This window comes from Halalkalibacter flavus, assembly GCF_036663575.1.
GTDB lineage: Bacteria > Bacillota > Bacilli > Bacillales > Bacillaceae_D > Halalkalibacter > Halalkalibacter flavus.
This window is the reverse complement of record NZ_JAWRVK010000034.1, coordinates 1-48,568: the sequence shown is the minus strand read 5'-3', so window position 1 is coordinate 48,568 and position 48,568 is coordinate 1. Positions and strand designations below refer to the sequence as shown.

Annotated in this window: 53 protein-coding genes, 1 pseudogene and 1 riboswitch; of the genes and pseudogenes, 18 read left to right on the top strand and 36 right to left on the bottom strand. The window is 39.1% G+C overall.

All coding sequences use genetic code 11. From position 1 onward, the window contains the following. Positions 1–247: 247 nt before the first annotated feature. The 8 genes from SAY88_RS18650 to SAY88_RS18615 all read right to left on the bottom strand — a co-directional run bounded on the left by SAY88_RS18650 (position 248) and on the right by SAY88_RS18615 (position 8,814). On the bottom strand, positions 248–1,567 hold the full coding sequence (locus tag SAY88_RS18650; RefSeq protein WP_332633659.1) for a Na+/H+ antiporter family protein: 1,320 nt from the start codon (positions 1,565–1,567) through the stop codon (positions 248–250). 200 nt (positions 1,568–1,767) lie between these two features. Continuing rightward, positions 1,768–2,454 (bottom strand): ABC transporter ATP-binding protein, encoded by a 687-nt coding sequence (locus tag SAY88_RS18645; protein WP_332633658.1) that lies wholly within the window; start codon positions 2,452–2,454, stop codon positions 1,768–1,770. Then, on the bottom strand, positions 2,447–2,833 hold the full coding sequence (locus SAY88_RS18640; protein ID WP_250097788.1) for a GntR family transcriptional regulator: 387 nt from the start codon (positions 2,831–2,833) through the stop codon (positions 2,447–2,449). The genes SAY88_RS18645 and SAY88_RS18640 overlap by 8 nt, the downstream gene beginning before the upstream one ends. Before the next feature lie 3 nt (positions 2,834–2,836). Then, positions 2,837–3,634: a hypothetical protein gene (locus SAY88_RS18635; protein ID WP_332633657.1), complete on the bottom strand. Its 798-nt coding sequence runs from the start codon at positions 3,632–3,634 to the stop codon at positions 2,837–2,839. Between the two features lie 172 nt (positions 3,635–3,806). After that, positions 3,807–4,901 carry a TRAP transporter substrate-binding protein gene (locus tag SAY88_RS18630; RefSeq protein ID WP_332633656.1) on the bottom strand — a complete coding sequence of 365 codons (1,095 nt, stop codon included), beginning with the start codon at positions 4,899–4,901 and terminating at the stop codon, positions 3,807–3,809. 46 nt (positions 4,902–4,947) lie between these two features. Next, positions 4,948–6,216: a TRAP transporter large permease gene (locus tag SAY88_RS18625; RefSeq protein WP_332633655.1), complete on the bottom strand. Its 1,269-nt coding sequence runs from the start codon at positions 6,214–6,216 to the stop codon at positions 4,948–4,950. A gap of 61 nt (positions 6,217–6,277) precedes the next feature. Further along, complete coding sequence (locus tag SAY88_RS18620) at positions 6,278–6,793, bottom strand: TRAP transporter small permease (protein ID WP_250097792.1); 516 nt, start codon at positions 6,791–6,793, stop codon at positions 6,278–6,280. Positions 6,794–7,332: 539 nt separating this feature from the next. Continuing rightward, entirely contained in the window at positions 7,333–8,814 is a 1,482-nt protein-coding gene (locus tag SAY88_RS18615) for a leucyl aminopeptidase (protein ID WP_332633654.1), read from the bottom strand. A 312-nt stretch (positions 8,815–9,126) separates the two neighbouring features. On the opposite strand from SAY88_RS18615, the gene SAY88_RS18610 reads away from it, so the two are divergent. Both SAY88_RS18610 and SAY88_RS18605 read left to right on the top strand, forming a co-directional pair. Further along, positions 9,127–9,603 (top strand): divergent PAP2 family protein, encoded by a 477-nt coding sequence (locus tag SAY88_RS18610; protein ID WP_332633653.1) that lies wholly within the window; start codon positions 9,127–9,129, stop codon positions 9,601–9,603. A gap of 36 nt (positions 9,604–9,639) precedes the next feature. Beyond that, positions 9,640–10,464, top strand: coding sequence for a cobalamin-binding protein (locus SAY88_RS18605; protein ID WP_332633652.1), 825 nt, complete (start codon positions 9,640–9,642; stop codon positions 10,462–10,464). Positions 10,465–10,527: 63 nt separating this feature from the next. On the opposite strand, the gene SAY88_RS18600 is transcribed toward SAY88_RS18605, so the two are convergent. The 6 genes from SAY88_RS18600 to SAY88_RS18575 form a co-directional block, all read right to left on the bottom strand. After that, positions 10,528–11,220 (bottom strand): 3D domain-containing protein, encoded by a 693-nt coding sequence (locus SAY88_RS18600; protein ID WP_332633664.1) that lies wholly within the window; start codon positions 11,218–11,220, stop codon positions 10,528–10,530. Positions 11,221–11,423: 203 nt separating this feature from the next. Beyond that, a complete protein-coding gene (locus SAY88_RS18595; RefSeq protein WP_332633651.1) occupies positions 11,424–11,741 on the bottom strand; it encodes a YuiB family protein in 318 nt (105 codons plus the stop codon). Positions 11,742–11,934: 193 nt separating this feature from the next. Beyond that, positions 11,935–12,069: a YuiA family protein gene (locus tag SAY88_RS18590; RefSeq protein WP_250097797.1), complete on the bottom strand. Its 135-nt coding sequence runs from the start codon at positions 12,067–12,069 to the stop codon at positions 11,935–11,937. Between the two features lie 201 nt (positions 12,070–12,270). Further along, a complete protein-coding gene (locus SAY88_RS18585) occupies positions 12,271–13,485 on the bottom strand; it encodes an NAD(P)/FAD-dependent oxidoreductase (RefSeq protein ID WP_332633649.1) in 1,215 nt (404 codons plus the stop codon). Between the two features lie 320 nt (positions 13,486–13,805). After that, the gene (locus tag SAY88_RS18580; protein ID WP_332633648.1) at positions 13,806–14,159 is read right to left on the bottom strand and encodes a HesB/IscA family protein; all 354 of its coding nucleotides are present in this window, start codon (positions 14,157–14,159) and stop codon (positions 13,806–13,808) included. Positions 14,160–14,237: 78 nt separating this feature from the next. Then, complete coding sequence (locus tag SAY88_RS18575) at positions 14,238–14,435, bottom strand: aspartyl-phosphate phosphatase Spo0E family protein (protein ID WP_332633647.1); 198 nt, start codon at positions 14,433–14,435, stop codon at positions 14,238–14,240. A 322-nt stretch (positions 14,436–14,757) separates the two neighbouring features. Between SAY88_RS18575 and mqnE the strand changes: the two genes are divergently transcribed. Continuing rightward, positions 14,758–15,852, top strand: coding sequence for an aminofutalosine synthase MqnE (gene mqnE / locus SAY88_RS18570; RefSeq protein WP_250097801.1), 1,095 nt, complete (start codon positions 14,758–14,760; stop codon positions 15,850–15,852). Positions 15,853–16,350: 498 nt separating this feature from the next. Here mqnE and dapF read toward each other — a convergent pair whose 3' ends face one another. Genes dapF through SAY88_RS18555 form a run of 3 tightly spaced genes read right to left on the bottom strand, consistent with a single transcriptional unit; the run spans position 16,351 to position 17,705 of the window. Continuing rightward, positions 16,351–17,208, bottom strand: coding sequence for a diaminopimelate epimerase (gene dapF, locus SAY88_RS18565; RefSeq protein WP_332633646.1), 858 nt, complete (start codon positions 17,206–17,208; stop codon positions 16,351–16,353). Then, entirely contained in the window at positions 17,205–17,447 is a 243-nt protein-coding gene (locus tag SAY88_RS18560; protein ID WP_332633645.1) for a hypothetical protein, read from the bottom strand. The genes dapF and SAY88_RS18560 overlap by 4 nt, the downstream gene beginning before the upstream one ends. Positions 17,448–17,468: 21 nt before the next feature. Continuing rightward, positions 17,469–17,705 carry a YuzB family protein gene (locus SAY88_RS18555; RefSeq protein ID WP_250097804.1) on the bottom strand — a complete coding sequence of 79 codons (237 nt, stop codon included), beginning with the start codon at positions 17,703–17,705 and terminating at the stop codon, positions 17,469–17,471. Positions 17,706–17,934: 229 nt separating this feature from the next. Here SAY88_RS18555 and SAY88_RS18550 point away from each other — a divergent pair. Both SAY88_RS18550 and SAY88_RS18545 read left to right on the top strand, forming a co-directional pair. Then, positions 17,935–18,048 (top strand): annotated as a pseudogene (locus SAY88_RS18550) (TetR/AcrR family transcriptional regulator); the annotation flags it as partial. Positions 18,049–18,507: 459 nt separating this feature from the next. Further along, entirely contained in the window at positions 18,508–19,578 is a 1,071-nt protein-coding gene (locus tag SAY88_RS18545) for an NAD(P)/FAD-dependent oxidoreductase (RefSeq protein WP_332633662.1), read from the top strand. 58 nt (positions 19,579–19,636) lie between these two features. On the opposite strand, the gene SAY88_RS18540 is transcribed toward SAY88_RS18545, so the two are convergent. Beyond that, complete coding sequence (locus tag SAY88_RS18540; protein ID WP_332633644.1) at positions 19,637–19,954, bottom strand: YuzD family protein; 318 nt, start codon at positions 19,952–19,954, stop codon at positions 19,637–19,639. Between the two features lie 175 nt (positions 19,955–20,129). On the opposite strand from SAY88_RS18540, the gene SAY88_RS18535 reads away from it, so the two are divergent. Further along, positions 20,130–20,369: a NifU family protein gene (locus SAY88_RS18535; RefSeq protein WP_034626592.1), complete on the top strand. Its 240-nt coding sequence runs from the start codon at positions 20,130–20,132 to the stop codon at positions 20,367–20,369. Between the two features lie 535 nt (positions 20,370–20,904). Here SAY88_RS18535 and SAY88_RS18530 read toward each other — a convergent pair. The 5 genes from SAY88_RS18530 to yutH form a co-directional block, all read right to left on the bottom strand. Beyond that, entirely contained in the window at positions 20,905–21,135 is a 231-nt protein-coding gene (locus tag SAY88_RS18530; RefSeq protein WP_332633643.1) for a transcriptional regulator SplA domain-containing protein, read from the bottom strand. 57 nt (positions 21,136–21,192) lie between these two features. Continuing rightward, complete coding sequence (thrB, locus tag SAY88_RS18525) at positions 21,193–22,116, bottom strand: homoserine kinase (protein ID WP_332633642.1); 924 nt, start codon at positions 22,114–22,116, stop codon at positions 21,193–21,195. Further along, the gene (thrC, locus tag SAY88_RS18520; protein WP_034626598.1) at positions 22,113–23,177 is read right to left on the bottom strand and encodes a threonine synthase; all 1,065 of its coding nucleotides are present in this window, start codon (positions 23,175–23,177) and stop codon (positions 22,113–22,115) included. Before thrC ends, thrB begins: the two co-directional genes overlap by 4 nt. A gap of 1 nt (position 23,178) precedes the next feature. Continuing rightward, positions 23,179–24,477, bottom strand: coding sequence for a homoserine dehydrogenase (locus tag SAY88_RS18515; RefSeq protein ID WP_332633641.1), 1,299 nt, complete (start codon positions 24,475–24,477; stop codon positions 23,179–23,181). Between the two features lie 392 nt (positions 24,478–24,869). Next, positions 24,870–25,910 carry a spore coat putative kinase YutH gene (gene yutH, locus SAY88_RS18510; RefSeq protein WP_332633640.1) on the bottom strand — a complete coding sequence of 347 codons (1,041 nt, stop codon included), beginning with the start codon at positions 25,908–25,910 and terminating at the stop codon, positions 24,870–24,872. Positions 25,911–26,037: 127 nt separating this feature from the next. Here yutH and SAY88_RS18505 point away from each other — a divergent pair, with 127 nt between their 5' ends. The 3 genes from SAY88_RS18505 (at position 26,038) to desA (ending at position 29,478) form a co-directional block, all read left to right on the top strand. Further along, positions 26,038–26,535 carry a phosphatidylglycerophosphatase A family protein gene (locus SAY88_RS18505; protein WP_250097812.1) on the top strand — a complete coding sequence of 166 codons (498 nt, stop codon included), beginning with the start codon at positions 26,038–26,040 and terminating at the stop codon, positions 26,533–26,535. A gap of 137 nt (positions 26,536–26,672) precedes the next feature. After that, positions 26,673–28,301 (top strand): PAS domain S-box protein, encoded by a 1,629-nt coding sequence (locus SAY88_RS18500; RefSeq protein ID WP_332633639.1) that lies wholly within the window; start codon positions 26,673–26,675, stop codon positions 28,299–28,301. Between the two features lie 148 nt (positions 28,302–28,449). Next, positions 28,450–29,478, top strand: coding sequence for a Delta(5) desaturase DesA (gene desA / locus SAY88_RS18495; protein WP_332633638.1), 1,029 nt, complete (start codon positions 28,450–28,452; stop codon positions 29,476–29,478). A 164-nt stretch (positions 29,479–29,642) separates the two neighbouring features. Here the strand turns inward: desA and SAY88_RS18490 are convergent, their stop codons facing one another. The 3 genes from SAY88_RS18490 to SAY88_RS18480 all read right to left on the bottom strand — a co-directional run bounded on the left by SAY88_RS18490 (position 29,643) and on the right by SAY88_RS18480 (position 31,658). Continuing rightward, complete coding sequence (locus SAY88_RS18490; RefSeq protein WP_332633637.1) at positions 29,643–30,410, bottom strand: TIGR01457 family HAD-type hydrolase; 768 nt, start codon at positions 30,408–30,410, stop codon at positions 29,643–29,645. 32 nt (positions 30,411–30,442) lie between these two features. Further along, the gene (locus tag SAY88_RS18485; protein ID WP_332633636.1) at positions 30,443–31,093 is read right to left on the bottom strand and encodes a helix-turn-helix transcriptional regulator; all 651 of its coding nucleotides are present in this window, start codon (positions 31,091–31,093) and stop codon (positions 30,443–30,445) included. Between the two features lie 115 nt (positions 31,094–31,208). Next, complete coding sequence (locus SAY88_RS18480; protein WP_332633635.1) at positions 31,209–31,658, bottom strand: DUF86 domain-containing protein; 450 nt, start codon at positions 31,656–31,658, stop codon at positions 31,209–31,211. 179 nt (positions 31,659–31,837) lie between these two features. On the opposite strand from SAY88_RS18480, the gene SAY88_RS18475 reads away from it, so the two are divergent. Together SAY88_RS18475 and SAY88_RS18470 are read left to right on the top strand one after the other, a co-directional pair. Continuing rightward, entirely contained in the window at positions 31,838–32,104 is a 267-nt protein-coding gene (locus tag SAY88_RS18475) for a DUF3055 domain-containing protein (RefSeq protein ID WP_332633634.1), read from the top strand. Between the two features lie 62 nt (positions 32,105–32,166). Continuing rightward, positions 32,167–32,457, top strand: coding sequence for a cytosolic protein (locus tag SAY88_RS18470; RefSeq protein ID WP_332633633.1), 291 nt, complete (start codon positions 32,167–32,169; stop codon positions 32,455–32,457). A gap of 48 nt (positions 32,458–32,505) precedes the next feature. Here the strand turns inward: SAY88_RS18470 and SAY88_RS18465 are convergent, their stop codons facing one another. Next, entirely contained in the window at positions 32,506–32,805 is a 300-nt protein-coding gene (locus tag SAY88_RS18465; RefSeq protein ID WP_332633632.1) for a YutD family protein, read from the bottom strand. A 152-nt stretch (positions 32,806–32,957) separates the two neighbouring features. Between SAY88_RS18465 and SAY88_RS18460 the strand changes: the two genes are divergently transcribed. Next, the gene (locus SAY88_RS18460) at positions 32,958–33,590 is read left to right on the top strand and encodes a YhcN/YlaJ family sporulation lipoprotein (RefSeq protein WP_332633631.1); all 633 of its coding nucleotides are present in this window, start codon (positions 32,958–32,960) and stop codon (positions 33,588–33,590) included. A gap of 508 nt (positions 33,591–34,098) precedes the next feature. Here SAY88_RS18460 and lipA read toward each other — a convergent pair. Further along, the gene (gene lipA / locus SAY88_RS18455) at positions 34,099–35,007 is read right to left on the bottom strand and encodes a lipoyl synthase (protein ID WP_332633630.1); all 909 of its coding nucleotides are present in this window, start codon (positions 35,005–35,007) and stop codon (positions 34,099–34,101) included. 210 nt (positions 35,008–35,217) lie between these two features. Here lipA and SAY88_RS18450 point away from each other — a divergent pair, with 210 nt between their 5' ends. Then, positions 35,218–36,225 carry a M23 family metallopeptidase gene (locus SAY88_RS18450; RefSeq protein WP_332633629.1) on the top strand — a complete coding sequence of 336 codons (1,008 nt, stop codon included), beginning with the start codon at positions 35,218–35,220 and terminating at the stop codon, positions 36,223–36,225. A gap of 171 nt (positions 36,226–36,396) precedes the next feature. On the opposite strand, the gene SAY88_RS18445 is transcribed toward SAY88_RS18450, so the two are convergent. Both SAY88_RS18445 and SAY88_RS18440 read right to left on the bottom strand, forming a co-directional pair. Continuing rightward, the gene (locus SAY88_RS18445; protein ID WP_250097825.1) at positions 36,397–36,504 is read right to left on the bottom strand and encodes a MetS family NSS transporter small subunit; all 108 of its coding nucleotides are present in this window, start codon (positions 36,502–36,504) and stop codon (positions 36,397–36,399) included. 20 nt (positions 36,505–36,524) lie between these two features. After that, entirely contained in the window at positions 36,525–38,036 is a 1,512-nt protein-coding gene (locus tag SAY88_RS18440; RefSeq protein ID WP_332633628.1) for a sodium-dependent transporter, read from the bottom strand. Between the two features lie 305 nt (positions 38,037–38,341). Here SAY88_RS18440 and SAY88_RS18435 point away from each other — a divergent pair, with 305 nt between their 5' ends. Continuing rightward, on the top strand, positions 38,342–38,614 hold the full coding sequence (locus SAY88_RS18435) for a hypothetical protein (RefSeq protein ID WP_332633627.1): 273 nt from the start codon (positions 38,342–38,344) through the stop codon (positions 38,612–38,614). 163 nt (positions 38,615–38,777) lie between these two features. Here SAY88_RS18435 and SAY88_RS18430 read toward each other — a convergent pair whose 3' ends face one another. The 3 genes from SAY88_RS18430 to SAY88_RS18420 form a co-directional block, all read right to left on the bottom strand. Further along, positions 38,778–39,947 carry a PstS family phosphate ABC transporter substrate-binding protein gene (locus SAY88_RS18430; RefSeq protein ID WP_332633626.1) on the bottom strand — a complete coding sequence of 390 codons (1,170 nt, stop codon included), beginning with the start codon at positions 39,945–39,947 and terminating at the stop codon, positions 38,778–38,780. A 126-nt stretch (positions 39,948–40,073) separates the two neighbouring features. Beyond that, positions 40,074–41,672, bottom strand: a complete 1,599-nt coding sequence (locus SAY88_RS18425; RefSeq protein ID WP_332633625.1) for a Na+/H+ antiporter NhaC family protein — start codon at positions 41,670–41,672, stop codon at positions 40,074–40,076. A 218-nt stretch (positions 41,673–41,890) separates the two neighbouring features. Then, positions 41,891–42,072: riboswitch (Lysine riboswitch) on the bottom strand. A 199-nt stretch (positions 42,073–42,271) separates the two neighbouring features. Next, positions 42,272–42,757 carry a dihydrofolate reductase gene (locus SAY88_RS18420; protein ID WP_332633624.1) on the bottom strand — a complete coding sequence of 162 codons (486 nt, stop codon included), beginning with the start codon at positions 42,755–42,757 and terminating at the stop codon, positions 42,272–42,274. A 293-nt stretch (positions 42,758–43,050) separates the two neighbouring features. Between SAY88_RS18420 and fbpA the strand changes: the two genes are divergently transcribed. Beyond that, on the top strand, positions 43,051–43,224 hold the full coding sequence (gene fbpA / locus SAY88_RS18415) for a Fur-regulated basic protein FbpA (protein WP_250097837.1): 174 nt from the start codon (positions 43,051–43,053) through the stop codon (positions 43,222–43,224). Positions 43,225–43,292: 68 nt separating this feature from the next. Here fbpA and galE read toward each other — a convergent pair whose 3' ends face one another. Next, positions 43,293–44,318, bottom strand: coding sequence for a UDP-glucose 4-epimerase GalE (galE, locus tag SAY88_RS18410; protein ID WP_332633660.1), 1,026 nt, complete (start codon positions 44,316–44,318; stop codon positions 43,293–43,295). Positions 44,319–45,118: 800 nt separating this feature from the next. Between galE and SAY88_RS18405 the strand changes: the two genes are divergently transcribed. Both SAY88_RS18405 and SAY88_RS18400 read left to right on the top strand, forming a co-directional pair. Beyond that, positions 45,119–45,550 carry a VanZ family protein gene (locus SAY88_RS18405; protein WP_332633623.1) on the top strand — a complete coding sequence of 144 codons (432 nt, stop codon included), beginning with the start codon at positions 45,119–45,121 and terminating at the stop codon, positions 45,548–45,550. 9 nt (positions 45,551–45,559) lie between these two features. Next, complete coding sequence (locus SAY88_RS18400) at positions 45,560–46,009, top strand: hypothetical protein (protein WP_332633622.1); 450 nt, start codon at positions 45,560–45,562, stop codon at positions 46,007–46,009. Between the two features lie 72 nt (positions 46,010–46,081). On the opposite strand, the gene SAY88_RS18395 is transcribed toward SAY88_RS18400, so the two are convergent. Continuing rightward, positions 46,082–47,068 (bottom strand): DMT family transporter, encoded by a 987-nt coding sequence (locus SAY88_RS18395; protein ID WP_332633621.1) that lies wholly within the window; start codon positions 47,066–47,068, stop codon positions 46,082–46,084. Positions 47,069–47,196: 128 nt separating this feature from the next. On the opposite strand from SAY88_RS18395, the gene SAY88_RS18390 reads away from it, so the two are divergent. Beyond that, positions 47,197–47,775 (top strand): helix-turn-helix domain-containing protein, encoded by a 579-nt coding sequence (locus SAY88_RS18390; protein ID WP_332633620.1) that lies wholly within the window; start codon positions 47,197–47,199, stop codon positions 47,773–47,775. Between the two features lie 226 nt (positions 47,776–48,001). Here the strand turns inward: SAY88_RS18390 and SAY88_RS18385 are convergent, their stop codons facing one another. Continuing rightward, positions 48,002–48,256, bottom strand: a complete 255-nt coding sequence (locus SAY88_RS18385; protein WP_332633619.1) for a hypothetical protein — start codon at positions 48,254–48,256, stop codon at positions 48,002–48,004. Positions 48,257–48,568: the final 312 nt, after the last annotated feature.

The following is a 48,568-nucleotide window of genomic DNA, read 5'->3' as shown; positions in this document are numbered from 1 at the left end:
TGCGCCTAAAGGAGAAGAGCGTTCCTTTAGGCTTAAAACCTTTACGACGGCTCCGCTCAATGCTTCGAGTTAATAGAAAAAGGGAAAACCGCCCTTCCTTAAATAGAGCGGTCCTCGTGTGCATTGGCTTCACTCGTCGTGCGCCTAAAGGAGAAGAGCGTTCCTTTAGGCTTAAAACCTTTACGACGGCTCCGCTCAATGCTTCGAGTTAATAGAAAAAGGGAAAACCGCCCTTTTTCTATTAACTCTATAGCACCATTGCGGCGATCCAGCCGAAGATGAATAGTGGTATGTTGAAGTGTAAAAATGTTGGTACGCATGTATCCCATATATGATTGTGCTGGCCATCGGCGTTTAATCCGGCTGATGGTCCTAGTGTACTATCTGATGCTGGAGCTCCAGCATCTCCTAACGCCCCTGCTGTACCGATTAGAGCAATGATGGCTAATGGTGAAAATCCAGCAGCTAGACCAAGCGGGACAAACAATGTAGCAATAATTGGAATCGTTGCAAAAGAGGACCCTATCCCCATTGTTATAAACAAACCTATGACAAGCATTAATAATGCCGCAGCGGCTTGACTTTCTCCGACGATATTCGCTGCTTGTGTGACGAGTAACTCTACATGCCCCGTTTCACGGATGACAGCTGCAAACCCTGAAGCAGCAAGCATAACAAAAGAGATAAATGCCATCATCTTCATTCCTTCTGTAACGACACTATCTGCTTCCTTCCACTTTAATGACCCACTTAAAAGAAGCACAACAAGCCCCGCAAGAGCTGCGATAATCATAGAATCGGAAAGCTGCTGTACAATTAGAGTGGCAACAATCGCAATAAGGGCAGCAATGACAGACCACTTTGTAAATACTTGTTGATTTACAGGCGCTCCTACAATAGGACGGTCCTCATACTGTCTGCTTTTTCGATATGTTATAAAAATGGCAATGAGTAGCCCTAGAACAAGCCCTAGTGTAGGTAACGCCATCGCTTTAGGTATATCAGAAAGAGCAATCACTAAGCCATTTTCCTTCATGTTATCTGCAACGATCCCATGGAAAATCAAACCGAATCCATACGGTAAGAAGATATATGGGGCTGTTAATCCGAACGTTAAGATTGTTGCAATTGCACGTCGGTCCACTCCTAATTCATTTAAGATTTTTAGGATTGGTGGAATTAAAATAGGAATGAAGGCGATGTGAATTGGTACGACGTTTTGAGAGAAACAAGAAACGACCGCTAATAAAAAGAAAATAAGTGCTTTTGAAAGAGCTTTTTTTCTTGAATCTTCATTTCGTCCAACTAGCTTTATCACCCATGCAACCATGACATCCGGCAAACCGGTACGGGCAATCGCAACAGCAAACGCCCCTAGGAGTGCATAACTGAGAGCTACCGTCGCACTTCCACCTAAGCCATCAGTAAACACATCAATCGTCTGTGAAAAACCTAAGCCTCCAAGTAGTCCCCCGGTTAGCGCTCCAAGTGCAAGTGCAATGACCACATGGACACGAACTAGACTAAGTATTAACATAACAAGAACCGCTATTAGAACTGCATTCATTTTCTCAAATCCTTTACTTTGCTAAATCACTAATATATTAAAGTACTCAACTAAACTATCACTATATTGCTATATTGTCAATGGGAGTTCTTTTGTTTAGAAAGAGGTAAAGTACCTATTAATAACAAACAAGCCCACTAATATAGTGAGCTTAAAAGCAAACGAGGGTTGAAAAATATTTACCATTTTAAGTTGCTAAACTATCCAGAAATCTTTTTCATCCAATCGACAATTCCCATATTCTCTTCTATACGAAGTTGTTCAACGTTCTTATGACCAAGGATCTTCCCATTTTTAATCAAAACAACTTCATCAAGGATCGCTTCAATCTCTCTTATTTCATGTGTCGTAATTAACACGACTTGACGTTCTAAATCAATAAAGGAAATCAAACCTTTTACAATAGAATCTCGTACCATTGGATCGAGACCAGAAAGTGGTTCATCCATTAAAATAACGGGCACATCTCTTGAAAGGGTTAATACGATTTTTAGTCGTCCTCGATTCCCCTTGGAAAGATGCTTAAGCTTTGCTCCACGGTCCAAATTCATGAATGTACGAATTTCCTCCGCCTTTTCTAAATTGAAATCGGAAAACTGCGACGCGTAGAAATCAATAGTTTGGCCTACATTATAAAAATTATAATATTCATCTAACTCTGAGAGATACGACACTTGATTTGCAATCCGACTAATCTTTTTCCCATTAACAGTTACGTAACCTTTTGTTGGATGAGAAAGACCTGCAATTAATTTTAAAGTTGTTGATTTCCCACTACCGTTTTCTCCAACAAGACCTATGATTTTCCCTTTTGATAATTCAAGATCGACATCCACAAGTGCAACTTTATTAATAAACCTCTTCGTCACTTCGTGCAGTTTAATCATCGAATTCCACCACCTTGCCGTTTTTCAAAAAAGCTTTAAGACCAGCTTCGATTTCATCATCAACATATCCCATTTCATGCATGCCTTTTACAAACGCTGAAATCTCAACTTCCTTAAGCTGCTCTCTCATTTCATGTAATGTTTGCTCATTCTCAGTAACAAACGTTCCTTGACCTCGCTTTGTTTCCACAATCTTCATCCCCTCTAACTCTCGGTATGTCCGCTGTACCGTATTAGGATTTACGCTTGCTTGAATCCCCATTTCTCGAACTGATGGAAGCTTGTCACCGGGTTTTAACTCACCACGCAAAATTTGTTTTTTTATTCTTTCAGCAAGTTGACTGTATATCGGTTGTGATGATTGGAACATATCTGTCATATCTTACACCTCTACTTTTCGATCTAGCATCCAACAGGCGACTGCGAATAGGACGACTACGATAACCGTCTCAAAGAGGTAAGCACCTAAGTACAGACTTATATTCCCTACCTCCGTTGTCACTTCTGTTCCATTTTCCATATTTGTTGTAATGTTTATGCTTTCTGTAATGCCTGTAAGGTGCACCTCTCCCCAATTTGTTAATACCTCATATAGCGCAGTCATTTTAAACCAGCTATATACAAATGAGGTTCCTATGAAAATGCCAAGAGTCGCTAAAAAACTTAAGAATGAACCTAAATATCGAGTAAATAATAAGTAAATCATCCTATAAAATATAGTAAATATCCCAAAACTCACTGCTAGTAGAATGAGATGAATCCCACCTAGTACTCCAGCACTTGTTACATTAATCATTTTCAATTGCTCAGAAATAGTTACGGAATTATTCATTGCTATTAACAGCGTTGTTCCAGTAATAACTAGCGTGATTAGCATTGATAGCAAGCCAGCTGATAACTTGGCTAGAAGAAGTCCGTAACCAGGCATTGTACTGTGAAGCCATAGATGTAACTTTTTCCTTTCCACATGCAAACTATTTAACATGTAATAAATTAAATAAAATACTTGAATCCCTGTTGCGAATAAACCTACTGCCACAACAGCTTCCCACGCAACGTCATAACGCGAACCTAGATATGCTGCAATAATGACCGAAATCAAAAATGCAATAATAGGCCCTAATAAAGCTGACAACCCTAATCTCATTTCTTTTTTAAATAAACTTACCCATGCAGTCATACTATGACCTCCTTTTTTTTAAAACCGTATTAGTGTATTAATTAAATAGTACACTAATACAGATGTATAGTCAATGGAACATAAGCCTATTTTTTAACTATTTTGCAAGTAAACAAATAGAAACGCAAAAAGACTGTTGAGTTCACTACTCAACAGTCTTTTCGTTTACTTATTATTGATGTGCTGCAATTTCTTCTTCTAGTAATTCTAGCATTTTACGGCCTTCGTCACCGACAACTTCATCGCGGAAAAAGTCACGAACTGGTAACGCTAGCTCACGGAAAGCTTCACGCTCTCCTTCTGTTAACTCGTAAACTTCGGTCGGATTAGCTGTATCATTTTCAATGGACTCTAATAATGCATCGTTCATTTCAGCTTGCATTTCAAACACTCTAGGCTGCATTTCTTCAACGGTTTCATCAATCAATGCACGAATATCCTCTGGTAAACCGTTATAGAAATCAGGGTTTACTGTTGTCATCGCTACATAGTTGTTGTGGTTTGAAATCGTCATATGATCTTGTACTTCATGGAAAGATGCATCTTCGATAAAGAAGATTGGGTTTTCTTGTCCGTCTACTACTCCACGATCAAGTGATGTATACAATTCAGACCAGCTAAGTGGAGATGGATCTGCACCATAAGCACGATAAGATTCCATAATTAATGGTGACTCTTGTGTACGCATTTTAAAGTTTTCAAAATCAGCTGGTGTACGTAGTTGGCTGCTTCCAGTCCATTGCATTGCACCTTCTGTGAAGAATGCTAACGGCTTAATGTTATGTGCCTCGTACATCCCAGCTAAATGAGTATTTAATGCTTCACTTGTGTTTAAAATTTCTTGTGTTACTTCTTGATCATCTGGGAACAAGAATTGAAGAGCGAATACTTGACCTTCTGCTACCATACCACCTGTAAATCCAGGAGATACAATTGCGAATTCTACGATTCCATTTTGAAGTTGCTCAACCTGATCCACCTCACTACCAAGTTGACCAAACTCAAATACGTCAATGTTGATTTGCCCATCAGATTTTTCATTAATCAATTCAGCAAATTCTGCTGCATACTCATATTGAACTTGACCTTGTACTTCTTCCGTTACAAACTGCCAGTTATAAGTTTCAGCAGCAGCTCCATCATCTCCTGCACCTTCGTCAACTGTGCTTCCGTCTGTTCCTGCATCTTCACTACCACATGCAGCTAGAGCCAATGTTAAAGCTCCTGCTACAGCAAATGATTTCCAACCTCTTTTTTTAAAAAACATCAAATACCCCCTGTTTTTTTTTAGTACTCTATTTTTTAGGAACTCTCTACAACAAGAAAAGTGAGATTTCCTCAAATAGTATAATAAGCACCGACGCGATGAGTAGCATCACGATATACGGTGGTGTTCCTTTTATGACATCTAAATACGACTTGTTAAATACCGCACTGGCGGTAAATATATCGACCCCAAATGGCGGCGTGGCTGATCCTAAAGCCGCTTGGAATACAATGACAATCCCTAAGTGAATAGGATCTACACCTGCTGACATTGCAGCCGGATAAAAAATGGGTGTTAAAATTAAAATGACGACAATTGGATCGACAAACATACAGCCGATGAAAAAAAAGATGGCAACGATCAACAATACTTGTAAAGCTGTTGGATCAGATCCTAAAACAGTCTCTGTCAGCATTTGCGGGATTCTTGCATAAGAAATAAGCCATGAAAAAGCTTGCCCTGCTGCCACCAAAATGAAGACAGCTGACGTAACAAGTCCCGTCGATAAAGCAATTCGCGGAACATCCGGAATTTTTATCGTTCTAAAAATGAGGAGCTCTAAAATCAATGCATATAACACAGAAATCCCAGCCGCTTCAGTTGGACTAAAGATCCCAAAATAAATCCCACCGACGATAATAGCAGGAAACCCTAAAGGAAAAAGAGCCTTAACTGTTACGTTCCAACGTTCTTTCCAAGAATATTTTTTAGCCCTTGGTATGTTATATATTTTTGCATGAATATAGCTGTAGATGGCAAACATCCCAAAGATTAAAAGTCCAGGTCCGATCCCCGCAATAAATAGGTCACCAACAGACACGCGTGGTGCTGCTAGTGCATAAATGATCATCCCAATACTTGGAGGGATTAGTAACGCAATATCACTCGCATTAATAATTAAGGCAATAGCACTCGAATCTTTATATCCAACTGATAAGAGCCGTTTCCGCATTGGTGTACCAATCGCGACAACGGTTGCTTGTGTAGAGCCAGAGATTGAACCAAACAACGTACACGCCGCAGCTGTAGTGATCGCATATCCCCCGCGCAAATGCCCTACAAACGCTCCAACAAAGTCTAATAGCCGTTTCGATGTTTTTCCCGTAGACATAATATCAGCTGCAAAGATAAACAGCGGAACCGCTAGTAGAACGTAAGATGATATCCCTTCCATCATCTGTTGTACAAGAAACATTGGATCGACGTTTGGCATAAAGAAAAGTACTACGACGATTGATGCTGCAATCATTGGAATCATCATCGGGAACCCTAATATAAGCAAAACGATCATAATCGTTAACATAGTTGCTATCATTCTCAGTTTCCTCGCAGTCTTTATTTAGTTTCATTGATTCATACTTTGTAAGCTAATTCTTCTATGAATAATCCTTTTTTTCTTGAGCCAAGTATACTTCTTTCTCTTTAATATTCACCCACATATTGCGCAAAAATTGTATACCTCCAAGTACAAGCCCGACTGGTATAAACATGGCAAATAAATAGACAGGTACTTGCATAGCTGTGGTAACCCGCCCTGACTCAACAAGGGACATGAAATACCCATATGCAAACACAGACAACGTAAAGAGAACAACTGCTGTTAAAGCCGGTATAAAGATTGCAAGTGCTTTTCGAATGGGATACGGTGCTAAATCATAAAACGCAGACATGCTAATATGTCTACCTTTCCTAGCGGCATAGCTAATCCCCATAAAGGTAGCAACCGTGACAGCAAACCTACTTACTTCCTGGTGAAAGGCCCAACTTGAACCTACGACTGCCCGACTTATCACATTGCCCACAACCATAATCGCTATTAAAATAATCGAATAGCTTAAAATATGTTCTTCTAATTTGACGATCCATCGGTCTAGCGTTCGCAATGCCTTCAATGAGTGGTCTCCCCCCCTCTTTTTACAGAATTATCAAATTACATAAAATAGTGCAAAAACACCAAGTACCATAATCATACTGGAAGAAAGTTCCCATCTCAAACGTGATATGTAGGCTTGTTCTTTCCTAAATTTGCATATTTGCCCATCTACCTAGCTAACAACACTCATATAGCCTAATCCTCTAAACAACGCTTGTATATTCTGAAATGCTCGACACTCATAGGAAGAAAGGCTTAATCACAAGGCTAAATGCACGTCTGATGTACCTCAAAAAAAGAGGGGGCACTGAAAAAGGTACAATCCAACCTTTTTCAGTGCCCTCGATTAAGTAGCAATGGCTCCGCATGCTGTGCGCCTGCTATGAGAAACCCGCTCATAGCACAGGCTTTTCAAAAAAGGGCAACAGCTCCTCACATTGCTTGGAGGGCGAATTCACTTTTTAGCTATAAAAAAAGGTTGGCTCCTATTTTTTTATTACCCCTTCTTTCATCCTAATTCTATAGTTGTGTGCATAATTCCATATGACGTTCTTTTTGTTAGCCTTCTTTGTTTATGACAACTTGCGCAAGCGTTCTTGCCATTGCTCCTGTGCCACCTAAAGGTCCAAGGTTAGAAGTTTTTGATTGCCACGCCGTTCCTGCAATGTCAAGATGTACCCATGGCGTTTCTTCAGCAAATTCACCGATAAACAAACCAGCCGTAATACTTCCTGCTTGGCGTCCTGGTGCATTATTTAAATCAGCAACGTCGCTTGTTTTGAGCATTTTTTTGTATGGAGCGTAGTTCGGCAGACGCCAGATCCATTCGCCTGTTTCAACTGATGCTTCTAATACTTCCTCCAATAACTCTTCATTATTCGTCACAGCTCCTGTTGTACAATCACCAAGAGCAATAATAACCGCTCCAGTAAGTGTCGCTACATCAATGATTGATGTTGCACCTAGCTGTTTGGCATATGTAATTCCATCAGCTAAAATTAAACGTCCTTCAGCATCGGTATTACGAACTTCAATCGTCTTGCCGCTTAACGAAGTTATAACATCACCTGGTTTTAGTGCTGAACCATTTAATAGGTTTTCTGAAGATGGGATAACAGCTAAAACGTTGACATTTGGTTTCACCGTACCGATAATGTCCATCGCACCAAGAACAGCCGCGGCTCCCCCCATATCCATTTTCATTTGATGCATATTTTCACGTGGCTTGATTGAGATACCACCTGAATCAAATGTTAAGCCTTTTCCAACTAAACCGATGATTTCATCTGAACTAGAATTGCCGCTAAATTTTAGGACAATCATTTTAGGAGGCTGGTCACTTCCCGCTGCTACCGCAAGTAACGCTCCCATTCCTAGTTTCTCCATTTCTTCACGTTCAAGAATTTCATACTCAAATCCATGTTTTTCTGCTAATGCAACTGCTTCTTCCGCCAAATCTGTCGGTGTCATCAAGTTTCCTGGTGTATTTACAAGCTTACGAGCCCGATTAGCGCCTTGTCCATATGTAAAACCAACTTGCGCAGCTTCTTTTAGGCCCGCCTCTTCTCCATACAAAACGACTTCTTCTATGTTCACATCGACCTCATTTGTTTTTTCCTTATAATCTAATACGGTATACGTACCAAGGGCAAGAGCCTCGCCGATTAAGACAGCTGCATCATTTTTATCGACTGATTCACTTACAAAACTCTCAACTAAGAAAGCGACCTTTTTAATCTTGTCCCTTTTTAACTGCTGACTAGCACTAGCTATTGCTTCACGAATTGTTTCAGTCGTTGAATCTTCTTTTTTCCCAAGCCCTACTACATAAACAGTTTCAGAGTTCATGTTATCCATAGTATAAAGAATGGTTCTTTCACCAAGTTTTGCTTTCTTCATTTTTTTAAGCTTCGAAATTTGCTTATGAAGTTCGTTATTGACCTTTTCAACTTCAGGATGAAGGGGTGCTTCCTCAAAAATGCCTATTATAAGTACATTATGCTTATTTTCACTTTGAAACACCGGTAAAGTTTTAAACATCTATATCACTCCTTATTTAGTATCCCGTCATTTATTATACATGTCTTTCTCATTTATTTCGATAAGCGAAATGATAACATATCAATAAAATGTGGTCTATTAACGAACACTAACCTAACTAAATCTCTTTTTATGATATAATGAGAAACGCAATCCCCTCTAAGATTAGCCTCATATCTATGATTACTTTCATAATATTTTTGGCTTTTCATATTCATTTTATTTTTAACGAAAACTAAAAAATTTTAATAATGAACACTGCAAGGAATAAAAACTAAGTATCTCAATTGCTTTACAGGAAAGGACGTAATCATGGAAATTTTTCACAACTTCCCTTTATGGGCAGCATTGTTTGCCATTGGATTTGCTCAATTCGTAAAAGTTCCCCTTGCTTTTATAGCAACGAGGAAATGGGAATGGTCCCTATTAACAAGTACTGGTGGAATGCCAAGTTCACACTCAGCTGCTGTTACCGCTTTGTCCACAGCTATTGCTCTTGAATTTGGTTTAGATTCTTCCGTCTTTGCAATTGCCGCTGTTTTTGGCATCATTGTCATGTTTGATGCAACTGGTGTAAGGCGTCATGCTGGTTACCACGCAACTGTCATTAATCAACTTGTTACCGATTTTAATAAGCTTGTTGCTGAAGTGAAATCGTGGCCTCAAAAAGAAGAAACGGAAAAAAGAAAAGAATTAAAAGAGCTACTCGGTCATCAACCAATCGAAGTTTTTTTCGGTGCACTACTTGGCATTTTCCTAACATTAACGTTGCATGTAATCATTCACTAATACTTTTTTTAATCATTACGAGAAGGGAGTTAATAAATGAGACTTATTTCAATATGTCCAAGCAATACAGAGCTCGTTGCTTACTTAGGCCTAACACCAAATTTAGTTGGTGTTGATGATTACTCAGATTGGCCAAAAGCAATCAATACCTTACCAAGATTAGGACCTGACCTCTCCATTCGAATCGATGAAGTTGAAGCACTAAAGCCTGACCTTGTACTTGCTTCACTTAGTGTACCTGGAATGGAACGGAATGTTGAACAATTACAAGAAAGAGGCATTCCCCATGTTGTGTATAACCCGAACTCACTAGAGGACATTAAAAATAATCTTCTTGATTTGGGTAAACGAACGAACAAAGAAGAAAAAGCACAAAAAGTTGTTCACAAGTACGAAAGCTTTATACATACATATCAAGAAAGGGCAAAACTAGTCGAGCGTTGTAGCCTGTATTGGGAATGGTGGCCTAAACCTGTGTTCACTCCAGGAGGGAAAAATTGGTTAACTGAAATTAGTATGTTAGCTGGAGGAAAAAATATTTATCACAATGTAGACAAGGCTAGTATACAAACTGACTGGTCTGATGTGGCCCATCACAAACCTGACCATATTTGTTTAGCCTGGGTCGGTGTTCAGACAGATAAAGTAAAGCCAGAGCTACTTTGGAAACGACCCGATTGGCCAAACTTGAATGCCCTCCAAACAAATAAAGTTCATATTTTAGAAGAACCACTCTACTGCCGTCCTTCTCCTCGTCTATTGTTAGGCCTAAAAAAACTAGCAGCCATTTTGCATCCTACTGTGATGCCATTGGATGACGAACTTGATCCCTTGCTCGAGGTTGACCTCGAGGTTGACTAAGTACGAATGAAAAAAATGACGTGTTGAACTTCAATCAGTTAACACGTCATTTTACAAAATTGTTTAATCAAACATTTGATTACGAAACACTTGGACAGCTTCATCATCATTCAATTTTTTAAACTCTTCTTCAGACAGACTACCATCACCTGTTTTCACGACAAACACTTCAACTTCTTGCTTGCCCCATTGATTGAAAACATCATTTACCGTTTCATAATATAAGTCAATTCGATTTCCTTTTATCGCAGATCCGGTATCAGCAACTACCCCATAACCATATCCTGGGATGAACAAAACTGTACCAATCGGATACACATTTGGGTCTGCTGCAATAGTGGAGTAAACGTCGCGCTTCACTTGTATCCCAGAAAACGTAATGCCGTAACTTGGATCTCCAGGGTTTTTGCCTGTCGACTCATAGCCTGCCGTATAACCTGTTGCCACAACTGTATGTGAAGGATATTGAGACCAATCAATGGCTTCCTCCAAAGAAACAGACTTTGACTCAACGACGTCTTGTGACATCAATTGTTCTTCTGTTTTTACAGCTGGCATTGACCTTGCTTTAAGCGCAGTCCCTTTGAACCCATTGTTCCTAGCTGTATGTAGTAGCTCTTCACGTTCATTTTCCAAGTTATTCATCATCCAATGTTGTAGTTCAGTAGCACTCACACCAGAAAAAGTTTGAAATGTTGTAAACAACGCTGCTACAAATAGGCCGCTCATTAACACTCTGCGACCAACTGCTATCATGCTTACCACAAAATTTCACTCCTCTCTTGAATTCAGCATCCCCAGAGAAGTTGAAACTTATACAAATAAGTTGGATGAACATTTCAGAAAACGAAACACTTTATCGGAATAAAGCACTAAAGAGGGGTCTGACCCCCGGAAATAATTCGGAAATAAAAAGAGGATATCTCAAAGGTCCGTTCTTTGACCTTTGAGATATCCTTTTAAAACATTTGATATCCTCTTACGCGTAGCATCTTTATGACTATTCCTGCAATGATTGCACCGATAAATCCACTTGTTAAGACTAAAATATCAACAAAATGCAGCGCAAGTAAATCAGACCCTAACTTCGACAATGATGTAAGCGGTGCAGTAAAATATTCGAAGAAACTAACGTTGTCAACAATTAAAATTACAATAATTGGATATATAAAAGCCATTACCCATGTAGAACGTAAAACCATATTTAACAGAAATCCTATTCCAAAAAATAAAATAAGAAATAGAACCATAGATATTAATAATTGCGGCAAATTCACAGCTTGCACCCCCATGTCCTTTTTAAGTTTACTGAACACTGGGGTTTGAAGTCAACTCAATGTATTGACATCTTTGTGGCAAAAACAAAAATTATGTCTTTGCCACAATAAGCAATTATTGCCGACCTATAAATAAAGAATAACTTAATGACTTTGATATTTTTAAAACAATCAAAAAAACAAACCTTCACTCCTACGCTTGTTGCTCTTGCCCTTCTCCATTGCACTTATTGCATGTTTCACTCCCACCAAGGAGAAGTTGAAAATACCCTGTTCCTTCACAATAAGGACATTGTTCTGTAGCTGTTTGTGTAGACGAATGTTTCATCACTTTCCCCCCTGTTGACAGTTTAGCCTATTAAAGAAATATTATCAGAATTTTTACAATATTAAAACCTTGTCATATCATCTCACGAACTGATGTAAGCGCAAACAAGTTACCTTTTCTGTATATTTTGCAATTATTCTTACTTTTTCATACACAAAAAGCGAATGCAATTTCTGCATTCGCCAATTGTTTTTGCCTATACTACATTGGGTTCTTTCCGCGTTTTAACACAAGGGCAGGTCCACCTAAAAGGAATAGATAACGGTTATCGATCATCTTCTTCATAAAGTTAGCAGATGTACCGAATAACTTTCTAGTCCCAACTACACCGATAGCTTCTTTCCCACCAAGAGAGGCAACAGTCCCTTTGATATCAGGCTTAAATTGTTTCAGTGAGTCGCCTTTCATAAGCGCCTTGATGTTGCTCGCACAAACTTCAGCCATTTGCATAGCAATTTGAGCTGTAGGCGGGTATGGACGATTGATTTCTTCATTAATCATTAGAGCACAGTCACCAATAACAAAAATGTTTTCGTGTCCTGGAGCACGTAAGTCTAAGTCTACTTTAATACGTCCGCGCATATTTTCAAAACCTGATTTCTCAATAACAGAGCTTCCACGAACACCTGTAGCCCAGACAACTGTTCCTGCTTTAATCTCATCGCCACTAGCAAGTGTTACGCCTGATTCAGTTACTTCTTTAATCGGGCAGTTAATTTTAAATTCAACGCCACGGCTCTCAAGTAAGTTCATCGCATATTCCACTAATTCAGGATCGAATCCTGGTAGGGCAGAAGGAGCAGCTTCAATTACGTACATTTTCACTTTATCCTTAGGAACATCATAATGTGCACATAATTCAGGTAAGCGCTCTGATAATTCACCAATGAATTCAATACCTGTAAAACCAGCACCAGCTACGATAAATGTCAATAGCTCGTCCTTCGGCTCAGGAGTATTGTTATACTTTGCAAACATGTACTCAATATGTTCTTTAACTTCACGAGCACCGTTTACTGTCCACTTACTGAATGCGTGTTCATGAACACCTGGAACACCAAATGTTTCTGCTTCAGCACCTAGTCCAACTACGAGGTAATCGAAGTCAAGTTCGCCATTTTCTAGTACAACTCTCTTTTCTTCACGCTTAATTTCCACAACGCTGTCTTTAACAAATTTAATTTTGTTAAGATCAAGTACGCTGTTGATAGGCATACGTGTACGTTCTGGAGAAAGCGTACCAGCAGCTGGTTCATGTAACCAAGTTGTTTGATAGTGATAATCATGCTTGTTAACTAAAGTAATGTTTGCTTCATTATGGCCTAGTTGCTTTGTAAGACGTGATGCTGTGATCATTCCAGCATAACCAGCGCCAAGAATAACGATATTTGGCTTTTTCAATTTCATCACTTCCATCTTCTAAATAATTTTTCTTACTATATTTTCCCCCGAAAAACAACATTGTGATTCTTTTCACGAATAAGTATAGAATAATAGGTAAATATTAATAATAAATTTCGTAAAAAAGTCACAAAACCCATCTTTAATAATATGGTTTTTCGACGTATTTTTCAACTACTTTTAAAAATAATTATTCATTTTCTTGACCTCTTACTATCTTTTCTTTTACTCGATATTAATGTAAGCGAAAGCGAAAAAACTTATGCATTGAGCTTCTCGTTTTTTTATCAAACAAAAAAAGACCTCCTTACAAAAAGTAAGAAGATCTATATTCATTAGCAATCTTCAGGTGTCCCTGCATTCGTTGCCGTTCGAAATGATGAACCACATCCACACGAAGCAATGGCATTGGGATTATCAATTGTGAACCCGCCGCCCATCATGTTTTGCTTGTAATCAACAACAAGTCCTTTAATGATTGGTTCACTTTCCTTATCAACTAAAACAGAGAGCCCATTTATATTAAGCAATGTATCCTCTTCATGCTTTTCTGTATCAAAACCCATTCCATAAGAAAGACCACTACAGCCGCCACCTTTTACACCGATACGAAGCATTAAGCTTTGATCACCTTCAGCTTCCATCATGTCTTTAATTTGGCTTACTGCTGCATCTGTTAATGTAATCATGATACCCCTCCTAATCGCTGTTACGATTAGTATAACCGTTAATACTTATTAGCTCAAGGTACGTGCTCACCCAATTTTTTAGAAGGATAGGGAACGTTCCCATTCTTTTGTTCCTGTCTCTAATAAAATCACTTTGTTATGTGCACGATCTAACTCCTGACTATAATGCAGAACGATAGGATGACTCAATCCGTATTGTCCTGCTGCAGCAACCATCTTGTTACGGAGTTCTTCGATTTTTTCCATACAGGCGTCTTGTTTCAATACTTTGTTCATCTCCACCATCCCCTCCATTTACAGCTTCTATTTATCTGCACACTTCATAAATTAATTTTACCAACTAAGTGAAAATATGTGCAAGATCAAATAGTAAAAAAGTATGTATTCACATTTTTTCCAAATATAGAAATACCCTAGCTATACCAAAACGTCTCTATTTCTTTCATTAAACCTATTCTGATAGTATAATAGTAGGCAAACACGAAAGATCTTAATCGTTTACTAATATATTCTATAAAAACAAACATATTCCTTCAAAAAAATGAATGATTGTAGGAATATTGTTACGGTTTAATGAAGAAATGGAGGACAAGAACGGATGGGAACAATATTAACCGATACAAAGTTACAATCGATTGCCGAAAAGGTGAACCACGGCGAACGTCTGACAATTCAAGATGGCCTTTATTTATTTGAAAGTCCTGATTTATTAGGGATTGCTCAATTAGCTAATCAAGTAAATCAGAAAAAAAATGGGGATCATGTTTATTTTATTGAAAATATGTACATTAATCCTACAAATGTTTGTGAAGCTAGCTGCGGCTTCTGTGGATTCAAACGTAAGCCGGGGGATGAGGGCGCTTATACGATGGACAGTGACGCATTGTTAGAATATGTGGAAAAAAGATGGAATGATAACATTCGTGAGTTCCATATTGTTGGCGGACACAATCACGAAGTTCCTTTTGACTACTACTTAAATACTATTCGGACATTAAAAAAGCACTATCCACAAGTTACAGTTAAAGCATACACAGGTGCCGAAATTGAGTTTTTCTCGCGCATTTCTGGTTTATCTATGAAAGAAGTATTAGAAGAGCTAATTAAAGCAGGTCTTGATACACTACCAGGAGGTGGGGCTGAAATCTTAACTGAGCGCTACCGTTTAAAAATGAGTCCAGATAAAGCATCGACAGATCAGTGGTTAGAAGCACACGAAATTGCTCACAACCTTGGATTAAAAACACATGCAACTATGCTTTATGGTTCCATCGAAACGAAAGAAGAACGGCTGATCCATATGGACCGTTTGCGCCAGCTTCAAGACCGCACAAATGGTTATATGGTATTCATCCCTCTTGCGATGCAGCCTCGTAGCATTAACGCTGGAATTAAGCGTCGTACAACAGCTTATGATGACATGCGTACACTTGCAATCAGTCGTTTAATGCTCGATAACTTCGACCACATTAAAGCATATTGGATCAACATCGGAGTTCAATTAACACAAATGGCGCTTACGTTCGGTTCGAGTGACATTCACGGAACGTTAATTGAAGAGCGAATTTCCCACGCAGTTGGCGCATTAACATCCCAAGGCATTACGCGTGAAGAGCTTGTTTACCTTATTAAGAGCGCTGGCAAGACTCCAGTTGAACGAGATACATTTTATAATGTGGTAAAGACTTACTAAATGTTTTTAACTGGAGAGAGTTCCTACGGAGTCAATGTAAATTACAGATCTGTAGTTTCTCCATCCACTGGTGATTCCCATAAAATTCAAGGAAACAGTCTTTCATTGTAGATGAAAGACTGTTTCCTTTATTTAACCTTAATTTTGGTCTTTCATAACTTCGATGAATACCTTTTCTCTTGGATTTCAAACACCTTTTGGTCTTCACACCATTGATGAGTACCTTTTCTCTTGAGTTCAAACTGCGTTCCGCTCTTCATACAATTGATGAGAACCTTTCCTCTTGTCACTCAACCTCGTTCCGCTTCTCATACCTTCAATGACGTCCTTTTCTCTACAATTTTAACCATTAGGACCTTCATCACGTTTATGACGACTCCACCTTAGATTTTTGCCAGCTCTCTTCCCATTTAAAGAGTCTCCTTTCTGTAATAAAATACAAAACAAGCTAGGCAGTGTATCCTAGCTTGTTTCCTCTTAAACAAACATTAGATTAAGTTATTTACGTTCAAAAACACCTTCACAAATCACTTCAGCTGCGCCGGTCATTAAAACATGACCATTCTCAAGCCATGTAATTCCTAAGTCTCCACCAAGAAGGTGAACCGTCACTTCTTTCCCTTTTTCAGCATGTCCATTTAAGATCGCAGCGACAACAGCTGCACAAGCCCCTGTTCCACAAGCCTGTGTAATTCCTGAACCTCTTTCCCACACTCGAAAATGAAGTTCTTTTTCAGATACTACTTCAACAAACTCAACATTCACCCATTCCGGAAAGCGTTCATCCTTTTCCATTTTCGGGCCAATTGTTTCAACTTGTGCGTGATTAATATCCTCGACAAACATGACAGCATGTGGATTCCCCATCGAAACTGCCGTTACTTGAAACGTTTCATCCTCTATTGGAAAAGCTTCTGCTACCACTTCATCTTGGTCTTCTCCTAACATCGGAATCAACTGTCTTGAAAGAATAGGTTTTCCCATATCTACCGTAACTGTCTTGACTTTTCCTTCCGTTACATGAACAGTCGCTTCTACAAGCCCACCTAATGTTTCAATTTGAAAAGTCTCTTCTTTCACATAGCCATGTTCATAAGCAAATTTTGCAACACAACGTAAACCGTTTCCGCAATTCTTTGCTTCCGAACCATCATTGTTAAATACACGCATCTTCACAGGAGCAACATTAGAAGGACAAACAAGGATCATTCCATCCGAACCAATCCCTTTATTTTTATCAGCTACTTCAACAGCAAGCGGCGCTAGCTTGTCTTCATCAAGCGTTTGTTTAAACATATCTACATAAATATAACTATTTCCTAACCCGTGCATCTTCGTAAAATGCATGTTCGTCAATCCCTTCTTAACTGCTTATCCGTCCAAAAATAATCTTGATCAGCTTCTAAAATAGTTAGCTTCCCATTACAGCATGGTAAGATCAAGATTGTTTTAATTCCTTGTTCCGCCCTTTTAAAATCGGATTTTTTCATATTTGTTAACACGTTCTCCGTGTGACAAAAGGGACAGGATTGCAAATATATATCATCATAAAGGCGTTCATATGGCCACGTATTTACAAAAGGAATGACATCCACCTGTCACACATCCTTTCTATATTAAAACATAGGGTTTTCTTCTAGATGCGTATATATATTTTCAACTAATTCTTCTGTCGACTCTCCAGAAACATATTCACCATTTACTAAAGCAAATAGCTCTCTTGCACAATTTCCACAACTACTAAGACAACCATACTCAATAATATCTAAATTAGGATCTTTTTCTAATTCTTCCATTGCTTTTTGAGATCCACTAGCTAAATTACTAAGACAAAACTCGATAATTGGACGCATTTGCTCTCACCTCTTCAATCTACCTCTTTATGCTACTCTCGCAATAGAGAGAAGTCAATTGCCAGCCAGTTATTTTCTAAGGAATTATTGCGTTTATCATATTAAAAAAAGAGTAATATAAAGACAAGCATGAAAGCGCTTTTGAAAAAGTCACAAATTTGTTGTTTTTTTATTTATTTATCGTTATAATCAAAACTGACCAAGGTCACTTTTGGTGAGGAGAAGAAAAATGAACGAACGAGCGAAAAAAGAACAGACTAAAGCGCGGATAGAAGAAGCGGCGTTAACTTTGTTTCGTGAAAAAGGATATTCGCGAACAACTGTACAAGAAATTACAAAAGCAGCAAAAGTAGCAAAGGGAACTTTCTTTAATTACTTTCCAACAAAAGACTCTATTATGCAGTCACTTGCCAACGATTTGCTATTAGCAGTTATGCCACATATTAAACAAACGCATTTAAGAAATCGACCACTATCGATTCGATTACGTTCGTATTTACAATTTATATTAACTGACTATGACCGATATCCTGCACTAACTATTGAGATGTGGAATCACGTTCTTAAGGAACAAACGCTTCTTTTTACGCACTGGAATGAACTTTTACAAGATGCAAAATCACGAGGAGACATTCATTTAAATGCTTCTATTGAAACATGGTCTCATATCATTCACAGTTTAATTTCGCATGGAATTCAAAATTTTGCATCAGAACCAACTAAAACCCGTTTGCTTGAAAACGTAATGACTTTGGTCGAAACCAGTCTTGAAGCAATTATTGAAAAAAGGGGACATTCGTTTATGAAAAAACTCGTAATCTTAGGTGCCGGTTATGGCGGTATGCGCATTCTTCAACGCCTTTTACCTGAGGGACTTCCTGAGGATGTTGAAATTACTTTAATTGACCGCTTGCCTTATCACTGTCTAAAAACAGAGTATTACGCGTTAGCAGCAGGAACAGCAGCAGATCATCACCTCCGTGTTAGCTTTCCTGAAGATGCAAGGCTCCAAGTCAAATACGGAACGATAACAAATGTGAACTTAGATGAAAAAATGGTTGAGCTTGATAATGGTGATTTGGTTCCTTACGATAAATTAATTATTGGTTTAGGCTGTGAAGATAAGTATCATAACGTTCCAGGTGCAGCAGAGTACACTCATAGCATTCAAACAATGGATAAAACACGCAGAACGTATGAAACATTAAATAACGTCCGTCCTAATGGCGTTGTATCAATTGTCGGTGCAGGGTTAAGCGGGGTTGAACTTGCTAGTGAATTAAGAGAAAGTCGTCCTGATTTAACGATTAAATTGTTTGACCGTGGAGAAATCATCTTATCTATGTTCCCACGAAAACTAAGTACGTATGTTCAAAACTGGTTTATCGATCACGGCGTTGATGTGATTAATAAATCAAATATTACAAAAGTCGAAGAAGGCATTCTTTATAATCATGACGAACCTATCGAATGTGATGCTATCATTTGGACTGCAGGAGTACAGCCGGTTGAAGTTGTTCGTAATTTAGATGTTGAAAAAGATAAACAAGGTAGAGTAATTTTAACACCACAACACTTCTTACCAACAGATGAAGATGTATTTGTTGTAGGCGACTGCGCTAGTCTCCCTCATGCACCGAGCGCTCAGCTTGCTGAGGGGCAGGCAGAACAAATTGTTACAATTTTGAAAAAGCAATGGGACGGAGAACCACTTCCTGAAGAACTACCTCAAATTAAATTAAAAGGCGTGTTAGGCTCACTTGGAAAAAAACATGGGTTTGGTTTAATGGGCGAACGCACATTGCTCGGTCGAGTACCACGTGTTTTAAAGAGCGGTGTTCTTTGGATGTATAAATATCATTCAGGATCCTAATTTTCCTAAAAAAAGAAAAAACGAGCAACAACACCAACATGTAGTTGCTCGTTTTTTACTATTTTTCAGAATTGCTGCTACTTATTTCATCAATTTTCTTATAAATTTCTTTCAGCTTTGGGTTTCCTTCCGCTACAACCACTCCCTCAAGTACAACTAAAGGGTAGAAAAATTCATCCCCTTTGATAGCTTCCGCATAATATTTATGACTCTCATCATTTGTAGGCTCTTCAATGTCAACATATTCAAAATCAATAGCTATTTGAGGGTACTTTCTTGTGATAGCTGCTTCCAACCACTCCATCGTTTCTTTGGCAGTAGGAAGATGAATACAACTCGCACACTTTTCCTCAGCTCCATAAACCGTCATTTTCATATTGCACCCCACCTTTTCTACGTTCATGTTATGTATGGCATCATTATACGACAGTTTCTCATTTTTTTCTTCCACTTCCAATATTCAACCTGTTCATATGCGTAAATTCAAGCAGAATCATGGATTTTTTTTATAAACCCCATTATAATAGGTAGTAGAAAGGAGTTGTTTTGATATGTCAACAAGTACTGAAATGGTAGAACAAGTTAGTGAAGTATTAGATAAGCTCCGTCCTTTCTTGCTACGTGATGGTGGAGACGTTGAGCTCGTAGATGTAGAAGATGGAATTGTAAAGGTTCGTCTTCTTGGCGCTTGTGGCTCATGCCCAAGTTCAACGATTACACTTAAAGCAGGTATCGAGCGTGCTCTTCTTGAAGAAGTGCCTGGAGTAAAGGAAATCGAGCAAGTCTTTTAATAGTTACCGCCCGGCTAATGTCGGGCGGTTCTTCTTTTAAAAAGGCTGTTTTCGCATATTTTGTTGTTTTTATGGGGTACGCGTCTCCACATGTTCGTTCCATAGCACTCTAGCCACTGGCACCCGCAAGGAGGTGTCGAGCCTCCTCGGCTGCGCCTGTGAGGTCTCGACCCTACCTCTTCATAAGGCCACTGAAAAAGGTTAATGTTCTTCTCCTTTTTCAGTGGCCTTTAAGCAAATGAGCGGAACCGTTGCATTTTCTTAAGACTGCTATGAGTGGGTTTCTCGTAGCTGGCGCACAACGTGTGAAGCCATTGCTGCTTCCTCGAATTTGCTAAAAGAGACTATTTCAGTTCCCGCAGGAGTCGAGTGACTTCCGCTCCATTTCACTACGAGAAAACACTTTTCTTCACAGCAACAATCTTACGAAAACAGCCTATAAAAAAGCTAAGACTTCTGGCAGAACTCTTAGCTTTTTTACCTTTAAACTCTTCATGAGTTCTGACAAAGGATTGAAACTCTACATTAAAACCATTCACATATAAAAATCCTCAAATAACGATTCTGCCTCCTCATATGAAGCGAAAATAGCATCATCTTCCTCTATAGGATGGTAAAAGTCAAATAGTAACAATGATAATCTGCTTGGGTCCATTGGATCCCTTGCAATTGTAGCTTCCTTAACATTGGATACCGTTTGAGTGTGTGGATTTCGATAAATAATGTAAACTTGTTGTCCCTCTTCAAGTTGCTGAATATCTAGCATGGCGGACCTCCTTTTTGTTGGTTTGCCCGCCATACTTATTACCTATTCAACTATTTTTTACGCCGATGTTTCCTGTTTTGATTCTTTTTTTACTTGAATTCCTTCTTTTGCTGGTCTTAATACAGCTACCTCAAAATCAGGGAAATGACGCTGTAATTTATTTTGAATTTCTTCACCATGGTGAAGCGGTGCTAAACAAAGCATCGTTGGTCCAGCTCCACTTAGAGCAGCTCCGAAAGCAGCTGTTTCTTCACGAACTACCTTAATTACTTCTTGAAGATGAGGCACTAATTCACCACGATAAGGATGGTGAAATAAATCTTCACTCATCATCTTTCCAGCTGATTCCCAGTCTCCTTGAAGGATTGCTGCTACAAGAACATTGGCAACACTGCTTGCTCGAACCGCTTGTTTATAAGAAAGCTCAGCTGGCAAGACTCCACGCGCTTTTTTTGTCTTTAATTCCTCTGAAGGAACGAGTAAAACGAGATCAACTTCGGGGACGCCACCGTATAACACATGTGTGCTTTCTTCTGTATGGGTCCCAATTACAAGACCACCATAAACCGAAGCAGCTACGTTATCTGGATGTCCTTCCCAAAGACTAGCAAAACGAACTTTTTCACTTACGGAAAGTGTTTCACCTGTTAATTGATTTGCTAGCTCAATTCCAGCAACGATAGCCGCTGCACTACTTCCAAGACCACGTGCTAACGGAATATCACTCGTCATTTCCACATGACAAGGAAGAAGTTCTTTCCCAATCTCTTTTGCAACATGCGCAGCAACTTTATAAATGAGATTGTCTTCTCCCTCTTCAATTCCTTGTAATTCAACAGATGTTGATTCAAAAAACCATTTATCTGACGGGCGGACTTCAAGTGTCAAATAACGGTTTACTGCGAGCCCCACTGAGTCAAAGCCGGGTCCTAAGTTTGCTGAGCTACCAGGAACCGTTATGACAAATGGTTGTTGGCTCATGACATCACACCACCTTTTAGGTGAGCAAGAAACGCTTCTTTATCATTCGGCAAAACAGTTGGTTTCACTGTAACTGTATCAATTGCCGTGTTTGGATCTTTTAAGCCATTTCCAGTTAATACACATACAACAGTTGAACCTTTTTTGATTTCTCCTGAATCAAGTTGCTTTTTCAATCCTGCAATGGACGCACAAGAAGCTGGTTCAGCAAAAACCCCTTCTGTTTTAGCTAGTAGTTGGTATGCTTCTAAAATTTCCTCATCTGTGACAAAGTCAATTGCTCCATTAGATTCTTCTTTTGCTGCGACAGCTTTATCCCAGCTTGCCGGGTTTCCAATACGAATTGCCGTTGCAATTGTTTCTGGCTCTTCAATTACTTTATTTTGAACGATCGCTGCTGCACCTTCTGCTTCAAACCCACGCATCTCAGGTAGACCCGTTCCTTTTTTCTCATGATACTCTTTAAACCCTTTCCAGTAAGCTGTGATGTTACCAGCATTTCCTACTGGGATCGCTAACACATCTGGCGCTTTGCCAAGTGCATCTACAATTTCAAAAGCAGCTGTTTTTTGCCCTTCAATTCGGTACGGGTTTACTGAATTTACAAGTGTAATTGGCTCTTGCTTACTAATTTCACGGACAATATCAAGGGCATTATCAAAGTTTCCTTTGATTTCTAATACTTCGGCACCGTACATAACCGCCTGAGCAAGCTTCCCTAGCGCAATTTTGCCTTCTGGGATAACAACGATACATCTAAGTCCTGCTCTTGCTCCATACGCTGCAGCAGCCGCTGACGTATTTCCAGTCGAGGCACAAATGATCGCTTTGCTCCCCTCTTCTTTCGCCTTTGCAACCGCCATGACCATTCCACGATCTTTGAATGAACCAGTCGGATTTAACCCCTCATATTTAACATAAACATTTACACCCCACTCTTTTGATAGCTGTTCTAACTCAATAAGTGGCGTATTTCCTTCATGTAATGTGAGAAGAGGTGTCTCCTCTGTAACAGGCAAGTATTCCTTATATTCTTGAATTAACCCTTTCCAACGACTCATTTTAACGTCCTCCTTCGACACGGTAGCTGCTTTCAATCGATTCAATGACTTCAAGCTCAGATAATTTTTTATATAATTGTTCATAATTTTCTTTAGTTGTATGATGTGTAATTACAATAACTTCAGCCACTTCTTCACCTGCAATTGGAAGCTGCAAAAGCTTCTCAAAGCTTACATCATGGCTAGCAAATAAACTTGTAACAGCCTGGAACGTACCAGCTTTATCAAGTACACGTAATCGCATGAAATATTTCGAGTCGATTTCATTTGCTTTTTTGAGCACTCGAGCATGTAATGGCTCTTGTACCTGTCTGCCACACACTCCTAAACGCATGTTTTTCATGACAGACACTAAATCAGAAACGACAGCAGTGGCCGTTGGCAACGAACCTGCCCCTGGTCCATAGAACATCGTCTCTCCTACTGCTTCACCGTATACGTACACCGCATTATATTCATTATGAACCGATGCTAGCGGATGCTCTTTCGGTAGCAAAGTAGGTTCCACACTCACTTCCACACGCCCCTCATCACGCTTAGCTAGCCCAATTAACTTCATAGTATACCCAAGTTGATCACAGTAATCTAGATCTGTTTTGGTGACAGATGAAATTCCTTTAACAGAAACATCGTCTAAGCTCACATCCATAGAAAAACCAAGTGTCGCTAAAATAGCCATTTTTCTTGCTGCATCTAGCCCTTCAACATCAGCTGTTGGATCACTTTCTGCAAATCCAAGCTCTTGAGCAACCTTTAATACTTCTTCATATGAGCTGCCGTTTTGCGTCATTTTCGTTAAAATGTAATTCGTCGTACCATTTACGATCCCCATCATTTTCGTAATGCGATCTGCAGACAGTCCATCACTTAAGCTACGTAAAATTGGAATCCCACCAGCTACACTTGCTTCATAATACAAATCGCAGCCATTTTCAGAAGCTACTTGTAATAACTCTGCACCGTACAAAGCCATTAAATCCTTATTAGCTGTAACTACGTGCTTTCCATTGCGAAGAGCCGTAAGCAAGTGCTCGCGCGTTGTCTCTACTCCTCCCATTACTTCAATTACAACATCAATGTTTTTATCGAAAAGAACATCTTCTATTTGGTCCGTTACAAGTGATTCATCGAGATCCACCGGACGTTGTTTTTCTTTATCACGAACTAGTACTTTTTTAACCGTTACTGGGCAGCCTACTTGATGACGCAATTCTTCTTGGTGACGGCTAATAATTGAAACAACCCCTGTTCCAACTGTCCCTAAACCCAGTAATCCGACGCGAACTTCCGCTGCTGACATACTCTCTCCACTCCTTCTCCATTACTCTATTCATGTATACTCAAAAAGTACATTTGTTTATCTATAATGGACATTATAGACCTCTTTCCATCTAAGTACAATAGGTAATTTAATAAAATTCAGAAAAGTATAAGATATCATAAAAAAAGCAGCGTATGCGGACCTTTTTTATGATATCTATGCAATGTGCGGAGCCGTCGCTTCCTTTAAACCTTTACTGAGTGACCTTTTCAGCAAAGGCGCGCGACGTGCATAGCCATTGCGCTTCTACGATACTACTATCTCCTCCCTCGCTCGATATACGCTGATTTCCTTTACTATTTCCCAAAAAAAGACTAGTTAAAAAGGAATCCGTCCTTTTTAACTAGCCTAAAATTATGAATAAACCACGACTACAACCAATCAAGCGGTGGTACTACAGTTGTACCAACTCCTTTTGTCATAAGTACCGTTTCAGCAAATTCTTTTAGAAAGCGTTCATTCTTATATTCATTTTCAAGCATCCGAAAAAAAGATTGCCCGAGTTGAATTTTTTCTTCTTGTAATTGACTTCTATAATAGCCCTCTATCGCTTCAAAATAGTGAAGTGGAAATAACAATCTTGCATATAATAGCTTCCATGAATAGCTCGACAATGGTTCGTACTGCTCATACCCTTTTAAAAATTCATTTAATTTTCCCCATGGAAAATTCTTTTCTGTTAAATGTTGATCTCGTGTCCATTCAGCTAAATCTCTACAAGCATGATCGTAAACAAATTCCGTTGGCCGTTTTATGATATCTCCTTCTTCCGATAGGACAATCCACGTTCGATCCGTAAATCGTCTATGACATATAGTGGGCTTTTCCTGATTACGGGTTGGATCATCCAAAGTTGCATCGACAACATATTGTATTGCATTTTCCGTCAGTCCCATAAAATACGGATAAGAAAACAAAAAAGCCTCATCTACATAAGATTGCGGTCTCTCGTACAATATTTGCTGATACCATCCTTCTAACTGCTCCAACCTTGTTTCCCACAATTTCGGCCATTGACCGAAGAAATCATATCCTCGCTTCGGGTACGAAAACTGCTTTCCAAAATGGTGAATAGCTGCTAAATGTCCACCCTTCTCTTCTAGCGTTTGAAACCTAAAATGCCCTTCGTTTCTTTCCGAATTCATTGGCAAAGCACAAACATAAACTTCTTGCCCATCAATTAAGCCAGTTCTTCTCCTTTGTAAAGTATACAGAGGCTCAAGTACAGATGTATCGCCAATTGATCGCATGAATTCAGCAAAGGCCGTCATTTCATCTTCTTGTGACATACACTCTTCTTTCGGCAACAAAATGTACGACTTACCGTCGGCTTCAAAGCCTTCATATGCCCCAATGGAAAAGCGCTTTTCACAATAAATCCCATACACATCATAAAGGTTCCTCTCAAACATTTACTTCCCTCCCTAACCTTACTCCTTTACCTAGTCTATGACCCAAATGAATAAAATGTGTATGTGGACAGTAGACTAGTATTAGCCTATAGTCATATTCAGGCAGAATGCCTATGGAGGTGTTTCGATGACAAAGAGGATTATGGACGAAGTTGAAACAAAAGCGAGAGAATGGTTAGTCGAACGAGGGGTAACTTTAGAGGATATTGCCGAGCTCGTCTACTTTTTACAAGTAAAGTATCACCCGGATCTCCAACTAGATGTTTGTTTAGATAACGTCGATAAAGTCCTTCGCAAGCGAGAAGTACAAAATGCAATCATTACTGGGATTCAGCTAGATATCCTTGCTGAAAAGAATTTACTTGATGAACCTTTGCAAGGCATCATCGATCGAGATGAGGGGTTATACGGCGTTGATGAGATTATTGCTCTATCCATTGTGAATGTGTATGGCTCTATTGGGTTCACAAACTACGGGTACATTGATAAACAAAAGCCCGGTATTCTAGAGAAATTGAACGACAAAGAATCAGGAAGCTGCCATACGTTTTTAGATGATATTGTCGGAGCAATTGCAGCGGCAGCCTCAAGTCGTCTTGCTCACAGTGCAGCAAACACGGAGTAATGTTAGAAAGAAGGTCACATGAGTGGCTTTCTTTTTTTTGGAAAACTCTTATCCAACTGGAAGAAAATTGTTAACCCACAACCTGCCTCCTGATGGTAAAATGAATTATCAGGGACAGACTATACGGGGGAATAGCAATGCATAAAAAAAGAAAAGTTTTACTTTACATCACCCTTGGGATAATTTGGATACTGGTAACCGATTATATCGTTGCGCAATTGAATTCAGATTTACAACTGTATATATTAATACAGCAAATAAAAGGGTTTATTTTCGTCATTTTATCGGGTTGCTTTATTTACTATGCCTTCGTCAAAAAAGAAGAAACTCAAGCCGTTAAAGCTGAAAAGGAAAAACTAGAGATATTAATTAATTCAATGGTTGATTTCGTTAACTTTAAAGATGGACAAGGCAGATGGACTCAAGCTAACGATTTTGCATTAAAACTCTTTCAAATTGAGCATGTTGATTATGTCGGTAAAAAAGATAGTGAGCTTGCTGAATATAGCGAATTTTACCGAGAGGCGTTCTATTACTGCGAGGCTTCCGATGAAGATGCTTGGAAAATGGGGAAAGTATCACGGTGTATTGAACAAATCCCCTCGCCAGATGGGACTACAAAAACATTCGATACGATTAAAGTGCCCATCTTTAATAAAGATGGCTCCCGAAAAGAATTAGTCGTAATGGGGCGGAACATTACGGATCAAGTTAAAGTTGAGAAGAAGTTAGAAAAAAGCCGACAAAATTATAAGTCTCTAGTTGAGTTTAACCCCGGATTAGTATTTATTTTAAACCGCCAAGGGAATGTTTTAGAATTGAACCCACAATTTAATGCTATGACAGGATATGACTCGAAGGATTTTCTAGGGAAATCGATCATGCCTCTAATTGAGAAAAAGAGCAAAAGAGAAGTTATCCGAGCCTTTAACCAGATTCTAAAAGAACAAACAAGTTGGGTGAATCAGGAAATTACTGTATCTCATAAAGATGGCAGTCAGCGTATCTTTCGATGTACAGCTGTTCCAACAATGTATAATGACGAGGTATTTGGCGCAATTGGCTACGCAATCGACGTGACAAAAGAAAAAGAAACAGAAGAACGGTTACGTAAGACAGAAAAACTTTCAGTTGTCGGCGAGCTTGCCGCAAGCGTCGCTCATGAAATTCGCAACCCTTTAACATCGATAAAAGGCTTTATTCAATTTATGAAATCAAACGATAACAATAACCAATCTTACTATTCGATTATCCTCGATGAATTAGAAAGAATTAATCAAATTTCTAGTGAACTATTAGCATTAGGAAAACCTCGTGAAGTTCAGTTTGACAAGTGTGATATTAATCAAATTTTTACTAGTGTTATGTGGTTACTAGAATCACAAGCCAATTTATATAACGTCAAAATCGAATATCATCGAGATAACACATTAGATCGTATTGAATGTGAGCCGAACCAATTAAAGCAATTATTTATCAATATCATTAAAAATTCAATAGAAGCCGATTCTAAGAATGTTAATATTCACGTAGGTGATGTCATGAACAAGCTTCAAATTATTATTCATGATGATGGGAACGGCATTGATGAAGATCGAATGGAACGTTTAGGAGAACCTTTTTATTCATCGAAGGAGAAAGGAACTGGTTTAGGATTAGCCGTGAGCTATCGAATTATCCAAGCACATCGCGGGAGTATTCATTTTGATAGTAAGCTAAATAAAGGAACTACCGTTACAATTTCTTTGCCGACAACGCATCAGTAAATGAGGGGGTGTCCCAAAGGTCAAAATCGCACCTTTTGGGATAGCCCCTTTTTCCTACTAAGTAAACGTGTCTATTTTAAGACTTCCAATAAATAAGCATAGTTTTTTTCCCTTCATCTGATAGAATTAGCATGAGGTGATACATTAAATGAGTGAATACGGTAAAAATGATATTCGTGAATGGAAGAAAAAACTAGCCCCATTTGAACAGTCACGAGTATCTATAAGTGTGCGTCAATTAATTAATTCAGTTGGACCTTTTTTAGGATTATGGATTTTAGCGTATGTAAGTTTAGACATTTCTTATTGGTTGACCTTGTTACTTGCCATCCCTGCAGCAGGTTTTTTGGTCCGAACGTTTATCATCTTTCATGATTGCACACATTACTCTTTTTTCAAGAGTCGCAGGGCAAATGAAATCGTCGGTATTATTACTGGACTATTTACATTTTGTTCTTTTGAACAGTGGAAACGTAGTCACACAACTCACCATGCGTCAAATGGAAACTTGGAGAAGCGCGGAGTTGGCGATGTTTGGACGATGACATTGCAGGAATATGTGAACGCATCTTCGTTTAAACGCTTTGCTTATCGAACGTACCGGAACCCTATCGTCATGTTTTTAATTGGGCCTTTATATATCTTTTTAATTGATTATCGTTTTAATACGAAAGGGGCTTCCCAAAAAGAGCGGAGACATGTTTGGGTGACGAATATTGTGTTAGCATCTATTGTTTTCGTGTTAGGATCTACACTTGGATGGACAAACTACCTTCTCGTGCAGCTACCGATCTTTTATATCGCAACTTTTGCAGGCGTATGGCTGTTTTACGTACAGCATCAATTTGAAGATGGATATTTCGAACTCAATGAGAATTGGAATTTTGTTGAGGCTGCTTTAAAAGGTAGCTCGTATTATAAGCTACCAAAAGTATTACAGTGGTTTTCTGGGAATATTGGTTATCATCATGTTCACCATTTGAATTCTCGTGTACCAAATTACCACCTCGAAGCAGCTCATTTAAGTGATCCAAAACTGCAGGATGTTCCAACATTAACACTAATAACCAGCTTAAAATCTCTTAGCTTCAAACTTTGGGATGATCAAGAAAATAGATTTATTGGCAATCGTGATATTAGAGCGTTCTTGCAGAATAAGAAAGCAAAGGCCGCGTAATAAAGTAAAGTAATGGAAACCACTTAGTGAAATTCTAAGTGGTTTTTTTGTTCCTTTAAATTAAATTATTAATCGAGGAACTGCACCTTTATTTACATCAAAATCGACCTCAAACATCTAACCGCAAAAGAGGCACACCTAGTTCTATAGGTGCGCCTCTCCTTTTAATCAAACGTCCATTCTGCCAATGTATCAATAGCATGCGTCGGTTTATCCTCTAACGCCTCTACTTGCTCTTTCGTTGATACCCCTGTATACACCATCAACGTATCCATCCCCGCTCGTATCCCAGCAAGAATATCGGTATGATAGTTATCACCGATCATGATGGTTTCGTCTTTTGTTAAGCCGATTACATCCAATGCTTGTTCAACAATGATTGATTCTGGTTTCCCTATAAACTTAGGCGTAACCCCTGTCGTTACGGATAAAACAGAAATTAATGAACCTGCACCCGGCATTAAACCACGTTCCGTTGGCAATGCGACATCGCCATTTGTAGCGATAAACGTTGCTCCCGCTCTTATATTCAAAGCTGCAACAGCTAGCTTTTCATACGTAATCCCGCGGTCTAACCCCATCACGACGAAATCGGCATTCTCTTCCACGATTTCATGTCCTTCTTCTTCTAGAGCATATTTCAACCCTTCTTCACCGATCATGCACACACGCGCTTGCTTCTTTTGCTCAGAAATATATGTAGCTGTTGCCATACTCGTCGTAAATACATGCTCAGCCGTTGCAGGAACATCCATTTCACGTAAGTGTTCGGCTACCTGCTCCGGTCTCTTAGTTGAATTATTTGTAACAAATAAATAAGGAAGCCCTTTCTTCTCCAGTTCCTTCACAAAGGAAACAGCTTCATCAATTTTTTCACTTCCACGGTACACCGTTCCATCCAAATCGATTAAAAAACCTTTATAGCCTTTCATACATCCCTCTTCCTATAGAGAAAATTCATCCTCTATGACTCTTTGTTCTCTTTAACTTTATATATACAACATGACGTATTTTCCTTTGCAATACATGACTTCCGTTCAACATGATCGGTTTTTAGTAATCGCTTAAACAATTGCTGTTCACAAGTACAAGCAATTGGATATTCCTTTGCCACTTGTGCAATTGGGCAGTTGTACTCTATAAACTCATACTCCCCGTCATTCAACTCTTTGTATTCGACCATATAGCCACCTTCGCTTTGAACGCGGGCGAGTGCTGCAATCCGTTCAGCAAAAGATCCTTTAATTTCTGCTTCATACTTCTCATAAAGACGTTCTCTGCGCTGTTCAAATAATTGATCAACCATTTGACTTCCGCTTAATTGTTCAACATCTTGAAGAATGCCTAATGATAAATCGCTGTAATTCCGCGGAAACGTTTCGCTTCCTTTTTCTGTTAAGTAATATTTATGAATTGGTCGTCCCATCGCTTGTTTTTCCAACCGAGAGTCAATTAGCTTCTCCTTCTCAAGTTCCCGTAAATGCCTTCGAACAGCCATCTCCGTTACCTCTAATTCGATAGCCAAAGTTGAAACTGTTAGCTCTTGATTGCGTTTTAACAACGTTAAGATGACTTGACGTGTAGAGTTCGCCTCATTCCTCACAACGATCACCATCCTTATCACCCATTGTATGCGATGAGCGATAAAAACTCAAAAAGACCGTCTCCTAAAAACTTAATTTCAGGAAAATCCTTAAGGTGAAAGGCTGCAAAACCTTGTCCATGTCTAATCAGTCTCTTTCATTTGGCAAAAACGCACTGACAGGACCTAGCTCCTCTGTTAAATACCTTCTCACATCTAAAGGAAACTGCTTTAATGAAGTTTCATGGTTCATTAATATTTCCACAACCTGTTGATGATTCACCTCTGAATAATCGGCGATTAGTTGTTTTCGCAGGCCAATGATTGTTTTTAAGGCAACCGCATCGTCAGTCTTCACAACTTTTTCATCCTCTAATATGTCAATAATATCTTCATACCCACCTGGATCTCGCATAATGAATCCATCAATCATACTATTTCCAACATCAATAATGGATTCAATAACGACATAAGCAAGACGCTCTAACGCCAGCTTTTCTGTTAAATTAGTACAAGCTGTAAGTTGTTCCACCTGAGCCTGTAGCGATTCCATATAATGGAGTGTTTGTTCAATTTTATCGCGATCTACAAAATACATGATGATACCTCCACACATTATTCTCTTCTTCGCGTTCTTCACAACATGTTCTGTTCTCTCTTAGTATACAACATCCATGTCATCCTGAGGATAAAGAATCACATACAAGCATCGATTCATTTCTTCCAATCCTCTCCCGTGGTATGATACTAAATATACACGGTGAAAGGAGCAATAATATGTCTGAGCGCTTTTTTTTATACGACGATATAGAAGAAACACGAACTCGTTTTGTAAGCTTTATGGGGGAAAATCAACGTTTTGATCTTGCCATTATTAATTCATCAAGATATTACGGAAAACAACTTGTTCTTGATGTCCAATCAAACCGGTTTGCGATCATTGGGTCAGACGACCTTGATGAACCAGGATACATAGAACACGCTTTTAACTTAGCTACTGAAGAAGCAGGAGAATTACGCTCATTTTTGTACGAAATTGTTTAGCCGCACCCCAAAATAAAAAACACCTCATTCGGGTAAATTACCATTTAGGAGGTGTCTTTTTTATGACTGATAAAGAGGAACAACAGTATTTCGACTTTTCAAATGTTGAAACACAGCGAAATTTCCTTGCTGCAGAAGACTTTCCTGAGGGGCCATATGGCTCACCAATTAATAAAGATAAGCCTGTTTCAAATAAGAGTACACCATGGGAGCCAGGGCAGCGCTACTATAGCGCCTTTAATTATGAATTTAAGTCTCTACACCAAAACTTACCTAGGCAGTTTCCAGAGGCTCACCCCACTCATGATGATCCAAACAAAAATGAGGAGCCTCCTTACACTACGAACGATTAGTTAGATAAGAAAAAAGCAGTCTCTGCAGACTGCTTTTTTCCCCAGTTCTTATTCTTTCCCTTTTTGAGCTGCTGGTACTTTCACTTTCTTAATGACAAAATATGCACAGCCAAAATTACAGTACTCATACAAATAGTCTGGCAAGGTACTTATTTTTGTATCATGTGTTGACTTTTTATGCTTGTCTTCAAAAAAGCCTCTCAACCTTAATTGGTTATAACCCCAATCACCTACTATGTAATCGTACTTATTTAGGACGTCGGCATAGCGATCTTTAAATGCTTCTTCGTTCCATCCATTTTTTACATCTTCAACAATTTCAAATTGCATCCCTTGTATGCGAACCATGTGGCTCACCTCTTTAACTTTGCTTTCTTAAATTATAACACAAGAAGACGACACACTTGCAACAGGTTCCCCAAAAACTGTAACATCACCATCATTTACTAGCAGTAAAAGAGACGTATTTGGGTCAATCTGAAAAGAGAGGGGGTTTGATCATGATAAAAAAAACATTATTAGTTGGCGGTCTTGCAACAATGATGCTTGTTACTGGATGTCAAATGCCTGAACAAGGACAAACACTGCAACGCACAGCTAATTACGACAGTCATCAGCCAAATGGTGGACACTATCCAATTAATCAACTGAACGAAACAAACGATTATAATCACTTCGGCTATACACGATACGAAAGAGACCTAGTCATGGGTAACGGCCGACAACCTGTCATTCCTGTTATTGATCGCGGACGTTTGTCAGATGCCGTAACAAGAATGGTCTTAACGAATGATGTCGTAAGTGAAGCTGGGGCTCTTGTAACAGACAAGTACGTTCTTGTAGCATATGATTCTCAAGCAGATAACCGTGAATATGTTGCTGACCAAGTAAAGCGCAGCGCATTGTCTATTGTACCTAGATATTATGAAGTTTATATTTCAGATAACCACGATCATTTTGATGAAATCGAACGGTTCCAACATTTAACTTCAGCTACTTCCGATATCGAACGTACATTAGAACAGACAATTGAGGAAATGAAGCTAGAATCGCCACAAGGAGAGTATAACGAAAACACCGACGATGATATGAACATCATGCAATCGAAACAGAGAAGACTTATGGATCGATAATAACATGGCAAATGATACTGAAATGTAAAGCCGACCCTTTAGAGAGAGGGTGGGTTGAGTAGGACACCCGAAACATATGAATATCACTTTAATATGAAAACGCAATGGAGTATTTAAGCCATTGCGTTTTATAACGTTTAAACTGATTAAAGCTGCGGCTTTCATTTTTTTGATTTAATTGGAGTAGTTGGGGGCATTCATTAGCTTGATGATGTACCTTTTTAGGTGTAACTAGGCTCGTTTGGGTTGTCATAATCCTGATGACGAACCTTTTCTGGTTTGAATGGACTCGTTTGGGCTTTCATCATCCTTGATGATGTACCTTTTCTCGTTTAACCGGATTCGGTTGGGTTTTCATTAGCTTGATAATCCCCTCATAATATTGCAAAAAAGCCCTTAACACGAGGCAATAACGAAAGAGACGAAAACCAAATCGATTTTCGTCTCTAATTGCACTAAAATTACAGGTTCCACTTCTTTGTACGAACCTACCCTTTTTAGTGCTTTTTTATTGATTTGTAACTTTTTTCGCTTCTGCTCGAACTTGCGCTTCATTTACTTGCTCATCAGCGTGATAAGAAGAACGAACTAATGGACCAGCTTCACAGTGGCTGAATCCTTTGCTTAATGCAATTTCCTTTAACTCGGCAAATTCGTCAGGGTGATAATATTTTTGGACTTTTAGATGTTTCTTCGTCGGTTGTAAGTACTGACCAATTGTCATAATATCGACATCAGCTGCCCGTAAGTCATCCATTGTTTCAATGATTTCTTCTTTTGTTTCACCAAGTCCAATCATCAAACTTGATTTCGTCGGAATGTCAGCATGCATTTCTTTTGCACGACGTAAGAACTCTAATGTCCGATCATATGTAGCACGCGCACGAACCCGCGGCGTCAAACGACGAACCGTTTCAATGTTGTGATTCATAATATTTGGACGGGCATCCATTAACGTCTTCAAGTTATCAAAGCTTCCTAACATGTCCGATGGTAGTACTTCAATCGTACAGAAAGGGCTGCGTCTTCTAACGGCACGTACAGTCTCTGCGAATACAGCAGATCCACCATCTTTCAAATCATCACGGGCAACAGCAGTAATAACAACGTGCTTGAGACCCATTGTTTCAACTGACTCTGCGACACGCTCTGGCTCTTGTAAGTCAAGCTCATTTGGCAATCCTGTCTTCACGGCACAAAACCTACATGCTCTCGTACAAACATCCCCAAGAATCATAAAGGTCGCTGTTTTACGAACAGCCCAGCACTCGTGAATATTGGGGCAACGAGCTTCTTCACAAACAGTATTTAGCTTGTTTTCTCGCATCATTTTTTTTAAGCCCGTATAGGACTCATTCGTATTTAATTTTATTTTCAACCAATCCGGTTTACGTAAATGCTCTTCTTTCTTTGCCATTTATTTCACTCCATCCAAAATACCTTTTTAAAACTCGTGAACACTTTTTCTCTATACTACTTTATCATGATTTTCGAAAAATAACCAAACGCTCGCTCAAAATTTCCAATCATTCTCTCCAATTTTTTGAGCTTTTTTTCCCACACTATATAAAGAGAAAAACACGGTCGAGTTACCAGCAGTTTTTGCAAAGGTAGAAAGGAGCCTGACATGAGATTTCAGAAAATCATCGTATTAGCACTTATTGCAGTGTTTATTTCTCTTCCGTGTGTAACTGCGGCTGAGAAAGACGAATTAACAAGTGAACAAATTTACGAGAGACGGATGGATCTATATAAAAAGGTTGAAACGTTAACAAACGTACCATGGCAATATTTAGCTGCTGTTGATACGTATGAGCGTGGATTACGACGTGCACGTAAGGATCGTCCAAAAGAAGATGGGCTCATTTCCATTTATTACTCTGAAGAAGATTGGGCGGGGGAATTAAATCCTAACAAAGAAGATACACATCCTCTATCTCTTCAAATGTTTGGCGGAGTAGGGTTAGATGGCAATGGTGATGGTCTAGCTGAGCGTACAAATGATGAAGATGTTCTTTTTACGATGGCACATTTCATTGAAGGTTATGGCTTTGATGAAGAAGACTTTCGAATTGCGCTTTGGGAAAAGTACAAGCGTGATCAATCTGTTCGAATTGTTCACGGTCATGCTCTTGTATATGAAAAGTTTGATACGTTAGATCTCGGTGATCATGCGTTTCCAATGCCTTTAAACTATAACTACAGCTACAAAAACACATGGGGTGACCGACGTGGCTGGGGTGGAAGACGGATTCATGAAGGAACCGATATTTTCGCTGGGTATAATGTTCCCATTCGCGCAACAGCATATGGACGAGTCGAAATTAAAGGCTGGAATAAATACGGGGGCTGGCGTATCGGTATTCGTGATCTAGATAATATTTACCACTATTACGCTCATTTAAGCGGTTTTGAAAAAGGAATTGAAGAAGGCTCCATTGTAGCCCCAGGCGACGTCATCGGTTATTGTGGAAGCTCTGGTTACGGAAAGCCTGGTACACAAGGGAAATTCCCTCCACATCTTCACTATGGAATGTACCGAGATAATGGGATTACGGAATGGTCTTTTGACCCATATCCATCTTTAAAGCAGTGGGAGCGAAAGGCTTATCAGGATCGAAAGAAAAAAAAATAAACGTTTGATTAAACAAGGGGGTGTCATAATGGGCCGTTTTTGACCATTTTGACACCCCCTAAGCAATGTGTGGAGTCGCTACAAAAAGCCTTGAGAGGAGTAGGTTTCTTCTCTCAAGGCTCGTAGCGAACGAAGCCAATACTATCTCTGACAGCGCGCCTCTCCCATTTCTTATTTCTTTGCTTTTGCTACCTTCACTGCATTGGCAATGCTCAGTCCTAATCCTCCCCAAATAATTAGCATACCAACAATCATCATGGTTACTGCTCCACCACTCATGATCGCTCAACTCCTTTCAACTAGTTTTTTGGAATATTTAAGTCATTTTTCTGCCATTTGCTTCTTGCAAATAAAAATCCGATCACTATCGCACCTATTGCTACCAGCCAACCCGATCCAATTAGAAAACTAGTCGAATACCCTTCATAGTTGTTCGTTATATTTTCAATTACGTTTTGGATAAACATGAATCCTAACACGATTGGTGTAATGATACTTAAACAAATTCTCCACCATGCCCCAACACGGAAATCAGAAACGCCATCTGCATGTGTTTGAAGCTCCGGCAGCTTTTTTACAAACCACGAGACAGCAATAACGGAAACAAGACCTGCAAATGCAACCCCGAATTGATTAATAAAATAATCAGCCGCATCAAGGAAGAACAATCCACCTTGAGTTGCAAACAATAATGAAATAACAGCTGCTAACCCACCGCCGAAACCAACTGCTTTGCGACGTGAGAATTTGAATTTATCTTGAACACCCGAGACAAACGTTTCAACGATCGAAATGAGAGAAGACAACCCGGCAAGTACGAGTGAACCAAAGAACAAGACCCCAAATAAGCCATTCATTCCCGGGAAGGTGTTAATGATCTCTGGAAAAACAACAAAGGCAAGACCAATTCCAGCATCAGCAACATCAGCTACACCAACACCAGATGCTTGGGCCATAAAACCAAGTGCTGCGAACACCCCAATCCCAGCTAACAGCTCAAAACTCGAATTACTAAAACCTGTAATAAAGGCATTATTTGTAATGTCTGACTTTTTCGACAAATAACTCGAGTACGTAATCATAATCGCAAATGCAATCGATAAACTGAAGAAGATCTGACCATAAGCTGCCACCCACACTCCTGGTGACATAATTTCACTCCAATTAGGCTTAAAAAATGCATCGAGACCTGTTAGAGCTCCTTCTAGAGTAATGGCACGAATGACAATGAGTAAGAACATAGCCACAAGTAACGGGATAAAGATCCGATTGGCAATTTCAATTCCTCTTCTAATTCCTTTAAATAATACACCGAGTGTTATAACCCAAACGATCACCAATGGGATCAGCACACCAGGAACTAGGGCTCCTATATCTCCAGGTGCCCCCCCTGAGACTACATCAATTCTTTGGAGATATTCCCCCATTAAAAAGCCACCAGTGTCTTCTCCCCACCTTTGGTTAAAGGCAAAATACGTGTAGGACAACGCCCACGCAATGATAACAGCATAATAGGTCGCTATAACAAATGAAATTGCTACTTGCCACCAACCGATCCACTCGGTTTTTTTGTTCATGCGTGCGTAAGTAAGCGGAGCTGAACCCCGATACTTATGGCCAAGCGTGAATTCCATAATGAGAAGAGGAATACCAGCAGTTATAAGAGCAAATAAGTACGGTAAAAAGAAAGCTCCTCCTCCATTTTCATAGGCGACATAAGGAAAACGCCAGATGTTCCCTAGACCTACAGCAGAACCAATGGCCGCCAAAATAAAACCAGCACGAGTTCCCCATTGTTCTCTCCCGTTCATTGACTTCACCTCTCTCGAAAATTTGATAAAACACTTTCTATACTTATTTATTCTGAATATTAACACTTTAGTATAAAAATTTTCTATTTTGTAGAAAACGCTTACATTTAAAATTAATCCTATTACGCTTTGCTACAGTGAAGAGGAAAAGACGGTGAGCAAGATTCATAAACCTATGCTTTTATAATTTCTTTGATTGTGTTTTTTCATGGGGAGTTGTCACACTCACATAAAGATTGAGTACGATGAATTAATATAGAATAATTTTGATAAGTAGTTAGAACGTTTAAAAAGGAGGTGGTAACTTGGCTAGATATAGGAGAAAGCCGGAAATTATTGAAGCTGTAAAGATCACCAGAACGATCACAATTGAAACTGCCAGTGGTTCACTTACAGGCAACCCAGGAGATTATCTTATTACAGATAAATACGGGGAACAGTATCCTTGTGATGCCAGGAAGTTTGAACAAACGTATGAACGGGTTAAAGATGGAAAAGACGTAACTACGTTTATTAAAAAGGCATTGCGTAAAGTCAAAAGAAAGTCGAAAGAATTCTTTGTGAAATCTCAAGGATAAAATTTAAGTAATCATTTACTATCCTCTTGAAACAAATAGATTGTTTCTACAAGAAGCAACATTGTTCAAACGAGGGTTTTCTTTTTGTTCTGAATCACTCTTATATGAAAAAAGCCTAGCCTCGAATGAAGCTAGACCTTTTCCGGCTATTATTAGCCCTTTTTCACTCACTATTTACTGCTACATACCCTGTCTCTTCGATAAGACGTTGTCCTTGTTCCGATAAAATCCACTTAAGCAAGACATCAACATTCGGATTGTCGCTTCCCGCTGTAATCGCATAAAATTCTGAAGCGAAAGGATAGGAACCACTGCGAATCGTTTCTTTATCTGGATACACGCCTTCTATTTTGAGGTGGCGGATTTCCCCGTCTTTCACCATCTCATTTGAAAAGAATCTGAACGTATATCCTATTGCATTTTTATAATTTTTGTAGCTAGAAACTTCTTCAAATACGCCTCCCATACCTGATACGACATCTTCAGTTAGGGGATCTGCAATTGGGACATCCTCCATAATCTTTTCTAATGCCGTTTGACTGCCACTGTCAGCTGGACGTTGGAACGCACGAATCGATGTATTCTCTCCCCCAACTTCACTCCAATTTGTTATTTTTCCTGAATAAATACCTTGTATTTGTTCAATTGAAAGCCCTGTTATAGGATTTTTTTCATTTACAAAAAAAACAAATGCCTCACGACCAATTGGAGTCATCTCTAGCTCGATCCCACGCTTTTGTGCTTGCTCTAATTGGCGTTTCGATGGAGCTGCAACAAAAATTATATCCACTTGTCCGTTTAGTAAATGTTGAAATGCCTCCCCTGTCTGGTTTGACATCACTTCACTTTGATGAACATTATATTCTTTTTCTGGATAAGTCGCTCTCGCAAAGGCAGAATAGACTGGATACAAAGCTGTAGCTCCATCGAGAATGGGGAGATCGCCTTCTAGTTTTACATTTGCAGGTTCGTCTAAAGCTACAACATTTGTATCATCATGAAATGGTTGATACCCATATAAATTATAATCTTGATCACTTACCGTCACGATACTTCTTTGATAACTTTCAAAAATCTCATACACAGCTATGGAAATGAGGCACAATGCAAGAAAACTCATTACCGTTATCTTCAATGTCTTTGGTTTTAGCAGACGGAAGATGACGACAACTGTTATCATCATTAAACTGACCGATACAACGACAATCAGTGGCGTATAAAAGGTTATCCCACCCATAAGCAAACTAATGACTGTCCCTACATAGCCGAAAAAACCTAGAACAACGACCATAATTAATGCGAGGATAAAATTGAGAACTAGGTTGGGTTTCATTGAAAAACTCCCTTTCAAACAATAAGTTATGATTCTACTTTCACTTTACCATAATCATACAATTTTAATAGCTTTCTTTTACGTAAAAAAGGGTCAACCTCAGTTAGAAGTTGACCCTTTAATGAATTATGCATTTGCACTCACTTTTTTTAAAACCATCACTGTTACAATCAGCAATGCAAAAGCGACCACTAAACTCAGTACTACGCTAGTCGTAAAACCTAATACTAGATAAGAAATCACTGTAATTCCAGCTGCAATAAGTGCATAGGGAAGCTGGGTAACAACGTGATCAATATGATGACTTCCTGCTCCTGTTGAAGAAAGAATCGTCGTATCTGAAATCGGAGAACAATGATCACCAAAGATCGATCCAGCTAGAACCGCTGCCATCATCGGTAAGATTAATGTAAGATCAATGACCGCTGCCATCTCACCAGCAATTGGAAGTAATAAGCCAAATGTACCCCATGATGTACCTGTAGAAAATGCTGCAAAACCAGCAATCACAAACAAAATGACTGGTAAGAACATTGGAGGAAGGTTTGACTGTTCAACAAGTGACGCTAAATACGTTCCTGTCCCTAGATCACCGATAATTGAAATAAGTGTCCATGCAAAGAACAAAATATAAATGGCTGGCAGCATTGACTTCATCCCAATAACTAACGAAGCTCCAAGTCCAGTACCTGATTTCGGCTTAAACACGTTCAAAATAAGGGCAATGGCTAAGCCGAACAAACCACCATATACAAGGGCTGACGCAACATCTGTGTTTTCAAAAATCGTCAGAATCGTTACATCGCCTTCTGTCCCTTCAATTCCTGTTGTCACCATAAAAAATACTGTACCAGCAATTAACGCAATGATCGGCCATACTAAGTCGCCAACCTTGCCTTTTTCACTTGCTGCAATATCATCTTGAGCACCAGGAATCGGGCCAAGATTTGCATTAAACAATTCACCTGATTTCATCGCACGTTCTTCATGAGCCTTCATCGCACCAAAATCAAGATTGAACCATGCTACAGCTAATACAAGCCCAATCGCTACTAATGCATAAATGTTCATAGGGACCATTAATAAAAATGCTTGCAATGCTTCATATTGAGTAACAGAATGCGTTGCAAAAATTCCTGCAATAATCGCTATAATGTAAGCCCCCCAGCTTGAAATTGGGGCAATTACACACATTGGAGCTGCCGTTGAATCGACCAAATACGCTAGCTTTGCACGAGAAATACGGTGTCGATCGGTTAACGGACGACTTACATTTCCGACTGTCAAACTGTTAAAATAGTCATCAATGAAAATAATAAGACCTAGAACAACCGTTAATAACTGTGCACCAACACGCGTTTTCACACGCTTCATTGCCCACTCACCAAACGCCCTACTCCCACCTGAACGGGTAATAAGAGCAGCCATCATTCCTAATAATAATAAGAAAAGAACGATAAAGAATTCCCATGTATTAATAGCAAACCCTTCATCAATAATCGAACGAGTCACAGTACCGAATGTAACGTGTTCCACATCAAAATCAAAAATGATACCCATCACAATGCCATAAATATTCGCGGCTGCTGCAAGTGGATTAAAATTATTAACCATGAATGCCCCAACAATAGCACCTGTACCAAGTGATAATAGCACTTTTCTAGTAAGAATAACCATCACAAGAGCTAATATTGGAGGGACTAAAGATAAAATAGATGATTCCATAATGATACCTCCTAAAAATGTATGGTAGTTACATAGATGAAGGACTAACTGCAATAGAAATATACAACTATGAGTGCTCCACTCTGACAACTGATACTAGGTGGAGCAAAGAGACATAACGAAAGATTCTTACTTGTTCCGTTACTAGTCCCTTTTCCATAGAAAAAAGCGATAGTGGATAACCCACTATCGCCTAACATCCGCGCGTGAATCCCCATAATCATGGTAGTCCTCCATAACTTGGCTACACCAAGTTATGACAGCTCTGCACTTATTCAATACAGATCCAGCAAAAGCAGCCTGACCTCTACTTCCACTTCGGCGACGGCCCCTTTCCCTTTCCCTCAACGTTGTCATCCTTAGAAAAGATACTCTTAGCAATCGCGCCTCTACCTCATCGTAACAATGAGGCACCTCTATTTAATTACCAATTATGGATGTTATCATGTTTCTTCTTTATTAGCAATGTTAATTTGAACCACCTAAAGTTCCTGTTTGTGTTGGTGATAAAGTATGGTATTGGATTTTATGTCCTTATCACAATTTTAATTCCATCATATTCGAGCCACCAAACTATTTCCTTACAACCCGTCAAACTATCATTTCTTTCTCTCATAGGTACGAAACTCATGACGATAACGATTTTTCTCGTCAACAATCCCTTCTTCGACAGAAACGACTTCCCACTCATTCTCATCAATTTCTGGGAAGAACGTGTCGCCTTCAAAGGTCTCATCAATGTATGTGACATACAACCTATCAACATGATCCCAAAAAAGCATGAACACTTCTGTTCCACCTATGACAAAACATTCTTCATCTTGCTTTACTATATTTAATACTTCTTCAATCGAGTGTACAACCGCACAGCCTTCTGCTTCATATTGTCTATCTCTTGTTAACACAACATTTCTTCGCTTTGGCAATGGTCTACCAATCGACTCGTACGTTTTTCTTCCCATCACAATCGTATGGCCTGTCGTAACTCTTTTAAAATACGCCAAGTCCGCTGGGAGGTGCCATGGCAATTGATTTTCTTTTCCTATTACCCGTTCTTGATCCATTGCAACAACAAATGAAATCATATGTACTATCCCCTTTTCTAACCTTCTTTTTGTTTTATCGTATCATAATTTAGCCGCTCGACAATATTATTGACCCAATGGTCAGAAAATTGCTCGGTTCTACGTAGAACAACATCACATCTCGCCACAAGCTGTTCTCCTGTATTTTCTTAATATTACCGGGTTAAAGCTTTTTACCTATTTTCCATAACTTTTCCTTTATTAAGGTTGACAATTACATACAAAAGAATTTATAATTATGAATGTAAACGCTTACAGTTTTGGTACTACTTTGCAAAAGGGGAGTGTTCGTATTGTCTTTGAAAACATTGTCTCAATTCGATAAGGAAAAAATTATCGATACCCTTTTAGAAAATCAATTTTTCAAAATGCCTGATGGCCGTCAATTATATGAAGCAACAGAAGAAGAGTTAAGATTACTTATATGCTCTGAACTTGAACAAGGTAATCACCATATATTTTTCTAACCAACTAATAAATTGGGATTGTCCTAAAAGGTCAAAAACAGACCTTTTAAGACAATCCCTTTCGTTACTTATTTATATCCATCAGGATTACTCTCTTGCCATCTCCACGAATCGGCACACATTTCTTCAATCCCTTTTTCTGCGCTCCAGCCTAACTCTTCTTTTGCCTTAGATGGATCTGCATAACAAATCCCTACATCACCAGGTCTACGCTCAACAATGGAATATGGCACGTCACGATTGGAAGCTTTTTTAAATGCTTCGACCATCTCAATGACACTATATCCATTTCCAGTTCCCAGATTATAGGCCTTTGCTCCTGTTGTTGTCACTATCTTTTCAAGAGCTTTTAAGTGACCTTTGGCAAGATCTACGACATGAATATAGTCTCTGACTCCTGTTCCATCTACCGTTGGATAGTCGTCCCCAAATACTTTTAATTCCTTTAACTTTCCAACAGCTACTTGGGTAATAAATGGCATCAAGTTGTTCGGAATACCATTAGGGTCTTCTCCAATTCTACCACTATGATGGGCACCGATCGGATTAAAGTAACGAAGCAATGCGATGCTCCACTCTTTGTCTGATACGTACAAGTCTCGCAAAATTTCCTCAATCATCAGCTTGGTACGTCCATATGGATTGGTAGCACTTAGCGGGAAATCCTCTAAAATTGGTACACGATCTGGCATTCCGTACACCGTTGCCGATGAACTAAATACGATGTTCTTCACTCCGTAGGATTGCATCAGTTCACAAAGAACCAACGTTCCTGTAATGTTTGTATGATAATAGTGGAGCGGAATTTCAACAGATTCCCCCACTGCCTTTAACCCTGCAAAATGGATAACTGCTTTAATGTTATGTTCTGCAAACACTTTCTCCAAAGCTAGCTTGTCCAACAAATCTACCTCATAAAACAGAAATTCCTTCCCGCTTAATTCTTTGATACGATCAATCGATTCATATTTGCTATTTGAAAGATTGTCAACGACAACAATTTCATACCCCGCATCTAACAGCTCTACACACGTATGGCTCCCAATATAGCCCGCCCCGCCTGTTACCAATATCACAAAACTCACTCCATTCATAAAGTCCCAAAAATAGAGGTCAAATACGTTTCCCTCCTCATTCTCTTGGTAATATCTTACCATATTGATAAATACTTTAATAGAAAGAGCACTGAAAAAAGTGTGGTTCCCCTTTTTCAGTGCTCTTTAAACAATGAGCGGAGCCGTTGCAATATTTTATGCGTTCTATAATGGGTTTCATAGGTGTAAACTTGCTTTGCACCGTCAGCTGACTTAGGAGGCTCATGTTCCTCTTAGAACGCGTGCAACGTGTGGAGCCATTACAACTTACTCGATTTTGCTAAAGAGTCTTTTACCACGGTCCTCTCGTTTTTTCCTTTTTCAGTAACCTCTACTACATCAGCCATTTCACCCATCCAAAAATCGATAGCCAAAGTGGAATACTTAATGCAATTCCCCAAAATAAACCGACAAATACATCTCCATCATACTGTTCCATCGAACCAACCTCCTCGTAGTATTAGTCTTGGCACATTACGGATGTTTCAAACGAGGAACCATTGCACATATGAAAATAAGTTTGAAAAACTGCTATGATGACTAAACTGCTAGTAATTGATCTGAAAAAGGTCGCCTTTTCTTTTTCAGTTCTATGCAATGTGCAGAGCCGTTGTCATGTTTATTAAGCCTTTTATGAGCGGGGTTCATAGGTGCAAACTTGCTTTGCACCGGCAGCCGACTTTAGGAGGCTCATGTTTCTCATAGAAGGCGCGCAACGTGCGGAGCCATTGCTACTTAATCAACTAAAAAGGTCGCCTTTTCCTTTTTCCGTTCAATCTAGAACATGGAGGTGTGTCTACTTGGCTTTATGGTTGTTCATAACTTGGATCATTCTATTAGCTATATTGCTTTTTACACAAAGTGCTAGTGATTTTTTTCGTCATGGACAGCTTCACTTTGCTATTACAACTGCCCCCCAATTTTCAGGCTTTTTCCATATGTATTCGTTTGTTGATCGAAGTATCTATTTTTCCATACAAAAACTTGGCCATTTTATTGCTTTTTTTATTTTGGCATTCTTAAGTACAATTGTTTTTCGAACAATCGTAGGCGCTCTGTTCTTTTGCTTCTTTCTCACATTTTCAACAGAATTTATCCAGCCATTTTTTAACCGAGACGGAAGATTGCTAGATATATTGATTAATGCGTCCGGTACCATGTGTTACTTATTCCTGTATGCCCTCTTTCATAAACGTAAATCGATAAACTTGAGCGAAGTTCAATCTAGTTAGGAGGATTTTATGATCAGAGCAGTTATTTTTGGAGTGTTTTTCGTCTTTCTTTGTGTTGCCATCCCTAGCTTTTTAGGCTTTTATCACAGTTCTAATCAAACACCAGAGAAAGTGACTGAACCACAAAGTGAACATCAGATTGAAGAGGAAATAGAGACAAAGTCCGAACAACACGACTTCAATGAACAAAGTGAGAATGATGAAGTTGAGGACCAACAACTAAAAAGAGAGGACTCTAGTGACGAGCTCGTTTTTTCTAATAGAGATGAGGCAATTGAAGCCGTGTTGGAACGGTTTTCACTGACCGAATTAATTAGCATTTTTACAAGTGTTCGTAATGGTGTTGATGATGAAAAGCGGGATGAATTGGTTGCGAAACTACAGGAGCAATTTACAGATGAAGAAATTGAGGCGTTAAAAGTTATTGGATTTGCCGAGTTAGAAAAAGTTCTTCAATGAGCATTTACATATGCCAAAAACGCCTAGAGCTCAACTCACTACTAGGCGTTTTCTTCTAATAAAATCAACGTTTTACACACTTTGTTCCTTCCGTAGTTGACCGAGTGGCGGTTGCTTTGTTTTCATCTTTTTAGTGAAATAACTATGCATAAGCATCCCGATCACAATAAGACTCATTCCGATCATTGCCATTCCATTTGGCAAAGGGGTCGATAGCAACGCGATCTCTCCCATTAACACAAAAAGAACTTGAGTTGATTGGGTCGCTTCAACTGCTGCAAGCTTCTTCTGGTTTCCTCTTACCCGGTCTGTTGCAATAAAAAATAAGGTCGTTGCAACGACGCCTGAACTTATGGCGACAATAAAGGATTGGAGAATTTGATCTGAAGAAGGAGCTCCAACCTGGATAAAAGCAACTAGACTGAGAACAAGCCAAAAAGGAATCGTAACTAATGTCATTCCGAAGACCCGTTGAAAAGTATCAAGCCGCCCTCCACAAACCTCCATCATTTTTCGGTTTCCAAGTGGATAGGCGACAGCAGCAAACATAACGGGCAGAACACCGATCATCGCCGTTTGCAAGGATACACTATTTGCATTCTGTAGCTGCATGAGAGCGACACCAAACAAGATCATAAGAGAAATACAAAATGCGCCTAAAGGAATTTTTTGACGGATTTTTTGAATTCCTTTGTTTGTTTGAACCGATTCCAAAAAAAGGGGAGCCAATAATGTTCCTGCTACGATAACTAATTGCCATGTTCCTGCTACCAGCCAACCAGGTCCATAGGCAGCTGCAAACGTAATCGGAGCATAAAATAAAACAAACCCAACAAAACTCCAGCCAAACCAAGGAATAGGATGCTTCCTAATTTCAACTATAATTTGTTTGACATTATTCCGAAACAAGACAATTAGAAATAAAAAAGGAAGCATAAAAAGAAACCGTAATGATGAACTCCACATCCAACTTCCTCCCGCTAGTTCCATCGAGCGGTTCAATATAAACGTAACCGCAAAAAACATCGCAGCAAATAACCCTAGTGTAATTTCCTTCATATTCTCACCTTCCAGAAGAAGCAATAGATATAGTATAATATACTAACTGATAACTATAATATACTCCTAATTTTGGAAAAGATCCACTTATATATTATGTATAAAACCTAAGCAAGGGAGGAATTTATTTGAAGCGCTCACATCAAACAGACGCAGAAAGATTGGCCAAACAAGTGGGATTGACTTTAAGAAAAATAAGGCAGGAACGTGGATTAAGCTTGCAGCAACTAGCTGATCTTACAACTGTCAGCAAACTTACATTAGGAAAAATTGAGCGCGGTGAAGCAAACCCATCACTCTCAGTCATTTGGAAAATTGCCAATGGTCTTGAGATCCCAATATCCCTTTTGCTAAATGAAGACAGCGACATTAAAATTTCACGTAAACATAAAGGAAACAAAGTAGTAAGCGCCAATGAAGCATGTACGCTTGAACCAATGTTTGACGTTTCAACATTTGGATCAAGTGAAATTCACAGAGCATTCCTCAAACCAAGAAGCGAATACAATCCAGGCGCCCACCAATTAGGTGTGGTCGAGTATGTTACCGTTATGACTGGAGAACTATTGATTCAAATAGATGGTGAGTCGTTTCATCTGTACGAATATGACTCCATTACATTCAATGGAGATAAGGAGCATACATATATAAACCCAACTGATCGTACGACTGTCCTACACTTCGTAATGACATATTCGAAGTCATAGTAGGGAGTGTCTCTTCTAAAAGGTGCGTAGCGAACGGAACCATTGCCTCCTCTGTTCCGGACTTTCGAGATAACCCCTTGGGGTCGAGTGACTTCTGCTCCATTTTACTCCGGAAAAACTATATCATAGCAACAATCTTTACGAAAACACCCAAATATAAAAACGCTAGGATAACCTAGTCGTTTCGTGGGTGGAGGACTCTTACAAGTAAAAGAGTCCTCCGACCTTATATATGTTTTGGCATCTGTTGTTCACAAATGTTAATCATCTCTTCAAGCACATCACTTTTGCTTAACTCTGTCCAAGGGATCTCGACACCTTTTCCAGGGGCTAACGCTCTTCCTCTATACTGTTGGTCCTCACTCATCGCAATGTATATATCCCAACTCCAAGACTTTAAATTGTCTTTAATTGAGTCTCCTGTTTGTCTAATCTCCACTAAATAATGATTTTTCACTGTAAATTCTTTATGGTTGTCCATCTGATCTGCACTCCTCTCTTTATGTAACTAAATTCGCCATACTTTCTTATTTCCCTATAAGAATCGTCCTACAATTACCGACATAATTCTTTAATTCCCACTATCGCAAAATACTAATTGTCATTATTCGACACGTTCTATGGAATAAAATAACTTATTTCCACGAATGATATTAAAAAGAACATGAGTTGACCTCAACTATTACCGCGCAAACGAATGATAACCTTCCTTGAGGTCTTAAACGACCACCTGCTAAAGCAGGTGGATTTGGACATAAAATGTCTACGACTAAAGTCGTTTCTTAAGACTGAA

Excerpts from the sequence above, each read along its gene's own strand:
- SAY88_RS18650 (WP_332633659.1), bottom strand. The coding sequence starts at position 1,567 with ATGAATGCAGTTCTAATAGCGGTTCTTGTTATGTTAATACTTAGTCTA.
- SAY88_RS18645 (WP_332633658.1), bottom strand. The coding sequence starts at position 2,454 with ATGATTAAACTGCACGAAGTGACGAAGAGGTTTATTAATAAAGTTGCA.
- SAY88_RS18640 (WP_250097788.1), bottom strand. The coding sequence starts at position 2,833 with ATGACAGATATGTTCCAATCATCACAACCGATATACAGTCAACTTGCT.
- SAY88_RS18635 (WP_332633657.1), bottom strand. The coding sequence starts at position 3,634 with ATGACTGCATGGGTAAGTTTATTTAAAAAAGAAATGAGATTAGGGTTG.
- SAY88_RS18630 (WP_332633656.1), bottom strand. The coding sequence starts at position 4,901 with ATGTTTTTTAAAAAAAGAGGTTGGAAATCATTTGCTGTAGCAGGAGCT.
- SAY88_RS18625 (WP_332633655.1), bottom strand. The coding sequence starts at position 6,216 with ATGATAGCAACTATGTTAACGATTATGATCGTTTTGCTTATATTAGGG.
- SAY88_RS18615 (WP_332633654.1), bottom strand. The coding sequence starts at position 8,814 with ATGTTTAAAACTTTACCGGTGTTTCAAAGTGAAAATAAGCATAATGTA.
- SAY88_RS18610 (WP_332633653.1), top strand. The coding sequence starts at position 9,127 with ATGGAAATTTTTCACAACTTCCCTTTATGGGCAGCATTGTTTGCCATT.
- SAY88_RS18605 (WP_332633652.1), top strand. The coding sequence starts at position 9,640 with ATGAGACTTATTTCAATATGTCCAAGCAATACAGAGCTCGTTGCTTAC.
- SAY88_RS18600 (WP_332633664.1), bottom strand. The coding sequence starts at position 11,220 with ATGATAGCAGTTGGTCGCAGAGTGTTAATGAGCGGCCTATTTGTAGCA.
- SAY88_RS18590 (WP_250097797.1), bottom strand. The coding sequence starts at position 12,069 with ATGAAACATTCGTCTACACAAACAGCTACAGAACAATGTCCTTATTGT.
- SAY88_RS18585 (WP_332633649.1), bottom strand. The coding sequence starts at position 13,485 with ATGGAAGTGATGAAATTGAAAAAGCCAAATATCGTTATTCTTGGCGCT.
- SAY88_RS18580 (WP_332633648.1), bottom strand. The coding sequence starts at position 14,159 with ATGATTACATTAACAGATGCAGCAGTAAGCCAAATTAAAGACATGATG.
- SAY88_RS18575 (WP_332633647.1), bottom strand. The coding sequence starts at position 14,435 with ATGAACAAAGTATTGAAACAAGACGCCTGTATGGAAAAAATCGAAGAA.
- mqnE (WP_250097801.1), top strand. The coding sequence starts at position 14,758 with ATGGGAACAATATTAACCGATACAAAGTTACAATCGATTGCCGAAAAG.
- SAY88_RS18555 (WP_250097804.1), bottom strand. The coding sequence starts at position 17,705 with ATGCGTCCAATTATCGAGTTTTGTCTTAGTAATTTAGCTAGTGGATCT.
- SAY88_RS18545 (WP_332633662.1), top strand. The coding sequence starts at position 18,508 with ATGAAAAAACTCGTAATCTTAGGTGCCGGTTATGGCGGTATGCGCATT.
- SAY88_RS18540 (WP_332633644.1), bottom strand. The coding sequence starts at position 19,954 with ATGAAAATGACGGTTTATGGAGCTGAGGAAAAGTGTGCGAGTTGTATT.
- SAY88_RS18535 (WP_034626592.1), top strand. The coding sequence starts at position 20,130 with ATGTCAACAAGTACTGAAATGGTAGAACAAGTTAGTGAAGTATTAGAT.
- SAY88_RS18530 (WP_332633643.1), bottom strand. The coding sequence starts at position 21,135 with ATGCTAGATATTCAGCAACTTGAAGAGGGACAACAAGTTTACATTATT.
- thrB (WP_332633642.1), bottom strand. The coding sequence starts at position 22,116 with ATGAGCCAACAACCATTTGTCATAACGGTTCCTGGTAGCTCAGCAAAC.
- thrC (WP_034626598.1), bottom strand. The coding sequence starts at position 23,177 with ATGAGTCGTTGGAAAGGGTTAATTCAAGAATATAAGGAATACTTGCCT.
- SAY88_RS18515 (WP_332633641.1), bottom strand. The coding sequence starts at position 24,477 with ATGTCAGCAGCGGAAGTTCGCGTCGGATTACTGGGTTTAGGGACAGTT.
- yutH (WP_332633640.1), bottom strand. The coding sequence starts at position 25,910 with ATGTTTGAGAGGAACCTTTATGATGTGTATGGGATTTATTGTGAAAAG.
- SAY88_RS18505 (WP_250097812.1), top strand. The coding sequence starts at position 26,038 with ATGACAAAGAGGATTATGGACGAAGTTGAAACAAAAGCGAGAGAATGG.
- SAY88_RS18500 (WP_332633639.1), top strand. The coding sequence starts at position 26,673 with ATGCATAAAAAAAGAAAAGTTTTACTTTACATCACCCTTGGGATAATT.
- desA (WP_332633638.1), top strand. The coding sequence starts at position 28,450 with ATGAGTGAATACGGTAAAAATGATATTCGTGAATGGAAGAAAAAACTA.
- SAY88_RS18490 (WP_332633637.1), bottom strand. The coding sequence starts at position 30,410 with ATGAAAGGCTATAAAGGTTTTTTAATCGATTTGGATGGAACGGTGTAC.
- SAY88_RS18485 (WP_332633636.1), bottom strand. The coding sequence starts at position 31,093 with ATGGTGATCGTTGTGAGGAATGAGGCGAACTCTACACGTCAAGTCATC.
- SAY88_RS18480 (WP_332633635.1), bottom strand. The coding sequence starts at position 31,658 with ATGTATTTTGTAGATCGCGATAAAATTGAACAAACACTCCATTATATG.
- SAY88_RS18475 (WP_332633634.1), top strand. The coding sequence starts at position 31,838 with ATGTCTGAGCGCTTTTTTTTATACGACGATATAGAAGAAACACGAACT.
- SAY88_RS18470 (WP_332633633.1), top strand. The coding sequence starts at position 32,167 with ATGACTGATAAAGAGGAACAACAGTATTTCGACTTTTCAAATGTTGAA.
- SAY88_RS18465 (WP_332633632.1), bottom strand. The coding sequence starts at position 32,805 with ATGGTTCGCATACAAGGGATGCAATTTGAAATTGTTGAAGATGTAAAA.
- SAY88_RS18460 (WP_332633631.1), top strand. The coding sequence starts at position 32,958 with ATGATAAAAAAAACATTATTAGTTGGCGGTCTTGCAACAATGATGCTT.
- lipA (WP_332633630.1), bottom strand. The coding sequence starts at position 35,007 with ATGGCAAAGAAAGAAGAGCATTTACGTAAACCGGATTGGTTGAAAATA.
- SAY88_RS18450 (WP_332633629.1), top strand. The coding sequence starts at position 35,218 with ATGAGATTTCAGAAAATCATCGTATTAGCACTTATTGCAGTGTTTATT.
- SAY88_RS18445 (WP_250097825.1), bottom strand. The coding sequence starts at position 36,504 with ATGAGTGGTGGAGCAGTAACCATGATGATTGTTGGTATGCTAATTATT.
- SAY88_RS18440 (WP_332633628.1), bottom strand. The coding sequence starts at position 38,036 with ATGAACGGGAGAGAACAATGGGGAACTCGTGCTGGTTTTATTTTGGCG.
- SAY88_RS18430 (WP_332633626.1), bottom strand. The coding sequence starts at position 39,947 with ATGAAACCCAACCTAGTTCTCAATTTTATCCTCGCATTAATTATGGTC.
- SAY88_RS18425 (WP_332633625.1), bottom strand. The coding sequence starts at position 41,672 with ATGGAATCATCTATTTTATCTTTAGTCCCTCCAATATTAGCTCTTGTG.
- SAY88_RS18420 (WP_332633624.1), bottom strand. The coding sequence starts at position 42,757 with ATGATTTCATTTGTTGTTGCAATGGATCAAGAACGGGTAATAGGAAAA.
- galE (WP_332633660.1), bottom strand. The coding sequence starts at position 44,318 with ATGAATGGAGTGAGTTTTGTGATATTGGTAACAGGCGGGGCGGGCTAT.
- SAY88_RS18400 (WP_332633622.1), top strand. The coding sequence starts at position 45,560 with ATGATCAGAGCAGTTATTTTTGGAGTGTTTTTCGTCTTTCTTTGTGTT.
- SAY88_RS18395 (WP_332633621.1), bottom strand. The coding sequence starts at position 47,068 with ATGAAGGAAATTACACTAGGGTTATTTGCTGCGATGTTTTTTGCGGTT.
- SAY88_RS18385 (WP_332633619.1), bottom strand. The coding sequence starts at position 48,256 with ATGGACAACCATAAAGAATTTACAGTGAAAAATCATTATTTAGTGGAG.